Raw genomic sequence first — 50,688 nt, forward strand, 5'->3', positions numbered from 1 at the left:
ACCCGCTGACCAGCGGCGACACCCCGCTGCTGACTTGCGACGTGTGGGAACACGCTTACTACATCGACTACCGCAACGTGCGTCCAAAGTATGTGGAAGCGTTCTGGAACCTGGTCAACTGGAAGTTCGTGGCTGAGCAGTTCGAAGGCAAGACCTTCACTGCCTAAGCAACGCTTGCAGTAGAAAGAGCCCGGCATTGCCGGGCTTTTTTGTGGCTGTTCCACAACGTCGACCTGCCCAGAATCGTGGAACCCGCGGAAGGGAAACTGCCACCCATCCAGTGAGAGGAATAACCCTCCCACACGCTTCTGGAGAATCAATGATGGAAGAAATCGGAAAAGCAGGCGGACAGATGGCGATGCAACTCATCACCGGACTTATGAAAGGCCTCGCCGGCGGGGCGGGTGGCGGTGGCGGTGATGGCGCTGCTGCCAGCCCTCCGGGCAAACCAGGCGAGGACATGATGCCGCCGGCGCCGCCAAAGATCGAGATTTCAGCCTATCAATAACAGCGGCCACGGTAGCAAAGGCATTTGCCTGACCACTCGTACGCCGAGCCCCCCAGGCGGCGGAGCAAATCCGCCGTTTTTTCTGGTTTTTTCTCCCTCCCCACCGCCAAGACGTCTCCAGCCCTAATGTTCCTTTGACTGGCCTCACGGGATTGCCAATACTCATGGCATATTGAAGGCCACCCGCATGAGACAAGGAATGCCCCTTTGAAGCTGGAACTCAAGAACAGCTTGTCGGTGAAGTTGCTACGGGTTGTGCTGCTGTCGGCATTGATCGTAGGCGTTGCGCTGAGCGTGGCGCAGATCGTTTTCGATGCTTACAAGACGCGCCAGGCCGTGGCCAGCGATGCCCAGCGCATCCTCGACATGTTTCGCGACCCTTCGACCCAGGCCGTCTACAGCCTGGACCGCGAGATGGGCATGCAAGTCATTGAGGGTCTGTTCCAGGATGATGCCGTGCGTATCGCGTCCATCGGCCATCCCAATGAAACCATGCTGGCTGAGAAAAGCCGTGCGTTGCAGCAATCCCCCAGCCGCTGGTTGACCGACCTGATTCTTGGCCGGGAACGCACCTTTACCACGCCTCTGGTGGGCAAAGGCCCTTACAGTGAGTATTACGGTGACCTGAGTATCACGCTCGACACCGCCACTTATGGCCAGGGTTTTATTGTCAACTCGGTGATCATCTTTATTTCCGGCGTGCTGCGCGCCCTGGCCCTGGGCCTGGTGCTGTACCTGGTCTATCACTGGCTGCTGACCAAGCCGTTGTCGCGGATTATCGAGCACCTGACCTCGATCAACCCGGACCGCCCCAGCGAACACAAGATCCCACAGCTCAAGGGGCACGAGCGCAACGAGTTGGGGCTGTGGATCAATACCGCCAACCAGTTGCTCGAATCCATCGAACGTAATACCCACTTGCGCCATGAAGCCGAAAGCAGCCTGCTGCGCATGGCTCAGTATGATTTCCTGACTGGCCTGCCGAACCGCCAGAAACTGCAGGAGCAACTGGACAAGATCCTCACCGACGCCGGACGCCGGCAACGGCGCGTGGCGGTGCTGTGCGTGGGGCTGGATGATTTCAAAAGCGTCAACGAACAGTTTACCTACCAGGCCGGTGACAAACTGCTGCTGGCCCTGGCCGACCGTCTGCGCGCCCACAGCGGCCGCCTCGGCGCCCTTGCCCGGCTGGGTGGCGACCAGTTCGCCCTGGTACAGGCCGATATCGACCAGCCTTACGAGGCCGCCGAGTTGGCACAGAGCATCCTCGACGACCTGGAGGCGGAGTTCGCCCTCGACCACGAGGGCATCCGCCTGCGCGCCACCATCGGCATCACCTTGTTTCCGGAAGACGGCGACAGCACCGAAAAGCTCCTGCAAAAAGCCGAACAGACCATGACCCTGGCCAAGACCCGTTCGCGCAACCGCTATCAGTTCTATATCGCCAGCGTCGACAGCGAAATGCGTCGGCGCCGCGAACTGGAAAAAGACCTGCGGGAGGCACTGGGCCGCAACCAGTTCCATTTGGTATACCAGCCGCAGATCAGCTACCGCGACAATCGGGTGGTCGGCGTAGAAGCACTGCTGCGCTGGCAGCACCCGGAGCACGGTCTGGTACCACCGGACTTGTTCATCCCGCTCGCGGAACAAAACGGCACCATTATTCCCATTGGCGAATGGGTGCTGGACCAGGCCTGCCGGCAATTGCGCGAATGGCACGACCTGGGCTTCACCGACCTGCGCATGGCCGTCAACCTGTCCACCGTGCAGTTGCACCACACCGAGCTACCGCGGGTGGTCAACAACCTCATGCAGATCTACCGCCTGCCGCCGCGCAGCCTGGAACTGGAAGTCACTGAAACCGGCCTGATGGAAGACATCAGCACCGCTGCCCAGCACCTGCTGAGCCTTCGCCGCTCGGGCGCGTTGATCGCGATTGATGACTTCGGCACCGGCTATTCATCCCTCAGTTACCTGAAAAGCCTGCCGCTGGACAAAATCAAGATCGACAAGAGCTTCGTCCAAGACCTGTTGGACGATGATGACGATGCCACCATCGTGCGCGCGATTATCCAACTGGGCAAAAGCCTGGGCATGCAGGTCATCGCCGAAGGCGTGGAAACCGCTGAGCAGGAGGCCTACATCATCTCCGAGGGTTGCCATGAAGGTCAGGGCTACCACTACAGCAAACCCTTGCAGGCCCGGGAGTTGGCGGCTTTTCTGAAGCAGTCTGAACGCAATAACGCAGCGATTCTCTGACGTGGCAACGCCGCCACAGGGTCAGTCTTCTCGCTTGACTGGAGAGCATGGGGACTTGCCCTAAACACGATACTGAATATTTCCCGCGTATAACCCTTTACACAAAATGCAAATCTTTCGCATTATGTCGCAGTTTTTGCGCTCCCCCGCGCGCCCCCTCAACAACCGAAGCAGGATGTTCGCCATGATTCGTATGCCCCTGGCCACCGCCAGTCTGCTGGCCATTGCCATTTCTCTCGCCGGTTGCGGCGAAGGTAAAGACAAGCCCGCAGCAAACCAGGCGCCGACCCCGGCCGCCAGCACTACCGCTCCAGCGGCTGCCACGCCTGCCGGCCAGGTCGACGAAGCGGCCGCCAAGGCTGTGGTCGCGCATTACGCTGACATGGTGTTCGCGGTCTACAGCGATGCCGAGTCCACCGCGAAAACCCTGCAAACCGCAATCGACGCCTTCCTCGCCAAGCCGAACGACGAAACCCTGAAAGCCGCACGCACTGCCTGGATCGCCGCCCGCGTGCCGTACCTGCAGAGCGAAGTGTTCCGCTTCGGCAACACCATCATCGACGACTGGGAAGGCCAGGTGAACGCATGGCCGCTGGACGAAGGCCTGATCGACTACGTCGACAAGTCCTACGAACATGCCCTGGGTAACCCAGGCGCGACTGCCAACATCATCGCCAATACCGAGATCCAGGTCGGCGAAGACAAGGTCGACGTGAAGGACATCACCCCGGAGAAACTTGCCAGCCTAAATGAGTTGGGCGGTTCCGAAGCCAACGTCGCCACCGGCTACCACGCCATCGAATTCCTGCTGTGGGGCCAGGACCTGAACGGCACCGGCCCAGGCGCGGGCAACCGTCCTGCGTCGGACTACCTGACCGGCGACGGCGCCACGGGCGGCCACAACGAGCGTCGCCGCACCTACCTGCGCGCGGTCACCCAACTGCTGGTCAGCGACCTCGAAGAAATGGTCGGCAACTGGAAACCTAACGTCGAAGATAACTACCGCGCCACTCTGGAGGCAGAACCTGCCACCGACGGCCTGCGCAAAATGCTGTTCGGCATGGGCAGCCTGTCCCTGGGCGAGCTGGCCGGTGAGCGCATGAAGGTTTCCCTGGAAGCCAACTCGCCGGAAGACGAACAGGACTGCTTCAGCGACAACACCCACAACTCGCACTTCTACGACGCCAAGGGCATCCGTAACGTCTACCTGGGCGAGTACACCCGCGTCGACGGTACCAAGCTGACCGGCGCCAGCCTGTCGTCCCTGGTGGCCAAGGCCGACCCGGCTGCCGATACCGCGCTGAAAGCAGACCTGGCAGCGACCGAAGCGAAGATCCAGGTCATGGTTGATCACGCCAACAAGGGCGAGCACTACGACCAACTGATCGCTGCCGGTAACGACGCGGGCAACCAGATCGTGCGTGATGCGATCGCTGCGCTGGTCAAGCAGACCGGCTCGATCGAAGCGGCCGCGGGTAAACTGGGCATCAGCGACTTGAACCCGGACAACGCTGATCACGAGTTCTGATCCACACAGGTTCACGCTCAACGTCGGTAAAAATGCCCCGAGGTACACCTCGGGGCATTTTTTTATGCACTGAGACCCCGAAGGGCTCGAGCGCGGAAGATGAAGAGACTGACCTCGCCGCCGTCAACAGACGACCGAACCCCTCCGACCAAAGTCACAAAACTGTTGTTCACCTGCGCTCGGGCCACGAGATTGCGTGTTTCAGAGCGCATAGCGTGTACCCTGGGTTGCACATTGACACCTTCGTCGACCCAGTTACCCTGCACTCGGCGCAACGACATCCAATACACCGTGTCACGCCCCGGTCGCGTAAACAGTAACTCGCCAACGACGTTGTAACCGTCGAGTATCTGATAACGACTGCGCGTCAACACCTCAATCATCAGCGCCCGCAATGTGCCCTCGGTGCCCGACGTCAACGTGTTGTGTAACAGCAGCGCCACAGGATCGGTACGAAACCGCAGATGGCCGAAGAACCCCGACGATTCCCCCAGGTGCCAACCACGCCCGGTTCTGCCGGTGATAGGGAGCAGCAACAACGGGTCGCCAAACTTTGCCATGGACGACGATGGCGACTGGATCCAGTCATTCAGAGTGACCTGCAAGACGCGATAGCCCCAGGCCGTCAACCCTGACGGGTTAGCCCGCCTGAACAGTGCCCTGGCGACTTGTAGCTGACTGGTTTCATGCAGCATGGGAAATGCGCCGGCTACATAGGCCGATATCGTGCGCCGAAACGGCAATTCAATCTGGTTGATCCACCGATTAATCCCTCTATAAAACCGGGTGAGCCTGGGTTGGTTGAACAGGTCGGTTCTCAACATGTGCTCAAACTGGTCAAAGCTATCAAGTACCAGATTGGGATTACGCATATAGGCGACGCTACGTTGCACATCGCCCCCGACAGGCAGGATCGGGTAACAGCGTTCATCGATCCTGATGTAGTCACCCGTCGCGTGGCTCGCATTGCCCGGTATTCTGCGGACTATGTCCCTCTCGGCGTTCAACACGTTCAGTTCGGCAGCGTCGATGGTCTGCCCCCACTCGACAAACCGTTCATGGGGGAGCCTGCCGGGAGACGGTCGAGGTAAGGGGGTACGGTCAGCGTTGACCGTAAGCGCTTGAGGCATCCGTCCAGGGCTGTCCCCGCCACGCAAGCGCGACGCCAACCGTTCTGGCGTGATCGTGAGGTACGGATGGAAGGGGTCGAGGGCGACTCCGCTTCTCAAGTGATAAACCAGGTCCAACCCAAATGCGATTTCCTGTCCCCGCGGAAAGTTGAACGAGTCAAGCACCCGCCAAGCCTGCGCCTCGTCGAAGAACGGATAAACCTCCATGAGCGCCCGGTGCGGCGGCTGACCGCCCTTCAAGCCTCTGCCTGGGTGCGAACCGATGTGCCATGTCCCACTGGCATCCAGTCGAATGGGGTCGTAATAGTATTGCAGCGGTTTGCGTACATCCCTGATCCGCCAGGCCTGCTCTGCGCCGTCATCAAGGATCGAGTACCAGTGCTGATGCTGGTTGATGAAATACACCCTCGAGCCGTCTTTGGAGGTCGTGAAGTAAACCCCCTTGCCCTCCCACCCCTTCAGAGGCAGTACGCCGTCCGGCTTTTTCGCCAGCGCCATGTGCGGGTTCAATTGCCCAATCGTCTTGCTGCGATTGACGCCGGCCGACCGGCTGCCGATGGCCCCATCCACCAGCGCCCCCACCAGCTCTCCAAACGCCCGCACAAAGTGGTTCGCTGCCGCCGTACGGTCTCCCAGGTTCGCCGACTCGACTCCGTTGAACACCGAAAACAGACTCCTGGCCAAGCCAATAGGCAGCATGATCTTGATGGGCAACACCATGGAGGCAATATCGAACGCCGTGGTGGCAACCGTCAGTGCGGTTTCCACATTGGTTTGATGAGTGCTCGTGGATAAGGCCTGGGCATCGTTGATCACGAAGTTGGCGTCAACCTCATAGGCGTCCTCCATGAAGTTATTGTCGATTCTGCCGAAATGAACCATCGAGGTGTCACCTCGCCCCCTCAACACGGCGCGCACTTGCGGCTGGAACGCGCGCTCAACACGGCTCACCAGGTATTCGCGCCAGGAGCTGCTGTGGACGAAATCCCTTATCAGGGTTTCATCCGGGTACTCATGAAACACCCGCCCAGTCGGTGCCTGCGGGGTATAGACCACTACCGAGCCGCCGCCGGCGCTGGCGGTGCGCAGCATCAATACCCCGCGCACCCGCTGGCCGCGCAGCTTCAAGTACTCCACCAGTATGCGATGACCTTCTACGCGCTCGCGCTGGTCGCTATCAATCGGCTCATCAAGCACGACGCGCACCCAGTTGAAGCCACGTTCCAGTCGATCCGGCAAGAAATCGCCGGCAATCCTGGCCTCAATGGCATCCAGCCGCAGTTGATGCGCCAGTACTTGGACATAGGTTTTTTTCTGCGCCAACGCTTGCGGGGACGTAATCAGCCGCTCACGCAACAGCGCCCCATAGGTCCCGCCCACATTCACACCGCGCACCAGATCCCTGACCTGTTCCACGGTCAGCCCTTCATAAACCTTAGCTGTCTTGAAGTCCTCCGGTCGCAGCGCTTCGTCGGGCTTGTCGAGGTCTTCGGTTTTTTCGGTCAAACGCGAGAAATTGATGAAATTGAGATCCAGGCCACCGACGTTTTCCAGGGCCAGTTGGGTCAGTGATCGGCTGCGGCTTTTATACAACGGCGTGCCGGGCTCTCTGATGGAGTGGCCGGGCGCGCCTGGGACTATCACGCTGGGAGGGACATAAGCTTCCTGGGTGTGCACGAGAATATGATCTGGGTTGATATCCAGCCCGTATTCGGCCACCAGCACCTGGCGCAGTTGCTGATTGGCGTAAGCCAGCAGTTTGCTCTTGTCGCTGAATTGCGCCCAGGAAGGCAAGCCGTCCGCGGCCAGCAGGTTTGCCAACTGTTCGTAATATTGCGCACTCGCGGCGCTCCACGCGTCTTTGTCGCTTTGACTGGCGGCACTGAGAAAGGCCTTGATCTGCGCCTGCCCGCGTTTTTCCAGGCTGGCGAAGAGTGCACCCGCGCCATCGAATGCCCGCGTCAGGTCCATTACCTCGTCCAAACTCTGCGACAAATACGTGCTGTCCGCCTGCAAACCCAAGGTTTGATAGCGCGCAAGGGTCGCGGCAACGTTCTGTTGAAGGTGCAGGCATTGGGATTCGATAGCGTAATCGAACGGGGAGTCCAGTCGTTCAAGGTACTTGAACTGGCCCCGTTCATGACCTTCCCGGCACCGCGCCAGCGCCAGCGATTGCTGGTCTTGCGCCACCATCGCCAGGATGCGGGGGAACGCAACGCCATGGCTCAGCCGCCGATGCAGCTCGCGGTCAAGGTCACTCAACGAGGCAAACTCTTCAAGGCCTGCGCCGGGCATGAACACCACCACCGTGCCGACGTTCGCCGCCGGCTCAATGGGTCGAACCTGAGGCACCTGAACATCGCTTTGCCAACCCACGTGGGTATCTTGCGGGTCCCGGGCGGTCAAGATAAAGGCCCCATGCAGCGGGATATCGTCGGTATCCCCAGCCTTCAAAGCGATCCCATAGACACACGGTCGATAGCTGCCCAACGCCTGACGCGCCAGGGCGTCCGGGTATTTCAGCACTTTGGCGAACAGCGCCTGCGCCGTCGCACTGAACAGGTTTTCGGCGCTGAGCAGGGCGAGCTCGGTGCTCAATTGCTCGGTTCGCGTTTTAATCAACTGCTGCTTGATGGTGTGCGCCTCAGTCGGCCCATGCGCCAAGGCCAGGAAGGCTTGCTGGGATTGCTGATAACGCCCTGAAAAACCATCGGCAAATTGGTCAAGGAAACGATCGAAAGCGCTCGGTGTGAGCCCGGTAACAGGCTCCCACTCCCCTTCAGCGGTCAAGCGCGCATGGAAACTGACAGGCCGGCTGGCGTAGCCCGAAGCCTGGTTGGCAACCATGCGCTGCACCACCGCTTCCATGAGGTTCAACCTCGGCACCAGGGCTTCCTCGGGCACCGGTTCGCTGTTTTCAGGGAGGGGGGTGCCGATGGCCCGTGTCTCTTGCTCATCGTACTGGATAACCCCTTGGTCTATATCCAGCAGCGGTTTGCGGTCAGGGAATGCGTGATCAAAGGCCTGCTGCACCAGGGCGTGAAACGTCGGTTGCCGCTGGAGCAACTCGAACAGTTCGATATTCAGTGCAACCAGCTTCTGGCGCAGGCTGGCCTGTAAGGGGGTGTCGCGCAGCGTCAGGCGACTGATCAGCGGCGTCGGTGATAACCGGTCATGCGGCATGGCGTCTATCTCGAAAATAGGAGGTACGCCATCGTGCCGCTGCAGGCCGGGACGGGGGCATTACATAGCTACTCGCCAAGCCAATGTCCGCTCCGGTTTACTTGCCCCACACCCCAGGTAGAATGGCGCCTCTGCCCTACCTCGAGCGAACTTCATGGCGTTGCCGACCCTACGCATCATCGGTTTCATCATCGGCATCTTCCTGATCACCCTCGCGATCGCCATGGTCGTGCCCATGGCAACCCTGGTGATCTTCGAACGCACCAGTGACCTGCCCTCGTTCCTGTGGGCCAGCATGATCACCTTCATTGCCGGCCTGGCCCTGGTGATTCCCGGTCGCCCGGAACATGTGCACCTGCGCCCGCGAGACATGTACCTGCTGACCGTTACCAGCTGGGTGGTGGTGTGCATCTTTGCCGCGCTGCCGTTTCTGCTGACCCAACACATCAGCTACACCGACTCGTTTTTTGAAAGCATGTCCGGCATCACCGCCACCGGCTCCACCGTGTTGAGCGGGCTGGACACCATGTCGCCGGGCATCCTGATGTGGCGCTCGCTGCTGCACTGGCTGGGCGGCATCGGTTTTATCGGCATGGCGGTGGCGATCCTGCCGCTGCTGCGCATTGGTGGCATGCGCCTGTTCCAGACCGAATCCTCGGACCGCTCGGAAAAAGTCATGCCCCGCTCGCACATGGTGGCGCGCCTGATCGTGGCGGCCTACGTGGGCATCACCATCCTCGGCAGCCTGGCGTTCTGGTGGGCCGGGATGGGCCTGTTCGATGCGATCAACCATGCGATGTCGGCGATTTCCACCGGCGGGTTCTCCACCTCCGATGAATCCCTGGCGCACTGGAAACAACCCGCCGTGCACTGGGTGGCGGTGGTGGTGATGATCCTCGGCAGCTTGCCGTTCACCCTGTACGTGGCGACCTTGCGTGGCAATCGCAAGGCACTGATCAAGGATCAGCAAGTACAGGGCTTGCTCGGTTTGTTGCTGGTGACCTGGCTGGTGCTTGGCACCTGGTATTGGTGGACCACCAACCTGCACTGGCTGGAGGCCCTGCGTCACGTGGCACTGAATGTCACGTCGGTGGTGACCACCACGGGTTTTGCGCTGGGGGACTACAGCCTGTGGGGCAACTTCTCACTGATGCTGTTTTTTTACCTGGGGTTCATCGGGGGTTGCTCGGGCTCTACGGCGGGCGGGATCAAGATCTTCCGTTTCCAGGTCGCGTATATCCTGCTCAAGGCCAACTTGAACCAGCTGATTCACCCGCGCGCGGTGATCAAGCAGAAGTACAACGGCCACCGTCTCGACGAAGAGATCGTGCGTTCGATCCTGACCTTTTCGTTTTTCTTCGCCATCACCATCTGCGCCATTGCCCTGGCCCTGTCGCTGCTGGGCCTGGACTGGATGACCGCCTTGACCGGCGCCGCGAGTACAGTGTCCGGCGTGGGCCCGGGCCTGGGCGAAACCATCGGCCCGGCGGGCAACTTCGCCAGCCTGCCGGATGCGGCCAAATGGATCCTGTCGCTCGGCATGCTGCTGGGCCGGCTGGAGATCATTACAGTCTTTGTTCTGTGCATTCCGGCGTTTTGGCGTCACTGACGGTCGACGCTTCCAGCAACCGCGCCCGGTATTCGCCGGGCGTGGCATCGAACCAACGACGAAACGCGCGGAAAAAGTTGCTCGGATCAGCGAAGCCTAACAGGTAGGCAATTTCCAGCAGAGTCATGCTCGGCTGCGCCAGGTACTGCTCGGCCAGCTCGCGACGGGTGTCGTCGAGCAACGTCTGGAAACTGGTGCCCTCTTCCTGCAAACGCCGCTGCAAGGTGCGCTGGGACAGGTGCAACGTCTGGGCGACCACCTCTCGCTTAGGCTCGCCCTGGGGCAACAAGCGGCACAACACTTGGCGCGCCTTGTGGGTCACGCGGCTTTCCGAGAAGCGCGCCAGGTATTCACCGGCAAATCGATCGTGCAGCAGCGCCATGGCCTCATTGGCCGTGGGCAGTGGCGCGTCCATATCCGCCCGTTCGAAAATCAGCGCGTCATAGGGCGCGTTGAATTCCAGGGGGGCATGGAACGCTTGTTTATAGGGGGTGAGGTCCGCCGGTTGATCGCCTTGCAACACCACCTTGCGTGGTTGCAGGGTACGGCCGGTCAGCCAGCCACACAGTGCCAAGGCACTGGCCAGTGAGGCTTCGGCGCTTTGCCGGGTGGGGGGCAAGTGATCACCGTGCACCGTCAGAATCAGCGCATAACCTTCGGGGATCAGTCGGAAACTCAGGTCGGCACTTTCGGCGATGATCCGCTGGTAGCGCACCAGGCGCATAAAGCCTTCCGCCAGCGTGTTGCTGGACATCAGTGCGTAGCCGGCCACATGAAACGACGCCGGGCGCACGACCTTGCCCATGTTCAGGCCAATCGCCGGGTTACCCGAAAGCTCCACCGCCCGTTGCCACAGACGCGTCATGGAGTCTTGCGGGAACCGCGCATCGGGATCGTCAAGGGCGGCGTAGTCCAAGCCGAGTTGCTTGAACAAGGCACGGCAATCCAGGCCGTCCATTTCCAATGCCTTGACTATCCCCATCGCCCAGCTTGCAGAAGTTGTTCGTTCGCTCATGGCGTCTTCTTAATAAAGCAGGCTCAAACAGCAGCCAGGAAGCCAAGGATACTAAAGTGGCATCTATTGTCACTGGCTGTTACTACTGATCACTCTAGACTCAAATAAGCTCCCCGCCGAACATCTGTTCGGCGGAACAATAATCAAAGGGCCGGTCGCCGTGGAAAATGTTAAACGTTTCAATAGCTTCGCCGAGTTCTACCCCTATTACCTGAGCGAGCACGCCAACAGCACCTGCCGGCGCCTGCATTTTATTGGCACGACGCTGGTGATCGGTATCCTGGCGTATGCCATTGGCAGAGGTTCTTTGGGCTTGCTGATTGCCTTGCCGATTGCCGGCTACAGCTTTGCCTGGATCGGCCACTTCTTCTTCGAAAAGAACCGCCCCGCGACCTTTCAGCACCCGTTCTACAGCCTGCTGGGGGACTTTGTGATGTACCGCGACATGATTCTCGGCAAGGTGCCGTTTTAAAGCGGGTGTGACCCCATGTCACTTGCGCTTGAACGATGAGCTTACGTAAATCCGGCGATATAAAAGTCTATTTGTCATTTACAGTGCTGTATCCTGCCAAGGCTTTTTGAGAGCGCGGAATCACCTGCGATTGAAAAAACAGACTTTGCGAGGAGCGACGACGATGCACGAGATACCTAATCTCCCCTTCCCAAGCCTGCACCCTACAGAGCAGCCAACCCCGCAGCAGGCCAGCGACAAACAGCCTGAGGCCAAAGAAGCAAAACCAGTCGAGCGCGAAAGCCAGGACTGACGCCGTACCAGACCGTGTGGAAAGCGCACCTTTGAGCGCTTTCCACACTGCCTGAATAAATCGAGATACCCATCATGATCGACAACCTCCCCAATACCCCGGACACCGCCGTACTCGATGCTGCCCTGCAGATGGTCGAGATCTGGAACCGCCTCAGCGCAGACAAACAGGCCGTGCTGCTCAAGCGCTTCGGCACCCAGGAAAACGCCCTGGCCGCCCTGGTCACCACCCAATTGCTGGCCCCTGCACAAGCCTGAGGTCTTTTTGATCTGAGATTTTTGCGGTTTACCGCCCTGCACGGGGCAAACCACCGGTATCATTAGCAGCCTATCTTTACCTGCTGCGACAGTGGACCTCTCCCATGCCCGATACACAGCGCCCCCTGGCGGTCACGCTGCAAGTTGTTTCCATCGTGTTGTTTACCTTCATCGGCTATCTGAATATCGGCATTCCCCTGGCCGTGTTGCCAGGTTATGTGCACAGTGAGCTGGGCTACGGCGCAGTCATTGCTGGCCTGGTGATCAGCGTGCAATACCTGGCCACCCTGCTGAGCCGCCCCTATGCGGGCAAAATCATCGACACGCTGGGCAGCAAGCGCGCGGTACTGATTGGCCTGGCGGGCTGCGGCCTGAGCGGTGTGTTCATGCTGCTCGCGGCGTGGTTCTCAAGCCTGCCGGCGTTGAGCTTGGGCAGCCTGCTGATCGGCCGCCTGGTACTGGGCAGTGCTGAAAGCCTGGTGGGCTCGGGCGCCATCGGCTGGGGCATCGGCCGCGTCGGTGCGGCGAATACCGCCAAGGTCATCTCCTGGAACGGCATCGCCAGCTATGGAGCCCTGGCCGTCGGTGCACCGCTGGGCGTAGTGCTGGTGAGACATTTCGGGCTGTGGAGCATGGGCGTCAGCATCATCCTGCTGGCAATCGTCGGCCTGTTGCTGGCCTGGAACAAAGTCGCCGCCCCCCTCGTTGCCGGCGTGCGCCTGCCGTTCATGAATGTGCTGGGTCGAGTATTGCCCCACGGCTGCGCACTGGCGTTGGGCTCTATTGGCTTTGGCACCATCGCCACGTTCATCACCCTGTATTACACCACCCAGCATTGGGATAACGCGGTGTGGGCCCTGAGCCTGTTCGGCGCCAGTTTTATCGGTGCGCGGCTGCTGTTCGGCAATTTGATCAACCGGATCGGCGGGTTTCGCGTAGCGATTGCCTGCCTGTCGGTGGAGGTTCTCGGCCTGCTGTTGCTGTGGCTCGCGCCGGACGCCCATCTGGCCCTGGCCGGTGCGGCATTGAGCGGTTTCGGCTTTTCCCTGGTGTTTCCGGCCTTGGGCGTGGAAGCCGTCAACCTGGTGCCGGCGTCCAGTCGTGGCTCGGCAGTGGGGGCTTATTCACTGTTTATCGACCTGTCGTTGGGCATCACCGGGCCACTCGCCGGGGCCGTGGCGGCAGGCTTCGGCTTCGCGTCGATCTTCCTGTTCGCCGCCCTCGCCGCCCTCGGTGGTTTACTGCTGAGCGTGTACCTGTATCGCCAGGCACCCAAGGCCCGCGAAGCGCGCGGCGACTAGAAGTCGACCTTGCCGCGCCCGGCCTTGATGCTGCCGCGCTTGGTCTTGGATTCGAGCCGTCGCTTTTTCGAGCCCAGGGTCGGCTTGGTCGGGCGGCGCTTCTTCTCCACCTTGGTGGCGCTGAGGATCAGCTCCACCAAACGCTCCAGCGCATCCGCGCGGTTCTGCTCCTGGGTCCGGTATTGCTGGGCCTTGAGCACCAGCACGCCTTCGCTGGTGATACGGCTGTCGCGCAACGCCAACAGCCGCTCCTTGTAGAAGTCCGGCAGCGACGACGCCGGAATATCAAACCGCAAGTGCACCGCACTCGACACCTTGTTGACGTTCTGCCCACCGGCACCCTGGGCGCGAATGGCGGTCAGCTCGATCTCGGCGTCGGGCAAATGCACGTTATTGGAAATCACCAGCATTGAGACAGGTCCGCGGTTCAGGTTCGCCAGCATACGCGAACGAGTCACGATGCTACACCGGCCCGCTTCCCGCGCAGGTGCTTCGACGCGCCTCATGTCCTGTTGGCAAAGGCCTGTTCCAACAGAGACTTGGCTAGCAACGTTGAATGGATCATCGCTTGGCGATCGGTGGGTTTTTCATCATTCAGCGTCATCTCGACGCCCGACACCACCTCCGGGAAGGAATGAGAAAAGATCAGCGCAGGCTCAACCCGTTTTGCAGACAAACCGTGCAAATCGCTGCGCATCTTGTCGTAGAAGCCTTGGGCATTGTCTGTGACTTGGTTACGCATCAGATGAAACACCAGCCCCATCATCGCTGCCCGGCCGTTCTTTTCGTCCATCCCGCTTGGCCACATGGATTGACCTTGTAATTGGGCTGCATATCGAATGGTCGAGGCGACATCCGATGCGCCACCCGAGGTACCCAACATGACGGGCATGCCAAGCTCATCGCGCACCTGAGTGCCCAAGTCGTTGCGCAAATCCGTGCCATGGCGGCTGGTGAAATGATGTGTCTTCACACCGTCCACAACACGGTTCGACCCCACGCGATGCTGCACGGTGTAGGCATCGACGCTACTGAGCATCGGATCATGCGCCTTGAGCGCCTCGGCAATTGCCTTGATACCAAAGCCCATTTCCGCACCTTGCTGCGCATGCTCACGGGTCAACGGCCCCTGCTCGCCGCGAACCAACAGGGCGTGCAGGTTTTTCATACTCAAGTACAGACCGCCTGTGCCCTCTCCAGCCAGTAGAACGTTGCCGGGGTCATTGCTCGGCGCCAACAACTCCTTGTGCAGCGCCTCGCGAAACGCGGGATCACTTTTTGAATGCGTCCACAAACCGCGAACCAGGTGTGCCATATGTGATGACAGTTGCGATGCTGGCGAGTCGTCGCGGAGCAAATCTTTCTCAACGCCCAGACCGATGGCCATTTCAGACTCGATGTGCGTGAAGAAATGCTTCGCTCGGCGCGCAAGGTGTTCTGGGTTCTCGTAGTTGGAGTTTTGCAGCGTATCGTTGACGAAGGCATTGACCAGGTAGTCTTTTTCAGCGGGAGAGTAGTTTTTCCCCGCGATGGAGACTCCGGTGTGCGGCGTGAATGCCGGGGTTTCCTCACCGGCGTACAGCTTATTGCCGCAGCCGGTATCCAAGGCCGGTGCGTACTCATTGGCTGGATTGAAAGGTTGCCTGCTGACGGAAATCAGATCTCGCATACATCACCTCAAATATTCAGATAAAACCACTATCTATTTATTGCAAGGCAACACCACACAGTTCCGGCGACGGGCTGCTGACAGCAACAAACCGAATAATCAGGCAACGGACAAGCCCAACTCCGACAACAACATCGACGCCTGGGCTTTGGAAATCACGGCGCCTTTGAACAATTTGGCATCATTGAGGCGAAACCCGCTCAGATCCGCACCGCGCAGGTCGGCGCCGGCGAAATTGGCACCGTTGATACGCGCGTGGGCGAGGCTGCAGTCAATCAATTCGGCCTTGCGAAAATCCGCGTCTGACAAATCGCTGTCGGAAAAATCCAGGTTATTCAGCACAGTACGCGCGAACGACAACCCCGACAGAAAGGCGCTGTTCAACCGGGTTTCGCTGAAGCTCAGGCCCAGGGAGGCGCAATGGGTGAAGTTGGCGCCGGTCAACTTGCAGTGCTCAAAACTGGCCTGGGACAACTTGCTGCGCTGCCAACGGGTGTTGTTCAGGTCGCAGCTGTGGAACTGCGCCTCCAGCAGGTTCGCCGCTTCAAAGATGGCGTGGCCGGCGCGGCAGCTTTTCCACTGGGTACCCTCTAAGCGCGATCCAAGGAACGAGGTCTGGACCAGGATGCAGCGTTCGAACACCCAGTGATCCAGGGCCATACGCGACAGATCGGCGCCACTCAAGTCAACGCCCACCAGGCGCAAGGGGCCGCCGTGCTGATCGATCAGGTCTTCCAGCTCACAGCACTGCAAGGTGCCGCCGTCGATGTCGGTGTGGTGCATGGGTGGGCTCCAGCCAATGAACAGATCACAACAAGACGCGAGTCTACCCCGTCGACGCCCACAAAAAACCCGGCACTGCGCCGGGTTTTCCTTTTAGGTGCGGGCGCTTACTTCAACGCTTCACTCGCTGTCGTCAGCGCCGCATCGGCACTGCGCTTATTCTTGAGCCCATAACACCCCGCCATGAACACCACCCACACCGGGATCGCGTACACCGACACCTGAATCCCCGGGATCATCAGCATGATCACCAGGATAAACACCACGAACGCCAGGCACACATAATTGCCATACGGGTACCACAGCGCCTTGAACAAGGGCACCTGGCCGGTGCGGTTCATGTGCTGGCGGAACTTGAAGTGAGAGAAGCTGATCATCGCCCAGTTGATCACCAGCGTTGCCACGACCAGCGACATCAGCAGTTCCAGCGCGTGTTGCGGGATCAGGTAGTTCATCAACACCGCCACCAGGGTGATCGCCGCCGAAGCGAGGATGGCGCGTACCGGCACGCCGCGCTTGTTGATCTTCGCCAGTGCTTTAGGTGCATCGCCCTGTTCGGCCATGCCCAGCAGCATGCGGCTGTTGCAGTAGGTGCCGCTGTTGTACACCGACAGTGCCGCCGTCAGGACCACGAAGTTGAGGATATGCGCGGCAGTGTTGCTGCCCAGCATCGAGAACACCTGCACGAACGGGCTGCCGCTGTAAGCGTCGCCGGAGGCATTGAGGGTCGCCAGCAGGCTGTCCCACGGCGTCAGCGACAGCAGCACCACCAGGGCACCGATGTAGAAAATCAGGATGCGATAGATCACCTGGTTGATCGCTTTTGGGATCACCGTGCGCGGCTGGTCGGCTTCGGCTGCAGTGAAGCCGAGCATTTCCAAGCCGCCGAAGGAGAACATGATGATCGCCATGGCCATCACCAATCCGCCGACGCCGTGCGGGAAGAAGCCGCCGTGGTCCCAGAGGTTGCTCACCGAGGCCTGCGGGCCGCCGGTGCCGCTGACCAGCAGGTAGCTGCCCAGGGCGATCATGCCGACGATGGCCACCACCTTGATGATGGCGAACCAGAACTCGGCTTCACCGAAGACTTTGACGTTGGCCAGGTTGATCAGGTTGATCAGCACGAAGAACGCCGCTGCCGAGACCCACGTCGGGATCTCCGGCCACCAGTAGTGCACGTATTTACCGACGGCCGTCAGCTCCGACATCCCCACCAGGATGTACAAAATCCAGCAGTTCCAGCCCGACAGGAAGCCGGCGAAACCGCCCCAATACTTGTGGGCAAAATGGCTGAAGGAACCGGCAACCGGCTCTTCGACGATCATTTCGCCGAGCTGGCGCATGATCATGAAGGCAATGAAGCCGCAGATGGCATAGCCCAGGATCATCGACGGGCCAGCGGATTTGAGCACCCCGGCCGAGCCGAGGAACAGGCCGGTTCCGATGGCGCCACCGAGGGCGATCAACTGGATATGCCGGTTTTTCAGGCCGCGTTTCAGCTCGCCTGAAGAGGAATGGGGTCCACTCATGAAAAGGGTCTCACGCAAGGTTTGAGGATGTTGAATGCAGGTTGCTGCCTTGAATTACCGACTCAAGCAGCGCCGCTCAAACCCCAGCGCAGGCACCAGGAGTACAGCGTCGTTCTAACGGTCATGCGTCACCTGTTTGTTTTTATCTGTGACGAAATCGAACCCGTCCGGCTCGTGGCCAGGCGGAGTGATCAGGGCGGGTAAACCCCGAGGTCTTGGCCTTTTGCGTGGTTACGCAAGGGGGTCACAGTAAAACGCGGCGGATTGTACACCGCTCGACCGCTTGGGGGGGTCCGCGAAAAGCGAGTGCGACGATCTGTCAGGTAATCCTTACAGCGCAGGATCGGCCAACAATGTCGCCACCTACCCGTAAATTAATCGTTACAGCATGGAAAATTAGCGTTACAGCTGTAATTTTAATAAAAATTGACGGTAGGAAATTTCCGGCAGATTAGTCGCGCCAGCTACCTGTATTTATTCAAGAAAAAACCAGCGCCTAAAAACAGAACAAAAAATCCAAATGAAACCGTGTCAATAAAAATTTTGCATTTATAAACACTCTCTCCTAGGTTCATCCCACTTGCCCGCGAAGCCCGTTGGCAAGCCGTTCTCAAACAACGTCCTCTAGGAGATACACCATGCAAGCACTGGAAAACGACCTGGAAACCGAACTGCAACTCGACGATTGGTTTGAAGCGCCGACCCATGAGGCCGCCGTTGAAATGATGCAAGCCGATGCCGTTGTGCCGTTCGGCACCGCGATGTGGCCATTCTAAAAACCGGCAGGCATTCGGCAGGTGCTGTGCACGGCACCTGCCCCCTTACCCAAGGCACAGAAAGGAAGTACGTCATGGACAAGGCCCGCGCCGTCGAACACTTTCTCTACTACCTCGCGCACCACCCGGCGCTCAACGGCCTGAGCTGCCCCACTGTGTTGCTGGGCCATACCGAGCGCTACGACGCCATCGCCCAGGCGATCACCCACAGCAGTGCCGCCCGCTTCAACTTCCAGGTGCAGCGCCTGGACCTGGCCACCAGCGATACCCTGGCCGAAGCGATTGAAACCTGCGACCTGTACCTGTTCCTCTACGATTCCTCGACCTTGCCCAACCCTCGCGCCGAAGGCCCGGACTTTATCCGTGCCCTGCAAGGCGTGATGGCCGAGCACTGGAAAAAATCCCTGCTGTTCAAGGATTACGGCGACTACTTCTACGACACCTTCAGCGTCGAACCCCAGCGCATTGCCGACCTCAACGCCACGCTGATCCGGCGCATGTCCCAAGCCACGGTGCTGAGCTTTACCGATAAGCACGGTTCGCGGCTGGAAGCGCCGATGAGCAGCATCAAGAAGTGGACCAATATCAACGGCGTCGGTAACCACGACCTCGCCCCCGGTGAGATCGCCACCCACAGCGAAGCCATCAATGGCCAGGTGCGGTTTGTCGGCACCTTTCTCAGCACCATCCCATTCGCGCGTAAATACGGCGTGCTGCAATCACCGCTGGAGCTGTGGATCGAGAACTCGACCATCTGCAGCGTGGCCAGCGACGTGCCTGGGCTGGCGGATGATTTCAATAAATACCTGAATGCCAACCCGTCCAACCGGCGTGTGGAGGAACTGGGAATAGGCACCAATGAAGGCGTGAAGGACCTGTATGCGCGCAATGCCGGGTTTGAGGAGCGCCACTGCGGGTTGCACCTGGGCCTGGGGGGCGGGCAGAAAGGCAGCCATCACCTGGATCTGATCTTCGCCAGTGGGGTGCTGGCGCTGGATGACAAGCCGGTGTTTGATGGCACCTTTGCATTCTAAGCGCTGACGTCGATTCTCATAGAGATCCACTGTGGGAGGGGGCTTGCCCCGGATGGCAGTGGGTCAGCTGATGTATGGGGTGGCTGGCACACCGCTATCGGGCGCAAGCCCCCTCCCACATTTTTGACGGTATTCCAAAGCAAAAAAAAACGCCAACCCGAAGGTTGGCGTTTTTTTATGCAGCACTTACATCACTGCGGCTTCTTGCGACCAAAACCCGGGCGTTGACCCGAACCGGCCGGGGCGCCACGGCGCTTGCCCGACGGCTCGTCCGCGACCAGTTTCGGGCCGGGGCGCTTGTTGGCCGCCGGCTTGGCTGGACGCTTGGTGCTGGCGTTGTCCGCTGGACGATCGGCTTCACCGCGGTTGCTGCGACCACCCGCCGGGGCAGGACGCGGGGTGCGCGGAGCACGCTCGCCTTCCTGACGCGATGGCGCGGTGGGGCGGCGCTCGCCTTCGATCTGCGGCTCACGCGAAATACGACCGCCGGTCGCCGGTGCATTCAGCGCCGGGCGCAGGGTGCGGGCAACACGTTCGGTGCGAGCCACAGGGCGCGACGATTTACGCTGCATACGCTCGAGCTTGTCTTTGCTCTTGGCGTTCATCTGCGGCATCGCGACCGGCGTCAGGCCGACTTCGGCGCTGAGGATGTCGACTTCGTACTGGCTCATTTCGCGCCAGCGGCCCATCGGCAGGTCGGAGTTGAGGAACACCGGACCGAAACGCACGCGCTTCAGGCGGCTCACCACCAGGCCCTGGGATTCCCACAGGCGACGGACTTCACGGTTGCGACCTTCCATCACCACGCAGTGGTACCAATGGTTGAAACCTTCACCGCCTGGGGCTTGCTTGATGTCGGTGAACCTGGCCGGGCCATCTTCCAGCACCACGCCAGCCTTCAGGCGCTCGATCATTTCGTCATCGACTTCACCGCGTACACGCACGGCGTATTCGCGGTCCATCTCGTAGGACGGGTGCATCAGACGGTTGGCCAGCTCACCGTCGGTGGTGAACATCAGCAAGCCGGTGGTGTTGATGTCGAGACGGCCGATGTTGATCCAACGGCCTTCTTTAGGCTTAGGCATCTTGTCGAACACGGTCGGACGGCCTTCCGGGTCGTCACGGGTGCAGATCTCGCCATCGGGCTTGTTGTACATGATCACGCGGCGCACCGATTCGGCGGCCTCTTCACGCTTGATGACCTTGCCATCAATGGTGATTGCATCGTGCAGATCGACGCGCTGGCCGAGGGTGGCCTCGACGCCGTTGACCTTGATGCGCTTCTGGGTGATCCAGGCTTCGACGTCGCGGCGCGAGCCCACGCCGATACGCGCCAGCACCTTTTGCAGTTTTTCGCCTGCTGGGCCGATTTCCTGGCTGTCGTTCTGGTCTTTGTCGTTCATCTTAAGCACCTCCCGGTGGGTCGATTCAGGCGTGGCCTGAAGAGTGTTGAAAGCGGGGCTTTGGCCGAATAGCTCGGCAAAGGGTCGCGAATCATACGCGCATGGCGCGCGTTGCGCATCAGAGACTAGTCGATATGCGCCCAGTCATTTGCTTTTCCGCCGACCGGTGGCGCCCAGGGCCAGCAATCGCAGCTCGGCTTCGGCCAAGACGGTACGCTTGTCGGCTTTGTCGAGTTTCTTCCAGGCACGGATCTCGCGCTTGCTGCGGCCGCAGCCAACGCAGATGTCGTCGTTGAATTTGCAGAGGCTGATGCAAGGGTCTTTGGTGGAGCTCATGCGTTTTCCCTGACAATCAAAGTCAAATGTGTGGGGCTTGCTGTGGTGAGCAGGCTTGCCCTGCGCTGGGCTGCGAAGCAGCCCCTTGAGTCGGCGGTGAACCTGTCGGGGGACAAGCCCCACTCACCACAGCAAGCCCCCTCCCACATGAGGGCAGTGGCGGTAAATAAATCGCGTCAGTCTTCGAACTGGCGGCGCTCGGCCTCGATCGCTTCGGCCAGGGCCCGGGCTTCGTCTTCTTCGTCGCTCAGCGGCGGCTGTTCGAGGGCAGCGACGGCTGCCAGGAGTTTTTCCCGCGCTTGGGCCACGCCGAGTATGTCTTCCTCGGGCGCTGCTTCTGCTTCGACTTCAGGCTCAACTTCAACGTTCACTTGCGCTTCAGGCTCAGCAGCACCGTCACGCAACAAATCATCAAAGTCGGTCTTGATCCCCTGCTCCATGTCATCCAGCTCCAGCAACAACGTGTGGAAACTGGTCTCGTCCTTCGGTTCTTCCGGCTCTGCGGTCGCGTCGGCCAGTTCCTGCAGGCTCGCGGGCACCGGCGCGTCGTCGAAATCGAGCACCGGCTCGGCTTCCATCTCGCGCAGTTCGGCCAGCGGCGGTAAATCGTCGAGGTTCTTCAGGTTGAAGTGGTCGAGAAACACCTTGGTGGTGGCAAACATCGCCGGTTTGCCGGGCACGTCGCGGTAACCGACGATACGGATCCACTCGCGCTCCAGCAGAGTCTTGACGATATGGCTGTTGACCGCCACGCCACGCACGTCTTCGATCTCGCCACGGGTGATCGGCTGGCGATAGGCGATCAGCGCCATGGTCTCCAGCATCGCCCGTGAATAACGCTGTGGGCGCTCTTCCCACAAGCGACCGACCCACGGGGAAAACTTCTCACGTATCTGCAGGCGATAACCCGACGCCACCTCGCGCAATTCAAAGGCACGTCCGTCGCAGGATTTACGCAGGATCTCCAGCGCCTTCTTGAACACCGGCGGCTCAGGGCGCTCGGCCTCCTCAAAGAGTTCGAACAGGCGCTCCAGGGATTGCGGTTTACCCGAGGCCAGGAGAAAGGCTTCCAGCAATGGGGCCAGTTCGCGGGGTTCAGTCAGATTCATCGATTCAGCTCTTTATTCGGCTCGCGCCCGCACGTGGATAGCCGCAAAAGGCTCATTCTGGACCAGCTCGACCAAGGATTCCTTCACCAACTCGAGGATCGCCATAAAGGTCACCACCACCCCCAGGCGCCCTTCTTCGGCCGTAAACAGCTCGACAAACGGCACGAAGCCGCCGCCCTTGAGGCGCTCCAGCACGTCGCTCATACGCTCACGGGTGGACAGCGCCTCGCGGCTGACCTGGTGGTGCTCAAACATGTCGCCACGGCGCAGCACCTCGGCCATGGACATCAACAACTCTTCCAGGCTCACATCCGGCAGCAACTTGCGCGCACGGGCTTCGGGGGCGTCGAGCTTGGGCACCACCACGTCGCGACCCACCCGGCTCAAGCCGTCGATACCTTCGGCGGCGGCCTTGAAACGTTCGTACTCTTGCAGGCGGCGGATCAGTTCGGCGCGCGGGTCGTCCTCTTCAGCTTCGACCGTCTCCGAGCGCGGCAGCAGCATGCGCGACTTGATCTCGGCAAGCATGGCGGCCATCACCAAGTACTCGGCGGCGAGCTCCAGGCGCACCGACTGCATCAGCTCCACATAGCCCATGTACTGGCGAGTGATTTCCGCCACCGGAATGTCGAGGATGTTGATGTTCTGCTTGCGGATCAGGTACAGCAACAAGTCCAACGGACCTTCGAAGGCGTCAAGGAAGACTTCCAGCGCGTCCGGCGGAATGTACAGATCCAGCGGCATTTCCATGACCGCCTGGCCATACACCATGGCAAACGGCAGTTCCTGCTGGGCGCCTGCCTGGGGGTCGACGGTTTCCACGGCCGACATTCAGGCCTCGACCATAAACGGAGCCGGGTCGCCGCAACCCACCCGGATCACTTCCGGTTCGCCATCGGCCAGGTTGATCACGGTGGACGCCTTGCCGCCGCCGAAACCGCCGTCGATGATCAGGTCGACCTGTTTTTCCAGCAATTGGCGCATTTCGTATGGGTCTTCCAGCGGTTCGGTATCGCCGGGCATGATCAACGACACGCTCATCAGCGGCTCACCCAGCTCGGCCAACAGTGCCAGGGCGATGGGGTGCTCCGGCACCCGCAGGCCGATGGTGCGCTTCTTCGGGTGCAACAGCAGGCGCGGCACTTCGCGGGTGGCGTTCAGAATAAAGGTGTAGGGCCCTGGCGTGTGGGCCTTGAGCAGGCGGAAGGTGCCGGTGTCGACCTTGGCGAACAGCCCCAACTGGGACAGGTCGCTGCAGATCAGCGCAAAGTTGTGCTTGTCGTCCAGTTGACGCAGACGTCTTACACGCTCGACCGCGCCTTTGTCGCCGATCTGGCAACCAATGGCGTAGGAAGAGTCGGTTGGGTAGATCACCACGCCACCGGCGCGAATGATCTCGACGGCCTGTTTAATCAGGCGCGCCTGGGGGTTTTCCGGATGAATCTGGAAGAATTGACTCACGTGTTCTACCTGTTCAGACGGTGGCAATAATGGGGTCATGCTTGAATCGCCCCCACAAGAGCGGCAAGTCTTCCGGGACGGGGCGATACTCGCCGATCTCGGACCAGCCGCCTGGGCCATGAAAATCACTGCCGGCACTGACCAGCAGACCAAATTCGCGGGCAAGAATCGCCAGGCTGCCGACCTGTTCGGCGGGTTGATGCCCGTTGACCACTTCGATTGCGTGGCCGCCCGCTCCAATATAGTCGGCAATCAGCTTGCGACGCTTGCTGCGGGTGAAATCGTAATGCCAGGGATGCGCCAGGCTGACCCAGGCCCCAGAGGCGCGCAGGGTCTCGACGGTGTCTTCCAGGGTCGGCCAATGTTGCTTCACATCCCCCAACTTGCCGGCGCCCAACCACTTGCGAAAGGCTTCGGCACGGTCCTTGACGAAACCTTCCCGCACCATCCAGTCGGCAAAGTGCGGCCGGGCCGGTGCATTGCCGCTGTCACCCAGTTCCTGCTGGATGGCGCGGGCGCCTTCGAGCGCTCCAGGCATGCCTTTAAGGCTGAGCTTGCGGCTTATTTCTTCGGACCGCAGCCAGCGGCCATCGTGCAATTGGGCGATGGCCGCGACCAAAGGCGCGGCGTTTTGATCGAAACCGTAGCCGAGCACATGAATGGTGGCGCCGCCCCAGGTGCAGGACAACTCCACACCGTTGACCAGTTGCATGCCCAGTGAATGGGCGGCTTCGCGTGCTTCGTCGAGGCCTTCGAGGGTGTCGTGGTCGGTCAAGGACAGGACTCGCACGCCTTTTTCAAACGCACGCGCAACCAGTACCGCGGGCGCCAGGGCGCCGTCGGAGGCCGTGCTGTGGCAGTGCAAATCGACATTCACGGGGATGTGTAACCTCAAGTCAGCTGGCGCTTTCGCTACCAAGGATGTTTGTTATTATGCCGCCACATCCAGCTTCTGGCTCTTACTGTGAAACAATTCATCGACTTCATCCCGCTGTTGCTGTTTTTCATCGTCTACAAACTCGACCCCAGGGTCATCGATCTGGCCGGCCATGAGCTGACGTTCGGGGGCATCTACAGCGCCACCGCCGTGCTTATCATCAGCTCCGTCGTGGTCTACGGCGCCATCTTCATCTCCCAGCGCAAACTGGAAAAAAGCCAATGGCTGACCCTGGTCGCCTGCCTGGTCTTCGGCAGCCTGACCCTGGCCTTCCACAGTGAAACCTTCCTTAAATGGAAAGCCCCGGTGGTGAACTGGCTGTTCGCCCTGGCGTTCATCGGCAGCCATTTCATCGGTGACCGCCTGTTGATCAAGCGGATCATGGGCCATGCGTTGACCCTGCCGGAGCCGGTGTGGACGCGTTTGAACGTAGCCTGGATCGTGTTCTTCCTGTTCTGCGGCGCCGCCAACCTGTTCGTGGCATTCACGTTCCAGGACTACTGGGTCGACTTCAAAGTCTTCGGCAGCCTGGGCATGACCGTGCTGTTCCTGGTTGCCCAGGGTATTTACCTGTCACGTCATCTGCATGACGCCGATCCCACCACGCCAAAAACCGAGGACTGACATGCTCTACGCCATCATTGCCACCGACGTTGCCAACTCGCTGGAAAAACGCCTGAGCGTGCGCCCGGCTCACGTCGAACGGCTGAAACAGCTGCAAGCCGAAGGACGTATCGTGTTGGCCGGCCCACACCCTGCGGTGGACAGCAATGACCCGGGCGATGCCGGTTTCACCGGTAGCCTGATCGTTGCCGAGTTCGCGTCCCTGGCCGATGCACAGGCCTGGGCCAAGGCTGACCCTTACGTCGCGGCCGGCGTTTACGCCGACGTCGTGATCAAACCGTTCAAGCAAGTCCTGCCTTGATCAAAAGGCGTGCCGAACCTATTCGGTTCGGCGAACGCCTAATTGCTCATTATTCTGGGTAACCTGCCGACAACGTTCTGAATATTCGTGTGGAATCAGGAGTTCCGATGCGCTTACGTCAGTTGTGTCTGTTGGCAGTGTTAATGATCGGGGCTACGGCCCACGCTGAAGAAACCTCGAACACCGGCAGTTCCACGCCCCTGTCCTTGAGTGCCGGCGCCCAGATCAGCGAGTTGCAGCAACGTTTGAAAGAAAGCGAACGCCAGCGTGAAGAACTGAGCAAGCAACTGCAAAGTGCGGACGCTAGCCGCGAGAGCGCCCAATTGAATCGCCTTCGCCAAGAGAACCAACGCCTGGCCCAGCAACTCAAAGAGACACAGGGCGGGGCCTTGACCCGATGGCTGACCGAGCAACAACAGTGGTTCGTCACCGGCGGGGCCGTCGCACTGATCGCCCTGCTGTGCGGGATCTTCGCCAGCGGTGGGCACCGTCGCCGTCGACAATGGCTAAATTGAGTGAGTCATGAGCGAGCTGTTACTGATAGATGATGACCAGGAGCTCTGCGAGCTGCTGACCAGTTGGTTAAGCCAGGAAGGCTTCCAGGTGCGCGCCTGCCATGACGGCTTGAGCGCCCGCAAAGCCTTGGCCGACAGCGCCCCGGCAGCGGTGGTGCTTGACGTAATGCTGCCCGACGGCAGCGGCCTTGAGCTGCTCAAGCAATTGCGCAACGACCACCCTGAGCTGCCGGTGCTGATGCTGTCGGCCCGCGGCGAACCGCTGGACCGTATCCTCGGCCTGGAACTGGGCGCCGATGATTACCTGGCCAAGCCCTGCGACCCTCGCGAGCTCACCGCCCGCCTGCGCGCGGTACTGCGCCGCAGCCACCCGGCGGCCGTGTCTACCCAACTGGAGCTGGGCGACCTGTGCTTCAGCCCGGTACGCGGCGTGGTCAGCATCGATGAACAGGAATTTGCGCTCACCGTCTCCGAAAGCCGATTGCTGGAAGCTTTGCTCCGCCAGCCCGGCGAACCGTTGGACAAACAGGAACTCGCGCAGATTGCCCTGGGCCGTAAGCTGACCCTTTACGATCGCAGCCTGGACATGCACGTGAGTAACCTGCGCAAAAAGATCGGCCCACACCCGGATGGCCGGCCACGGATCGTGGCGTTGCGCAGTCGCGGTTACTACTACAGCCTCTAACGCTCCCAGCGTTCCACGGTAGAGGCTGGCGTGTTTGAATATTCAAACCCAAGGGTTTTGTCAGTTTGCAACAAAACCCTCTTTACCCAAGCTTTACGCACACCTGACCGCCGCTGACCTTGATCTCCGTAATCTACTCACATCCGGACTCACCGGAATAGAGACAGGAGAATCACCATGCGCAAGACCCTTATCGCTTTGATGTTCGCCGCCGCCCTGCCGACCGTTGCCATGGCTGCAATGCCCGAAGGCCCAGGCCCGATGGGCGGCCCAGAAGGCCACATGATGGGTGGCCCGGGCCACGGCGGTGAACACGGTCCGCGCGGCAAAGGCGGCCCTTTCAGCCAACTGGACCTGAGCAAAGAGCAGCGCGAGCAGATCGGCAAACTGATGGGCGACCAATGGCATGCTCGTAAAGACCTGACCAAAAAGTACCTGGATAAACTGCCCGCTGCCGACCAGAAAGCCATGCAGGACGAAATCGCCGCCGGCAAGCAGAAAACCCAGGCTGACATCCGTGCCGTGCTGAAGCCCGATCAGCAGAAAAAATTCGACGAGATCGTCAAGAAGCAAGAACAGCGCCGCGCCGAATGGAAGGAATTCCAAGCCTGGAAAGCGCAACAGCCGCAAAAAGCGCAATAATGCCCCCGTAACGCTCCCAGCCCAGTGGCTCCCGCCACTGGGCTTTTCCTGTTTTGAGGGTTTCCTGTGCGTTCATTGTTCTGGCGCATCCTGGCCAGCTTCTGGCTGGCCATCGCCTTGGTTGCCGGGTTGTCGATCCTGCTTGGGCACATGCTTAATCAAGATGCCTGGATTCTCAGCCGTCACCCCGGCCTCAATAACCTGGCCGAAGAGTGGACCCAACTCTACGAAGCCCAGGGTGAAGACGCTGCCCAGGATTTGCTGCAACAGCGTAAACGCCAGTATCACATCGATGTGCAGGTACTGAACGAAAGCGGCGAACCGGTGGTACGCGGTACGTTCCCGCGCCGCGCCGCCGCTTTTGAGGCTCGGCAGAACGACAGCAATGACGGCCACCTGCCTTGGCGCCGCCTGACCGCTGAATACACCAGTGAGAAGACCGGCGACACTTACCTGTTGATCTACCGCATCCCACACCCGGAGCTGGACGAATGGCACCGCAGCAGCCTGGCATGGCCGTTAATGGCATTGGTCGTCGCCTTGGTGGTGCTGACCCTGTTCAGCCTGTTCGTCACGCTGTCCATCACGCGCCCGTTGAGCCGCCTGCGCGGTGCCGTGCATGACCTTGGCCAAGCCACTTACCAGCAAAACAGCCTGGCGCAGCTGGCCAACCGACGCGATGAGTTCGGCGTGCTGGCCACCGACTTCAACCGCATGGGCGCGCGTCTGCAAAGCCTGATCGGCAGCCAGCGCCAGTTGCTGCGCGACGTGTCCCACGAACTGCGTTCGCCCCTGGCCCGCCTGCGCATCGCCCTGGCCCTGGCCGAACGCGCCAGCCCCGAGGAACGCGAAAAACTCTGGCCTCGCCTGACCCGCGAATGTGATCGCCTGGAGGCACTGATCAGCGAAATCCTGGTATTGGCCCGCGTCGATGCCGACAACGCCAGCGCCGAAGAGATCGACCTCAACCCGTTGCTCAAGACCCTGCAAAAGGACGCCCAACTCAGCGCCCCGGACCAGGTGGTGCAGCTCACCACCGATACCGAACTGCACCTCAAGGGGTGGCCGACCATGATCGAACGGGCAGTGGATAACCTGCTGCGCAACGCCCAGCGCTTCAACCCGCCGGGCCAGCCGATCGAGTTACACGCCCACCTTCACGGCGAGCATATTGTGATCAGCGTGCGCGACCACGGCCCCGGCGTTGACGCCGAGCACCTGAGCCAATTGGGCGAACCGTTCTACCGCGCCCCAGGCCAGACCGCACAAGGCCACGGCCTGGGCCTGGCGATTGCCCGGCGCGCCGCCGAGCGCCATGGCGGCAGCCTGTTCCTGGCCAATCATGCCCAAGGCGGTTTTATCGCCAGTATCGACCTGCCGCTGGAGCCTGGGGTTGTCACACCGGCCTGATGATCTTCTATAGTGGCCCTTCTATTATGGAGGGCCTTTGATGACTGACCTGCTGACTCCCATCCAAGCCGCACTCGACCTGCCACACACCCCGTTGACGTTGACCGAAGCCGGCGCCCTGCCCTCGACCTTTGCCGTGACCGACCTGGCCTGCGCCAGCCTCGGAGCCGCCGGCCAGGCCGTGGCCCAGTTGATCCAGCAACAGACCGGGCGATTGCCCGGCGTCAGCGTGGACCGCCGCCTCGCGTCCTTCTGGTTCTCCTCCTCTATTCGCCCGGTAGGCTGGGAAACCCCACCGCTGTGGGACCCGGTGGCTGGCGACTACGCCAGCGCCGATGGCTGGATTCGCCTGCACACCAACGCGCCCCATCACCGCGCCGCCGCCGAGCGGGTGTTGGGAAAAGCCGCCGACCGCAGCGAGATGGCCGCCTATGTTGCCAAGTGGAAGGCTGCTGAGTTGGAGCAGGCGATTGTCGATGAGGGTGGCTGCGCGGCGCAGATGCGTTCGTGGCAGGCATGGCAGTCGCATCCCCAAGGGTTGGCGGTGAATGCCGAGGCGTTGGTGCAGCGCCAGACCTATCAAACCACCCCCGACAAAGCCTGGCTCGGCTCGGTGGCGCGGCCGCTGGCGGGCCTCAAGGTCCTGGACCTGACCCGCGTACTGGCCGGCCCCGTGGCCAGTCGTTTTCTCGCGGGCCTGGGCGCCGATGTGCTGCGCATCGACTCCCCGAGCTGGAACGAGCCTGGCGTGGTGCCGGAAATGACCCTGGGCAAACGCTGCGCCCGCCTGGATCTCAAGAGTGCCGAAGGCCGCCGGATTTTCGCCAGACTCCTCCAAGACACCGATATCCTGTTCCACGGCTACCGCGCCGACGCCCTGGAGCAACTGGGCTACACCGCCAGCGCCCTGCAAACCCTCGCCCCTGGCCTGATCGACGTGAGCCTGAACGCCTACGGCTGGAGCGGCCCGTGGCGCAATCGCCGAGGTTTCGACAGCCTGGTGCAGATGAGCAGCGGGATTGCCGCGGCGGGCATGGCCTGGAAACAAGCGGACAAACCGGTGCCGCTGCCGTTGCAGGCGCTGGATCACGCCACCGGGTACTTGATGGCGGCCAGTGCGCTTCAAGCCTTGAGCGAACGCTTGAAATCCGGGCGTGGCGGTTCGGCGCGGTTGTCGTTGGCGCGTACGGCAAAATTGTTGGTGGAGGCAGGGCAGGTGCCGGAGCAGCCGGCGTTGCGAGCCGAGGAAGCGAGCGATCAAGGGCTGGTGGTTGAACAGACCGCGTGGGGCCCGGCGCATCGTTTGCTTGCGCCGGTGACCATCAGCGGTACACCGTTGCAGTGGGATCTGGCGGCAGGCGAATTGGGGTCACACCGAGCGCAGTGGTGAACCGACTGCCGCCATCGGGGGCAAGCCCCCTCCCACATTTTGACCACATTCCAACGGATGTACCCGGTCAAGTGTGGGAGCTGGCTTGCCTGCGATGAGGCCAGTACAGACAGTATCAATCTGACCGCTGCAACGACGTCCACAAATGTTGCGCCGCATACGCCCTCAGCGGCCGCCACGCCTCAGCCCGCGCCAACAACTGCCGGGCAGACACCGGCCCGCCCTCCAGCGCCGCCAGCGCATTGATCAGCCCGATATCCCCCGACGCAAACGCATCCGCTTCGCGCATCTGGCGCATGGCGATGTACTGCGCCGTCCAATCGCCAATCCCCGGCAACGCGACCAGCCTGGTGACGCCCTCCTTGAGGCTGGCCTTGGGTTCGAACACCTCAGGATCATCCAGCAATGCCTGGGCGACACCTGACAACGTGCGCCCACGCGCCTTGGGCATGCCAAGGGTGGCCAGGTCCGCCACGGCCAAGACTTCAGCCGTGGGGAACACATGGGTGATACCGGCGTAAGGCGTTTCCAGCGGTTGGCCGTACTGCGTCACCAACTTGCCCGCCAAGCGAATGGCCGCCACCACGGTGATCTGCTGGCCCAGCACTGCACGAATCGCCAGCTCCAGCCCGTCCCAGGTGCCCGGTACGCGCAAGCCCGGACGGGCCGCAACCAACCGGGCCATCAATGGGTCGGTCGCCAGTTGCGCATTGATCTGCTGGGGTTGGGCGTCCAGATCAAACATCTTGCGCAGGCGGCGCTCGATCTCGGGCAAAGCCGCCCCCTCTGGAAAATCGACGCCAACATCCAACCCATCGCCAGTCCCCGGCGCCACACTGATCCAGCCATGCCGTCCCTCGACGCTGATGCTGCGCCGATACACGCCCGCCTCCACGGTCTCCATCCCAGCGATCGCCCGTGCCGACAGAAAGCCCAACATCGCCGCCCAGTCATACGGCGGCTGATACGCCAATCTCACAACGACAACACCCCGCTGTACAACCCATACGCCGCCAGCCCCGCGCCAGTGACCACGCAGCTGAAAATGCCTTTTTCCAGGTGAGTAAACAAGGGCTGGCCTTGCTCACGCTTGGCCAGGGCAAACAGGATCACGCCCGGTGCATACAGCAACGCCGACAGGAGCAGGTACTTCAAACCGCCGGCGTAGAGCAGCCACACCGCGTAGCCGAGGGCTACCAGGCCAACCAGCAAGTCCTTCATGCGCTGGCCGTGGGCGCCTTCGTAGGTTTCGCCGCGCCCGCTCAATAAGACGGCATAGGCCGCCGACCACAGGTACGGCACCAGGATCATCGACGAGGCGAGGTAAATCAGGGTGGTGTAGGTGCTGTGGGAAAACAGTGTGATCACCAGGAAAACCTGGATCATCACATTGGTCAGCCACAACGCGTTGACCGGCACCTGGTTGGCGTTTTCCTTTTTCAGGAAGGCCGGCATGGTCTTGTCCTGGGCCGTGGCATAGAGGATTTCGGCGCAAAGCAAGGCCCAGGACAGCAAGGCGCCGAGCAGGGAAACCGCCAAGCCAATGCTGATCGCCATCGCGCCCCAGGGGCCGACAATATGTTCGAGCACGCCGGCCAGGGACGGGTTCTGCAATTGTGCAAGTTCCGGCTGGCTCATGATCCCCAGGGACAGTACGTTCACCAGCACCAGCAAGGCCAGCACCCCAAGAAAACCGATCACCGTGGCGCGGCCAACGTCCGAGCGTTTCTCCGCCCGCGCCGAATACACGCTGGCGCCTTCGATACCAATAAACACAAATACGGTGACCAGCATCATGTTGCGCACCTGGTCCACCACGTTGCCGATGTTCGGGTTGCCCAGGCCCCAGATATCCCGAGTGAAAATATCGGCCTTGAACGCCACACCCGCGATCACGATAAACATCAGCAACGGTACAATCTTCGCCACGGTGGTGATCTGGTTGATGAACGCCGCCTCCTTGATCCCGCGCAGCACCAGGAAATGCACGGCCCACAGCAGCAACGACGCACACCCAATGGCCACCGGCGTGTTGCCCTGGCCGAACAGCGGAAAAAAGTAACCCAGGGTACTGAACAGCAACACGAAGTAACCGACGTTGCCCATCCATGCACTGATCCAATAGCCCCAGGCCGACGAGAACCCCATGTAGTCGCCGAAGCCCGCCTTGGCGTAGGCATATACGCCCGAATCCAGGTTGGGTTTGCGATTGGCCAGGGTCTGGAACACGAACGCGAGGGTCAGCATACCGACGGCGGTGATCGCCCAGCCGATCAACACCGCCCCCACCTCGGCACGCGCGGCCATATTCTGCGGCAACGAAAAAATCCCACCGCCGATCATCGACCCCACCACCAGGGCAATCAGGGCGCTGAGTCGAAGTTTTTGAGCGGGTTGAGACATGAACACTCCTGATTAAATAAAAGTTTTGACTGATAAGCGCGCACTCAACTGATTAATCCAGCGCGTGTAGCGTTATTAGGGGCCGCGATAAAAGTACCCTGCTCATAACCCTGCGGTATGACAGTTTATATATTTTAAGCTTATTTATAATTTAAATACGGACGATCATTCGTCGCATCCAAGCTACTTACTGTCGCATTCCCGAAAAGTTTGCACATTCCTGAAAAAGGTCTAGTTTAAATCCTCCATACGCAGCACTAAATGATTAATCAACACGCAGAGATCGCTCTGGAAAGCGCCTTTGCGCGGAAAACTATTGCCCAGGACTTTCCACCCTAAGTCATTAATTCACAATGGAATGTGCCAATGAAGTGATCTGAGTCAGCTGTTTGATTAGCGCACGGATTTATTCTGTGGTCTCTCTTCTCCTGCATTGGAGTTATGCGATGTCTGAATCTCCCGGAAAACTTCGATTGGGCGCACTGGTTGCACTTGTCGTCGGCTCAATGATTGGCGGCGGGATCTTTTCACTCCCGCAAAATATGGCCGCCAGTGCCGATGTTGGTGCGGTATTGATTGGTTGGGTGATTACCGCCATCGGCATGTTGACCCTCGCCTTTGTGTTCCAGACCCTCGCCAACCGCAAGCCCGACCTCGACGGCGGGGTGTACGCCTATGCCAAGGCTGGTTTCGGCGACTACATGGGCTTTTCATCAGCCTGGGGCTACTGGATCAGCGCGTGGTTGGGCAACGTTGGCTACTTCGTGTTGCTGTTCAGCACCCTCGGCTATTTCTTCCCGATCTTTGGCGAAGGCAATACGCCGGCGGCGGTGATCGGTGCTTCGGTGCTGCTGTGGGCCGTGCATTTCCTGGTGCTGCGCGGCATTAAGGAAGCCGCGTTCATCAACCTGGTGACCACCGTCGCCAAGGTGGTGCCACTGGTGCTGTTCGTGCTGATCGCGCTGTTTGCGTTCAAGCTGGATATCTTCACCGCTGACATCTGGGGCGTGAAAAACCCGGACCTGGGCAGCGTGATGAACCAGGTGCGCAACATGATGCTGGTCACCGTGTGGGTGTTTATCGGCATCGAAGGCGCGAGCATCTTCTCGTCCCGTGCGGAAAAACGTTCTGACGTCGGCAAGGCTACCGTCATCGGTTTTATCACCGTGCTGCTGTTCCTGATGCTGGTGAACGTGTTGTCCCTGGGCATCATGACCCAACCGGAACTGGCCAAGCTGCAGAACCCGTCGATGGCCGCCGTGCTGGAGCATGTGGTGGGCCACTGGGGCGCGGTGCTGATCAGCGTCGGCTTGATCATCTCGCTGCTGGGGGCGCTGCTGTCGTGGGTGCTGCTGTGTGCGGAGATCATGTTCGCCGCCGCCAAGGACCACACCATGCCGGAGTTCCTGCGCAAGGAAAACGCCAACCACGTACCGGTCAACGCGCTGTGGCTGACCAACGCGATGGTCCAGATTTTCCTGGTGATCACGCTGTTTTCCGCCAGCACTTACCTGTCGCTGATCTACCTCGCCACCTCGATGATCCTGGTGCCTTACCTGTGGTCGGCGGCCTACGCCCTGCTGCTGGCGGTGCGCGGCGAAACCTACGAAACCGCCCTGGCCGAGCGCAAGAAGGACCTGTTCATCGGCGCCGTCGCGCTGATCTACGCGGTCTGGCTGCTCTATGCCGGCGGCACCAAATACCTGCTGCTCTCGGCCCTGCTCTACGCCCCCGGCGCGATCCTGTTCGCCAAGGCCAAGCGTGAACTGGGCAAACCGATTTTCACCAACGTCGAGAAGCTGATTTTCGCTGCAGTGGTCGCAGGCGCCCTGGTGGCTGCTTATGGCCTCTACGACGGCTTCCTGACCTTGTAATTGTGTCTCACTGGAGGATCTGTAATGACCACGGAAAAAGTGAAGTACGGCGTACATTCCGAAGCCGGCAAACTGCGCAAAGTCATGGTGTGCTCCCCAGGTTTGGCCCACCAGCGGCTGACCCCCAATAACTGCGATGAACTGCTGTTCGATGACGTGCTGTGGGTGGCCCAGGCCAAGCGCGACCACTTCGACTTCGTCACCAAGATGCGCGAGCGGGACATTGATGTGCTGGAAATGCACAACCTGCTCACCGACATCGTCGCCATCCCCGAAGCCCTGGACTGGATCCTGGAACGCAAGATCACTTCCAACACCGTAGGCCTGGGCCTGGTCGAGGAAGTCAGTTCGTGGCTGCGCAGCCTGGAGCCGCGCAAGATCGCCGAGTTCCTGATCGGTGGCGTGTCGGCCGATGACCTGCCAAGCAGCTTCGGTGGCAAGACCATCGAGATGTTCCGCGACTTCCTCGGCCACGCCAGTTTCATTCTGCCGCCGTTGCCCAACACCCAGTTCACCCGCGACACCACCTGCTGGATCTACGGCGGTGTGACGCTCAACCCAATGTACTGGCCGGCGCGACGCCAGGAAACCCTGCTGGCCAGCGCCATCTACAAATTCCACCCGGAGTTCACCCACGCGGACTTCCAGATCTGGTACGGCGATCCCGACCAGGAACACGGTGCCGCCACGCTGGAAGGCGGCGACGTCATGCCAATTGGCAATGGCGTGGTGTTGATCGGCATGGGCGAGCGCTCGTCCCACCAGGCCATCGGCCAACTGGCGCGCAACCTGTTCAAGAACAAAGCCGTGGAACGCGTGATCGTGGCCGGCCTGCCGAAATCCCGCGCGGCGATGCACCTGGACACCGTGTTCAGCTTCTGCGACCGCGACCTGGTCACCGTCTTCCCTGAAGTGGTCAACCAGATCGTGCCCTTCACCCTGCGCCCAGATGACAGCAAGCCACACGGCATCGACATCCAACGGGAGAAAACCAACTTCCTCGACACCGTCGCCGCAGCCCTCAACCTCAAGGCGCTGCGCGTGGTCGAGACCGGCGGCAACAGCTTTGCCGCCGAACGCGAGCAATGGGACGACGGCAACAACGTGGTGGCCGTGGAGCCTGGCGTGGTGATCGGCTACGACCGCAACACCTACACCAACACCCTGCTGCGCAAGGCGGGCGTGGAAGTGATCACCATCAGCGCCGGTGAACTCGGCCGTGGCCGCGGCGGCGGTCACTGCATGACCTGCCCGATCATCCGCGACCCTATCGACTATTAATTTCCAGGCCTTGGCCGTCGCCCATAAGGCGCCGGCCAAGGGGATAACCTAAACAGAAGGAGATCCATCATGGCTTTCAACATGCGCAACCGCAGCCTGCTCTCGCTGATGCACCACACCACCCGCGAGCTGAACTACCTGCTGGACCTGTCCCGCGACCTCAAGCGCGCCAAATACACCGGCACCGAGCGTCCGCACCTGCAGGGCAAAAACATCGCGCTGATCTTCGAAAAAACCTCGACCCGCACCCGCTGCGCCTTCGAAGTGGCGGCACATGACCAGGGCGCCCACGTCACCTACATCGACCCGGTGTCGTCGCAGATCGGCCACAAAGAAAGCATGAAAGACACCGCCCGCGTACTGGGCCGGATGTTCGACGCCATCGAATACCGTGGCTTCGAACAGGAAATCGTCGAAGAGCTGGCCAAGTTCGCCGGGGTGCCGGTGTTCAATGGCCTCACCGCCGAATTCCACCCGACCCAAATGATCGCCGACACCCTGACCATGCGCGAGCACAGCGACAAACCGCTGCATGACATCAGCTACGCCTACCTGGGCGATGCGCGCTACAACATGGGCAACTCGCTGCTGATGATCGGCGCCAAGCTGGGCATGGACGTGCGCATCGGCGCGCCGAAAGCCCTGTGGCCGCACGAGGATTTCATCAAGCAATGCCAGGCGTTTGCCGAGGAAAGCGGCGCGCGTATCACCATCACCGAAGACCCGAAGGAAGCGGTCAAGGGCGTGGACTTCATCCACACCGATATCTGGGTGTCCATGGGTGAGCCGGTGGAAGCGTGGGACGAGCGCATCGAGCAGCTGCTGCCGTACCAGGTCAACGCCAAGATGATGAAAGCTTCGGGCAACCCTCGGGTGAAGTTCATGCACTGCCTGCCGGCCTTCCACAACAGCGAAACCAAGGTGGGCAAGGACATCGCCGCGCGTTATCCGAACCTGGCCAATGGCGTGGAAGTGACCGAGGAAGTGTTCGAATCGCCGGCCAATATCGCGTTTGAGCAGGCGGAAAACCGCATGCATACCATCAAGGCGATTCTGGTGTCGGCACTCGCAGATATCTAAATCTTACTGCTGGAACACAGTCAGTGTGGGAGGGGGCTTGCCCCCGATGGTGGTGTGTCAGTCAGCACATTGATCAACAGATCCACCGCTATCGGGGGCAAGCCCCCTCCCACACTGGCCGTGTTCACAACGATGAATTTCAGAAGGACACTCTTTATGCGCATCGTCGTAGCCCTGGGCGGCAACGCCCTGCTCCGCCGTGGTGAACCCATGACGGCGGACAACCAACGCGCCAATATCCGTATCGCCACCGAACAGATCGCCAAGATCCATGCCGGCAACGAGCTGGTGATCGCCCACGGCAATGGTCCGCAAGTCGGCCTGCTGTCGTTGCAGGCGGCGGCCTACACCCAGGTGTCGCCTTACCCGCTGGACGTGCTCGGCGCCGAGACCGAAGGCATGATCGGCTACATCATCGAACAGGAACTGGGCAACCTGCTGGACTTCGAAGTGCCCTTCGCCACCCTGCTCACCCAGGTCGAAGTCGACGCCAAGGACCCGGCCTTCCAGAACCCGACCAAACCCATCGGCCCGGTGTACTCCAAAGCCGAAGCGGAAAAACTCGCCGCCGAAAAAGGCTGGGCGATTGCACCGGATGGCGACAAGTACCGCCGCGTGGTCGCCAGCCCACGGCCCAAACGCATCTTTGAAATTCGCCCGATCAAATGGCTGCTGGAAAAAAACGCCATTGTGATCTGCGCCGGCGGTGGTGGCATCCCGACGATGTATGGCGACGACGGTAAGCTCAAAGGCATCGAAGCGGTGATCGACAAGGACCTGTGCTCCTCCTTGCTGGCGGCGCAACTGGACGCCGATCTGCTGGTGATCGCCACCGACGTCAACGCCGCGTTTATCGACTACGGTAAGCCGACCCAGAAAGCGATTGGCCAGGCCCACCCCGACGACCTGGAAAAACTCGGCTTCGCCGCCGGTTCCATGGGCCCCAAGGTCCAAGCCGCCTGTGAGTTCGCCCGCCAGACTGGCAAAACCGCCGTCATCGGTTCACTCTCGGACATCGAAGCCATCGTCCAGGGCAGCGCCGGCACGCGCATCAGCACGGCAACACCTGGCATCACCTATCTGTGAAGTAAAGGAGATACGCCTATGGCCACCTTTGAACCGGGTCACCTGCACGTTGAACGTCACGCGCTGAACAAGGATGACTACAGCTACAACCTGTGTATCGATTACGAAGTCAGCCAGGACCCAAAGGAAGGCAAGGGCATGCTGTTCAAGCTGCATGGCTCGGTGCAGGGCAAGGACCTCAAGGAAGAGTTCTTCTTGCCCAAGGACCAGGCATTCGACTTTGCCCGGCATGCGATGAACATCGCGCAGAAGTATGGGATGCCGAAGATTGCGGTACTCAATGGCTCGATGCACAAGCAGTACGACCAGATGTTCGAAGATGTGCGGCATCAGTTGGATGTGAAATCGGGTGACCCCATCAAACCCGAACACTTGGAATAACTGGCACAACCTAGCTTCAAGTGTGGGAGGGGGCTTTTGCGGCGAGGGAGCTTGCTCCCGTTGGGGTGCGCAGCGCCCCAAATAGCCGACTCCAGCTTCGCTGTCGGACGGGAGCAAGCTCCCTCGCCACAGCAAGCCCCCTCCCACATTTTGATCTCCACCCTCTGCAAGGCATACTTGCTGCCTCTCGCGTCCCAGAATTGTCAGCAGCCCCATGCGTATCCACGTCAGTTTCATCGACCGCGTCGGCATTACCCAGGAAGTCCTGGCCTTGCTCGGTGGGCGCAATCTCAACCTGGATGCGGTGGAGATGGTGCCGCCCAACGTCTATATCGACGCGCCGACCCTGAGCGCCGACGTCCTCGAAGAACTGCGTGACGCGCTGTTCAGCGTGCACGGCGTGCAGGCGGTCACGGTGGTGGACATCCTCCCCGGCCAACGCCGCCACCTGCAACTCGACGCCCTGCTGGCCGCCATGACCGACCCGGTGCTGGCGCTGGACAGCGCGGGCAAGATCCTGCTGGCCAACCCGGCGTTGATCGCCCTGTACGGTCGCGAACCGGCCGGGGAAAGCATCAGCGAGCTGTTCAATGACCCGGCCCTGCTTGAGACCTTGCTGGAGCAAGGCTTTCGCTTGCCGCTGCGAGAGATCAGCGTCAACGGCCAGACGCTGTTGCTGGACGCCACGCCGATTACCGACGCCGGCGCGCTGCTGACGCTCTATCAACCCAATCGCATTGGCGAACAACTCTCGGCGTTGCACCACGACCATGCCGAAGGCTTTGATGCGCTGCTCGGCGAGTCGCCGGTCATCCGCACCCTCAAGGCGCGCGCGCAGCGAGTGGCAGCGTTGGATGCACCGCTGTTGATCCAGGGCGAAACCGGCACCGGCAAGGAATTGGTCGCGCGTGCCTGCCACGCCATCAGTGCACGCCACAGCGCGCCGTTCCTGGCCTTGAACTGCGCGGCGCTGCCGGAGAACCTCGCCGAGAGCGAGCTGTTCGGTTATGCACCGGGCGCCTTTACCGGCGCGCAACGCGGTGGCAAGCCAGGGCTGATGGAGTTGGCCAACCAAGGCACGGTGTTCCTCGATGAGATCGGCGAGATGTCGCCGTACTTACAGGCCAAGCTGCTGCGTTTTCTCAATGACGGCAGCTTCCGTCGCGTCGGCGGCGACCGTGAAGTGAAGGTCAATGTGCGCATTCTCAGCGCCACCCACCGTGACCTGGAAAAAATGGTCAGCGAGGGCACCTTCCGCGAAGACCTGTTCTACCGCCTCAATGTGCTTAACGTTGAAGTGCCGCCCTTGCGCGAACGCGGCCAGGACATCCTGCTGCTCGCCCGCTACTTCATGCAGCAGGCCTGCGCACAGATCCAGCGCCCGGTGTGCCGCCTGGCGCCCGGTACTTACCCGGCGCTGCTGGGCAACCGCTGGCCGGGCAACGTTCGGCAACTGCAGAACGTGATCTTCCGCGCCGCCGCCATCTGCGAAAGCAGCCTGGTCGACATCGGCGACCTCGACATCGCCGGCACCTCGGTGGCGCGCCAGGGCGACGGCGAAGTCGACAGCCTGGAACAGGCCATGGAAGATTTCGAACGCAGCCTGCTGGAAAAGCTCTACGCCAGCTACCCCTCGACCCGCCAACTGGCCAGCCGGCTGCAGACCTCCCACACGGCGATTGCTCATCGCCTGCGCAAGTACGGCATTCCCTCCAACAAGCCCTGACTGCCTGGGTCGATAGAGGTCAAATGTGGGAGGGGCGGTGCGACGATTCGACTTGCCCCCGATAGCAGTGTGTCAATCAAAGCATCTCTAACTGACCCATCGCCATCGGGGGCAAGCCCCCTCCCACATTGGCAGCATTCCAAACATCGACCGCCTGCCAGGTTTTGGTCTGAGAACGACATCGGCTGTACTGAAAGCGCTACAGCGTAACGATATCGCTACAACCCTGTTTTTTGCGCGCCATGCAAGGCTTTGATCCACATAGGCTTTTTTTCACGCGCACGTGTGTAGCGAAATCGCTACAGCCAACCGTCATCTCGTCATAGCCATTTTTTATAACTCACTGATTTATAAAGACTTACTAACCTTGGCCGCGATATTGCTAAGCAACTCCCCATTATTCCAATCCCGTCCACCAGACGAATCTGGCCCCGAGGAGTTTCCATGAGCGAGTTGCGTTTCACTGAAGATCACGAATGGCTGCGCGCCGAAGCTGACGGCAGCGTCACCGTGGGTATCACCGCTTTTGCGCAGAACGCGCTGGGTGATGTGGTTTTCGTGCAACTGCCGGAGTTGCAGGCCTACGACAAGGGCGCTGAAGCGTCCACCGTGGAGTCGGTCAAGGCCGCCAGCGGTGTGTACATGCCGCTGGACGGTGAAGTGCTCGAAGTGAACGACAAACTCGATGGCAGCCCGGAGCTGGTCAACGAAGACCCGATGGGCGAAGGTTGGTTCTTCCGCTTTAAACCCGCTGATGCCAGTGCAGTGGCTAAGCTGTTGGATCAGGATGCGTACGACCGCCTGATCAAAGCCAACGCTGAAGCTTGAGGAGCGCGCCATGACCGTTAATCTGACTACCGCCAACGAATTCATCGCCCGCCACATCGGCCCGCGCCAGGAAGACGAGCAACACATGCTCGCCAGCCTGGGCTTTGACTCCCTGGAAGCCCTGAGCGCCAGCGTGATCCCGGAAAGCATCAAGGGCACCAGCGTGCTCGGCCTGGAAGACGGCCTGAGCGAAGCCGAGGCCCTGGCCAAGATCAAGGCCATCGCCGGCCAGAACCAACTGTTCAAGACCTACATCGGCCAGGGCTACTACAACTGCCACACGCCGTCGCCGATCCTGCGCAACCTGCTGGAAAACCCGGCCTGGTACACCGCCTACACCCCGTACCAGCCAGAAATTTCCCAAGGCCGCCTGGAAGCGTTGCTGAACTTCCAGACCCTGATCAGCGACCTCACCGGCCTGCCGATCGCCAACGCCTCGCTGCTTGACGAAGCCACCGCCGCCGCCGAAGCCATGACCTTCTGCAAGCGCCTGAGCAAGAACAAGGGCAGCAATGCCTTCTTCGCCTCGGTCCACAGCCACCCGCAAACCCTCGACGTGCTGCGCACCCGTGCCGAGCCACTGGGTATTGATGTGGTGGTGGGCGATGAGCGTGAACTGACCGACGTCAGCGCCTTCTTCGGCGCCCTGCTGCAATACCCGGCCAGTAACGGTGACGTGTTCGACTACCGCGCGCTGACTGAGCGTTTCCACGCTTCCAACGCCTTGGTCGCCGTGGCCGCCGACCTGCTGGCCCTGACCCTGCTGACCCCGCCGGGTGAGTTCGGTGCCGACGTGGCCATCGGCAGCGCGCAACGCTTCGGCGTGCCGCTGGGCTTTGGCGGCCCGCACGCGGCGTACTTCTCCACCAAGGATGCGTTCAAGCGCGACATGCCGGGCCGTCTGGTCGGCGTCTCCGTGGACCGTTTCGGCAAGCCGGCCCTGCGCCTGGCCATGCAGACCCGCGAGCAACATATCCGTCGCGAGAAAGCCACCAGCAACATCTGCACCGCCCAAGTGCTGTTGGCCAACATCGCCAGCATGTACGCCGTGTACCACGGCCCCAAAGGCCTGACGCAGATCGCCCAGCGCATTCACCAGCTGACCGCGATCCTGGCCAAGGGCTTGACCGCCCTGGGCCAGAAGGTCGAGCAGGAACACTTCTTCGACACCCTCACCCTCAACACCGGTGCCAACACCGCCACCCTGCACGACAAGGCCCGCGCCCAGCGCATCAACCTGCGTGTCGTGGACGCTGAGCGTCTGGGTGTGTCGGTGGACGAAACCACCACACAGGCCGACATTGAAACCCTGTGGGCGATCTTCGCCGACGGCAAGGCCTTGCCTGACTTCACGGCCAACGTGGACAGCACCCTGCCGGCAGCGCTGCTGCGCCAGTCGCCGATCCTCAGCCACCCGGTGTTCAACCGCTATCACTCCGAAACCGAGCTGATGCGCTACCTGCGCAAGCTGGCCGACAAGGACCTGGCGCTGGACCGCACCATGATTCCGCTGGGCTCGTGCACCATGAAGCTCAACGCCGCCAGCGAAATGATCCCGGTGACCTGGGCCGAGTTCGGTGCCCTGCACCCGTTCGCTCCCGCCGAACAAAGCGCCGGCTACCTGCAACTGACCTCGGACCTGGAAGCCATGCTCTGCGCGGCCACCGGTTACGACGCGATCTCGTTGCAACCGAACGCCGGTTCCCAGGGCGAGTACGCAGGCCTCTTGGCCATTCGTGCCTATCACCAGAGCCGTGGCGAAGAACGTCGCGACATCTGCCTGATCCCGTCGTCGGCCCACGGCACCAACCCGGCCACCGCCAACATGGCGGGCATGCGTGTCGTGGTGACCGCTTGCGATGCGCGTGGCAACGTCGATATCGAAGACCTGCGCGCCAAGGCCATCGAGCACCGCGATCACCTCGCCGCGCTGATGATCACCTACCCGTCCACCCACGGCGTGTTCGAAGAAGGTATCCGCGAAATCTGCGGCATCATTCACGACAACGGTGGCCAGGTGTACATCGACGGCGCCAACATGAACGCCATGGTCGGCCTCTGCGCACCGGGCAAGTTCGGCGGCGACGTGTCCCACCTGAACCTGCACAAGACCTTCTGCATTCCTCACGGCGGTGGCGGCCCGGGCGTTGGCCCGATCGGCGTCAAGTCGCACCTCACGCCATTCCTGCCGGGCCACGCCGCCATGGAACGCAAGGAAGGCGCGGTATGCGCAGCGCCGTTCGGCAGCGCGAGCATCCTGCCGATCACCTGGATGTACATCAGCATGATGGGCGGCGCGGGGCTCAAGCGCGCTTCGCAGCTGGCGATCCTGAATGCCAACTACATTTCCCGTCGCCTGGAAGAGCACTACCCCGTGCTGTACACCGGCAGCAACGGCCTGGTGGCGCACGAATGCATCCTCGACCTGCGCCCACTCAAAGACAGCAGCGGCATCAGCGTAGATGACGTGGCCAAGCGCCTGATCGACTTCGGCTTCCACGCGCCGACCATGTCGTTCCCGGTTGCCGGCACGTTGATGATCGAGCCGACCGAAAGCGAATCCAAGGAAGAACTGGACCGCTTCTGCGACGCCATGATCGCCATCCGCGAAGAAATCCGCGCGGTGGAAAACGGCACCCTGGACAAGGACGACAACCCACTGAAAAACGCGCCGCACACCGCGGCGGAACTGGTGGGCGAATGGAGCCATCCGTACAGCCGCGAGCAAGCGGTGTACCCGGTTGCTTCGCTGATCGAAGGCAAGTATTGGCCGCCGGTTGGCCGGGTCGACAACGTGTTTGGCGATCGCAATTTGGTGTGTGCGTGCCCGTCGATCGAGAGCTACGCATAACTTAAGGATGTACTGGGTACAAATGTGGGAGGGGGCTTGCCCCCGATAGCGGTGGGTCAGAGACAGATGAGCTGACTGGCACACTTTCATCGGGGGCAAGCCCCCTCCCACACTTGACCAAGGCGACCTCCAGAAAATAATAAGAAACCGGAGAACAACTCATGTCTTTAAGCGTGTTCGACCTGTTCAAGATTGGCATCGGCCCCTCCAGTTCCCACACCGTGGGCCCGATGCGCGCCGCCGCCCGATTTGTCGAGGGCCTCAAGCGTGACAACCTGCTGAGCACCACCACCGCCATCAAGGTGGAACTCTACGGCTCGCTCGGCGCCACCGGCAAAGGCCACGGCAGCGACAAGGCCGTACTGCTTGGGCTGGAAGGCGAACACCCGGACACCGTGAATACCGAAACCGTGGCAACGCGCCTGGCGCAGATGCGCAAGGACGGCCGCCTGAATTTGCTCGGCGAACACAGCATCGTGTTCAACGAGAAAGAACACTTGGCGATGATTCGCAAACCCCTCGCCTATCATCCCAACGGCATGATTTTCCGCGCCTTCGACGCCGCCAATATCCAGATCCGCAGCCGCGAGTACTACTCGGTGGGCGGCGGTTTTGTGGTGGATGAAGACGCCGCCGGCGCCGACCGGATTGTCGAAGACGCCACGCCATTGACCTTCCCCTTCAAGCACGCCAAGGACTTGCTGGGCCATTGCACCACTTACGGGCTGTCCATCAGCCAGGTGATGCTGACCAATGAAAGCGCCTGGCGCCCGGAAGCGGAAACCCGCGCCGGCCTGCTGAAGATCTGGCAAGTGATGCAGGACTGCGTGGACGCCGGCTGTCGCAATGAAGGGATTCTGCCTGGCGGCCTGAAGGTCAAGCGTCGCGCCGCGGCGTTGCATCGTCAGTTGTGCAAGCACCCGGAATCGGCGCTGCGCGACCCACTGTCGGTGCTGGATTGGGTCAATCTGTACGCGCTGGCGGTCAACGAAGAAAACGCCAACGGCGGGCGCGTGGTCACGGCGCCCACCAACGGTGCGGCCGGGATTGTGCCGGCGGTGCTGCATTACTACATGCGCTTTATCCCCGGCGCGAACGAAGACGGCGTGGTGCGCTTCCTGCTCACCGCCGCCGCTATCGGCATTCTGTACAAGGAAAACGCGTCGATCTCGGGTGCCGAAGTCGGCTGCCAGGGTGAAGTCGGCGTGGCCTGTTCCATGGCCGCCGGCGCGCTGTGCGAAGTCTTGGGCGGCAGCGTTTCCCAGGTGGAAAACGCCGCCGAAATCGGCATGGAACACAACCTCGGCCTCACCTGCGACCCGATTGGCGGGCTGGTGCAGGTGCCCTGCATCGAGCGCAATGCGATGGGCTCGGTCAAGGCGATCAATGCGGTGCGCATGGCGCTGCGTGGCGACGGGCAACACTTCGTCTCGCTGGACAAGGTCATCCGCACCATGCGCCAGACCGGCGCCGACATGAAAAGCAAATACAAGGAAACCGCCCGTGGCGGTTTGGCGGTCAACATTATCGAGTGCTGACGCCTAACGGCGCGCCAGCACGTTTTTCAGGAGCTGAATATGTCCACCGAAACCCTGTTGAAAACCCCTCTGCACGCCCTGCACATTGAACTGGGCGCGCGCATGGTGCCCTTCGCCGGCTACGACATGCCGGTGCAATACCCACTGGGCGTCATGAAGGAACACCTTCACACCCGTGATCAGGCCGGGCTGTTCGACGTGTCCCACATGGGCCAGATCCGCCTGACCGGTGCGAATGCCGCCAAGGCCCTGGAAACCCTGGTGCCGGTCGACATCATCGACCTGCCGGTAGGCATGCAGCGCTATGCGATGTTCACCAACGCTCAGGGCGGCATTCTCGACGACCTGATGGTGGCGAACCTGGGCAACGACGAACTGTTCCTGGTGGTCAACGCCGCCTGCAAGGACCAGGATCTGGCGCACCTGCGTCAGCATATCAGCGACCAGTGCAGCATCGAGCCATTGTTTGAAGAGCGCGCCTTGCTGGCGCTGCAAGGCCCGGCGGCGGTCAAGGTGCTGGCCCGCCTGGCACCGGAAGTCACCCAGATGACGTTTATGCAGTTCGCCTCCCTGCGCCTGCTGGGCGTGGACTGCTATGTCAGCCGTTCGGGCTACACCGGTGAAGACGGCTTCGAAATCTCAGTACCGGCCGCCAACGCCGAAAGCCTCGCCCGCAGCCTCCTGGCGGAGACCGAAGTGCAGGCCATCGGCCTGGGCGCCCGCGATTCATTGCGCCTGGAAGCGGGCCTGTGCCTGTACGGCCACGACATGAACACCGACACCACGCCGATCGAAGCCAGCTTGCTGTGGGCGATCTCCAAGGCCCGTCGCGCCGATGGCGCACGTGCCGGTGGCTTCCCGGGTGCCGACACGATCTTCACCCAGCAGCAAGCCGGTGTGAGCCGTAAACGTGTAGGGCTGTTGCCACAAGAGCGCACGCCCGTGCGCGAAGGCGCGGAGATCGTCGACGCCGACGGCACAGTGATTGGCAGCGTATGCAGCGGTGGTTTCGGTCCGACCCTCGGCGGCCCGTTGGCAATGGGTTATCTGGACAGCGCATTCATCGCACTGGACACCGAAGTCTCTGCGTTGGTGCGTGGGAAAAAGGTGCCACTTCGTGTAAGTAAAATGCCATTTGTACCGCAACGTTACTTCCGTGGCTGATTGACTGTTTCTATAAGTAACGCGGTTGCGTTAACGTGCACTAATCTGTAACGCAACCGCCATAAAACAGTGCACTGTCGATAGTCGTTGTTATAGGGTTCAGCCTATAACAAGTGACCAACTCTATCGAATAAGTCAGACCCACAACATTCATACAAGTGTCATTAGCCCCAGCAAAAGCTGGGCTTTTGGCAGGACTTGTTTTTTCTCTGTTAGTTGGCGTAGAGTTTGACCACTGTGTTTGCATGGGTCGCTTGGAACCTGGACCTGGGCAGTAGCTGAAGTAGTTGTGCTACAACCCGTTCGACGTCTCTTACTTTCCTGCAACCCAGCCCAGTACTCTTTCATTCGAAAGGGGCTGTCATTAATTTTTAGCGTCAAAGGAAAGAAGAAATGTCGACACGTCAGAGCGGTACCGTCAAGTGGTTTAACGACGAGAAAGGGTTTGGTTTTATCACTCCAGAAAGCGGTCCGGATCTGTTCGTGCATTTCCGCGCTATTCAAGGCAACGGCTTCAAGAGCCTGAAAGAAGGCCAGAAGGTGACCTTCGTTGCCGTGCAGGGTCAAAAAGGCATGCAGGCTGATGAAGTAATCGCAGAAGCCTGATCCTTCCCTGCGACAAAAAGCCCCTGATGCTGACATCAGGGGCTTTTTTATGCGCGTTTGCTCGTAAAATGGCTTTTTTCATAAGAGAGCCCTGCCATGCCGAAACCCCTGCTGAGCCCCCAAGGCGAGTTCCCCGCCGTTGGCCTGGGCCGTCGCCTGGCAGCGATGTTCTATGACTTCCTGTTGTGCACTGCCCTGCTGATTGTCACTGCGTTTATCTACAAGCTGGTCTGGATCGCGTTTGTTGGCGAGGCCAAGATGCGCACCCTCACCGAATCCGGCGCGCTGGACGGCGACCCGTTGCTGTCGACGATTCTGTTGTTTGTGCTGTTTGGCTTCTTTGCGAAGTTCTGGACCCATTCCGGCCAGACCCTGGGCATGCAGGTGTGGGGCGTGCGCGTACAGAACGCGGACGGCTCGCGGATCAGCCTGTGGCAGGCGCTGTTGCGCTTTGTGGTGGCGATCGCGTCGTGGTTATGCGTGGGGCTGGGGTTTATCTGGTCGCTGTTTGATAAGCGCAAACGCAGCTGGCATGACATCTATTCGGATACGCAGTTAGTGCGGATTCCGAAGCAGAAGAAATAACGCCCTGACGAGTGGAAATCAACCTGTGGGAGGGGGCTTGCTCCCGATAGCAGGGTATCAGTGGCAAATGAGCTGACTGACACTCCGTTATCGGGAGCAAGCCCCCTCCCACATTTTTTACTGAGCCCGCCTTGAGTCAGGCGTTGCCGGCGAGTTTAAGGCGTGCGGCTTGGGTGAAATCCAGCATGCGCTTGAGCGGGCGCACCGCCTGCGGGATCACGGACGGCTCGACGAAGATCTCGTTAGTGCCCTCACGCAGGCACTGCAGCGTGCGCTCCAGCGTGTTCATCGCCATCCACGGGCAATGCGCGCAACTACGGCACGCAGCCCCGTTACCGGCGGTAGGCGCTTCGACGAAGACCTTGTCCGGGCACAGCTGCTGCATCTTGTAGAAGATGCCGCGGTCGGTGGCGACGATAAAGGTCTTGTTCGGCAGGCGCTGGGCCGCCGCAATCAGTTGGCTGGTCGAGCCCACGGCATCCGCGAGTTCGATCACCGCAGTCGGCGACTCAGGGTGCACCAGAATGGCTGCGTCCGGGTACAGCGCCTTCATGTCTTCCAACTGCTTGGACTTGAACTCTTCGTGGACGATGCAGGCGCCGTCCCACAACAGCATATCGGCACCGGTCTGGCGCTGGATGTAGGTACCCAGGTGCTTGTCAGGTCCCCAAATGATGGTTTCACCGTTGTCCATCAGGCTTTCGACGATTTCCAGCGCGCAGCTCGACGTCACCACCCAATCCGCCCGGGCTTTGACTGCCGCCGAAGTGTTGGCATACACCACCACGGTGCGTTCGGGGTGCTGGTCGCAGAACGCCGAGAATTCCTCCACCGGGCAGCCCAGGTCCAGGGAGCAGGTAGCTTCCAGGGTGGGCATGAGGATGCGTTTTTCGGGTGTGAGGATCTTGGCGGTCTCGCCCATGAAACGCACACCGGCAACCAACACGGTCTTGGCCGGGTGGGCGGCGCCGAAGCGGGCCATTTCCAAGGAGTCGGAGACACAGCCGCCGGTTTCTTCGGCCAGTGCCTGGATGACCGGGTCGCAGTAGAAGTGAGCAACCAGCACCGCGTCTTGCGCTTTGAGCTCGGCGGCGATGGCGGTACGCAGGCCAGCCTCTTCATCGGCACTGAGCGCCTTGGGCTGCTTGGCGTCGAGGTGGGCTTGAACCAGAAGGCGTTCGGAAATTTGCGTCATGTTCGCAAGACCTGCAGGCGCCGTTGCGCGAAAGTCGAGTGTACCACCGGCTCTGGAGCCCTTCGGGCGCCGCCGGACGAAGTGATTGTGTTCATCAAGCACGGTTAGCGATGAAGCTGCGCAAGGCTACAGAATATCCAATGGTTTCAAAAGCCTAATCTGGCATTCGCGGGTGCATCCGTCGGGTGTAAAAAAACGGGAAACCCCAAGGCTGGGGTTTCCCGTTTTTACAACCGACGCTGTGCGTTGCGCGGGCATCAGAAGCGGTAAGTCACCGACCCACCAAAGCCATTGGCGCTATTTTCATACTTGGCATCGTAGGTGAGGCCTACCTGGGAAAGGTTCTGCCGCACCTTGATCGGCTCTTCCTTGAGGTAGGAATACGCCACATCGAAGGTCAGGTTGTCGACTGGCGTCCAGCCCGCGCCCAGGCTGAAAACCGTGCGATCACCCGTGGGAATCCGCACGGATCGGTCAGTGTTGTTGGTCGGCGTCTGGTCCACCGAAAAACCGGTCCGCAGCACCAGTTCTTTGTTGACCCGATAGGCCGCGCCGATGGCGTGGGACCAGGTGTCGTGCCAGTGCTGTTGCTCGGTGATCGAACCGAGGCCGCCGAATTGAGCGGTGAGGTCGGACACACCGTCGTTGTTGATGGTGATCTTCTTCAACTGACTCCAACGCGTGTACGTGCTGCCGAGGTAGAGGGTCCAGTCATCATTCAGTTGCTGGGTGACCGAGAAATCCACCGACGAAGGGGTTGTCAGGTCCAGGCTGGCGTCATACTTCTGCGGCCCACCGTCAAAGGTATCGGAAATCAGGCCGGACGCATGGGCCTTGCCGCTGAGGTGATACACCACCTGCGAGTGGTAGGTCACACCGATACGCGTGCTGTCGAGAGGCTGCACGAGGATACCGGCGTTGAACCCCGCGGCGTTGTCGTTACCCTTGACCTTCACGCTTTCGCCGGCGCCACCACCCAGGGGCACGTTGGAATCCAGCTCGCCGTCGATGCGGTTGAAAGTCGGGCCAAAGCCCACCGACACTTTGTCGTTGAAGGCATAGCTGACCGTTGGCTGCACGGTGATGACCGACACCTTGCTCTTACTGCCAAAAGCATTGCCCTGGAAGCTGTGCTCATAGTCGGTCACCAGGCCGAACGGCGCGTAGATGCCCAGGCCGAACGCCCAGTGCTCATCGATGGGCGTGACCAGATAGCCCATCGGCACGGCAATGCCGGGCACCATGTCGCCTTTGTTGGTGCCTGGGTTGTTGGCACCGAACTGCGAGGAACTGGCGTCTTTGATATCGGTTTTGGCATCAAGGTAGGTCGCGCCGAGGCTGACTTCATTCTTCTTCAAGCGGGACATGCCGGCGGGGTTGCCGAACACCGTACTCGCGTCCTCGGCCGAAGAGGAGCGACCGGCGTAGCCCGTGCCCATTGAACTGATGCTTTGTTCATTTAATGCGAAACCACCGGCGAACAGCTGGGTTGAGGCCAGGGAAACGGCAAGCGCCAAGGCGCCTTTAAGAGTTTTGTTATTCATTATTAGGACTCGAATGATGGGGCAGCGATGAGGAAGCTACCAACGTTCGAGCGGGTGGTTTATGAAGAGTTTTTCATCCATTGGATTGTCGGACAATCCTATGGATTTCAAAGACTTTGGCCGTATTTTTGTCTCCAGCAATGACCTTAAAACCCGATTGTGACCCATGGGTTTTGGCGACAACGGCAGCTTCGCGCAGATACAAAAAAACCCCAGCCTTTCGTTGGCCTGGGGCTCGCTGTGTTTTCAAACAGGCAAAAAAAAACCCGGAAATCCTCACTTGCGTGGGCCTTCCGGATTTTCTAAACCGCCAAAAATGGTGGGTCGTGTGGGATTCGAACCTACGACCAATTGGTTAAAAGCCAACTGCTCTACCAACTGAGCTAAC

At 60.6% G+C, this 50,688-nt stretch carries 45 protein-coding genes; 29 read left to right on the forward strand and 16 right to left on the reverse strand.

Annotated elements, in window-relative coordinates; translation table 11 throughout:
• The 4 genes from AC3ZU9_RS25060 to AC3ZU9_RS25075 all read left to right on the forward strand — a co-directional run.
• Nucleotides 1-167, forward strand: a 167-nt coding sequence (locus AC3ZU9_RS25060; protein WP_490091498.1) for a superoxide dismutase, incomplete at its 5' end; no start/stop codon positions are given.
• Between the two features lie 152 nt (nucleotides 168-319).
• Entirely contained in the window at nucleotides 320-508 is a 189-nt protein-coding gene (locus tag AC3ZU9_RS25065; RefSeq protein ID WP_046035488.1) for a hypothetical protein, read from the forward strand.
• 207 nt (nucleotides 509-715) lie between these two features.
• Entirely contained in the window at nucleotides 716-2,767 is a 2,052-nt protein-coding gene (locus AC3ZU9_RS25070; protein WP_046035489.1) for a putative bifunctional diguanylate cyclase/phosphodiesterase, read from the forward strand.
• Nucleotides 2,768-2,951: 184 nt separating this feature from the next.
• The gene (locus AC3ZU9_RS25075; protein ID WP_015885564.1) at nucleotides 2,952-4,295 is read left to right on the forward strand and encodes an imelysin family protein; all 1,344 of its coding nucleotides are present in this window, start codon (nucleotides 2,952-2,954) and stop codon (nucleotides 4,293-4,295) included.
• 62 nt (nucleotides 4,296-4,357) lie between these two features.
• Here the strand turns inward: AC3ZU9_RS25075 and AC3ZU9_RS25080 are convergent, their stop codons facing one another.
• On the reverse strand, nucleotides 4,358-8,608 hold the full coding sequence (locus AC3ZU9_RS25080; RefSeq protein ID WP_490091490.1) for a dermonecrotic toxin domain-containing protein: 4,251 nt from the start codon (nucleotides 8,606-8,608) through the stop codon (nucleotides 4,358-4,360).
• A gap of 154 nt (nucleotides 8,609-8,762) precedes the next feature.
• On the opposite strand from AC3ZU9_RS25080, the gene AC3ZU9_RS25085 reads away from it, so the two are divergent.
• On the forward strand, nucleotides 8,763-10,217 hold the full coding sequence (locus AC3ZU9_RS25085; RefSeq protein WP_015885566.1) for a TrkH family potassium uptake protein: 1,455 nt from the start codon (nucleotides 8,763-8,765) through the stop codon (nucleotides 10,215-10,217).
• Here the strand turns inward: AC3ZU9_RS25085 and AC3ZU9_RS25090 are convergent.
• Nucleotides 10,174-11,232, reverse strand: coding sequence for an AraC family transcriptional regulator (locus AC3ZU9_RS25090; protein ID WP_015885567.1), 1,059 nt, complete (start codon nucleotides 11,230-11,232; stop codon nucleotides 10,174-10,176). The two genes, AC3ZU9_RS25085 and AC3ZU9_RS25090, sit on opposite strands and share 44 nt — an antisense overlap.
• A 160-nt stretch (nucleotides 11,233-11,392) precedes the next feature.
• Between AC3ZU9_RS25090 and AC3ZU9_RS25095 the strand changes: the two genes are divergently transcribed.
• From AC3ZU9_RS25095 to AC3ZU9_RS25105, 3 genes are all read left to right on the forward strand, one after another.
• Entirely contained in the window at nucleotides 11,393-11,704 is a 312-nt protein-coding gene (locus AC3ZU9_RS25095) for an Mpo1-like protein (protein WP_015885568.1), read from the forward strand.
• A gap of 366 nt (nucleotides 11,705-12,070) precedes the next feature.
• Nucleotides 12,071-12,253, forward strand: coding sequence for a hypothetical protein (locus AC3ZU9_RS25100; protein WP_015885569.1), 183 nt, complete (start codon nucleotides 12,071-12,073; stop codon nucleotides 12,251-12,253).
• A gap of 104 nt (nucleotides 12,254-12,357) precedes the next feature.
• Entirely contained in the window at nucleotides 12,358-13,554 is a 1,197-nt protein-coding gene (locus tag AC3ZU9_RS25105; protein ID WP_015885570.1) for an MFS transporter, read from the forward strand.
• Here AC3ZU9_RS25105 and arfB read toward each other — a convergent pair.
• The 4 genes from arfB to AC3ZU9_RS25125 form a co-directional block, all read right to left on the reverse strand.
• Nucleotides 13,551-13,964 (reverse strand): alternative ribosome rescue aminoacyl-tRNA hydrolase ArfB, encoded by a 414-nt coding sequence (arfB, locus tag AC3ZU9_RS25110; protein WP_034109044.1) that lies wholly within the window; start codon nucleotides 13,962-13,964, stop codon nucleotides 13,551-13,553. The genes AC3ZU9_RS25105 and arfB overlap by 4 nt on opposite strands.
• 92 nt (nucleotides 13,965-14,056) lie before the next feature.
• Nucleotides 14,057-15,223: a hypothetical protein gene (locus tag AC3ZU9_RS25115; protein ID WP_102061313.1), complete on the reverse strand. Its 1,167-nt coding sequence runs from the start codon at nucleotides 15,221-15,223 to the stop codon at nucleotides 14,057-14,059.
• 99 nt (nucleotides 15,224-15,322) lie between these two features.
• Complete coding sequence (locus AC3ZU9_RS25120; RefSeq protein ID WP_490091491.1) at nucleotides 15,323-16,006, reverse strand: pentapeptide repeat-containing protein; 684 nt, start codon at nucleotides 16,004-16,006, stop codon at nucleotides 15,323-15,325.
• A 107-nt stretch (nucleotides 16,007-16,113) separates the two neighbouring features.
• Complete coding sequence (locus AC3ZU9_RS25125; RefSeq protein ID WP_490091492.1) at nucleotides 16,114-17,535, reverse strand: amino acid permease; 1,422 nt, start codon at nucleotides 17,533-17,535, stop codon at nucleotides 16,114-16,116.
• Between the two features lie 638 nt (nucleotides 17,536-18,173).
• Between AC3ZU9_RS25125 and AC3ZU9_RS25130 the strand changes: the two genes are divergently transcribed.
• Entirely contained in the window at nucleotides 18,174-18,311 is a 138-nt protein-coding gene (locus AC3ZU9_RS25130; RefSeq protein WP_003175756.1) for a hypothetical protein, read from the forward strand.
• Nucleotides 18,312-18,385: 74 nt separating this feature from the next.
• Nucleotides 18,386-19,345, forward strand: coding sequence for a CgnE/CgnB domain-containing protein (locus tag AC3ZU9_RS25135; RefSeq protein WP_102061314.1), 960 nt, complete (start codon nucleotides 18,386-18,388; stop codon nucleotides 19,343-19,345).
• 191 nt (nucleotides 19,346-19,536) lie between these two features.
• Here the strand turns inward: AC3ZU9_RS25135 and rluB are convergent, their stop codons facing one another.
• The 6 genes from rluB to AC3ZU9_RS25165 form a co-directional block, all read right to left on the reverse strand.
• Nucleotides 19,537-20,748, reverse strand: a complete 1,212-nt coding sequence (gene rluB / locus AC3ZU9_RS25140) for a 23S rRNA pseudouridine(2605) synthase RluB (protein ID WP_490091493.1) — start codon at nucleotides 20,746-20,748, stop codon at nucleotides 19,537-19,539.
• Between the two features lie 144 nt (nucleotides 20,749-20,892).
• Nucleotides 20,893-21,084 (reverse strand): DUF1289 domain-containing protein, encoded by a 192-nt coding sequence (locus tag AC3ZU9_RS25145; RefSeq protein WP_015885578.1) that lies wholly within the window; start codon nucleotides 21,082-21,084, stop codon nucleotides 20,893-20,895.
• Between the two features lie 176 nt (nucleotides 21,085-21,260).
• Complete coding sequence (gene scpB, locus AC3ZU9_RS25150) at nucleotides 21,261-22,193, reverse strand: SMC-Scp complex subunit ScpB (RefSeq protein ID WP_102061315.1); 933 nt, start codon at nucleotides 22,191-22,193, stop codon at nucleotides 21,261-21,263.
• A gap of 12 nt (nucleotides 22,194-22,205) precedes the next feature.
• Nucleotides 22,206-23,024 (reverse strand): segregation and condensation protein A, encoded by an 819-nt coding sequence (locus tag AC3ZU9_RS25155; protein WP_015885580.1) that lies wholly within the window; start codon nucleotides 23,022-23,024, stop codon nucleotides 22,206-22,208.
• Nucleotides 23,025-23,654: an L-threonylcarbamoyladenylate synthase gene (locus tag AC3ZU9_RS25160; RefSeq protein WP_015885581.1), complete on the reverse strand. Its 630-nt coding sequence runs from the start codon at nucleotides 23,652-23,654 to the stop codon at nucleotides 23,025-23,027.
• Between the two features lie 13 nt (nucleotides 23,655-23,667).
• Complete coding sequence (locus AC3ZU9_RS25165; protein ID WP_015885582.1) at nucleotides 23,668-24,531, reverse strand: PHP domain-containing protein; 864 nt, start codon at nucleotides 24,529-24,531, stop codon at nucleotides 23,668-23,670.
• 87 nt (nucleotides 24,532-24,618) lie between these two features.
• Between AC3ZU9_RS25165 and AC3ZU9_RS25170 the strand changes: the two genes are divergently transcribed.
• From AC3ZU9_RS25170 to AC3ZU9_RS25200, 7 genes are all read left to right on the forward strand, one after another.
• Nucleotides 24,619-25,215, forward strand: a complete 597-nt coding sequence (locus tag AC3ZU9_RS25170; RefSeq protein WP_015885583.1) for a septation protein A — start codon at nucleotides 24,619-24,621, stop codon at nucleotides 25,213-25,215.
• 1 nt (nucleotide 25,216) lies between these two features.
• Nucleotides 25,217-25,516, forward strand: a complete 300-nt coding sequence (locus AC3ZU9_RS25175; protein ID WP_015885584.1) for a YciI family protein — start codon at nucleotides 25,217-25,219, stop codon at nucleotides 25,514-25,516.
• Nucleotides 25,517-25,623: 107 nt separating this feature from the next.
• On the forward strand, nucleotides 25,624-26,031 hold the full coding sequence (locus AC3ZU9_RS25180) for an SH3 domain-containing protein (RefSeq protein WP_093543183.1): 408 nt from the start codon (nucleotides 25,624-25,626) through the stop codon (nucleotides 26,029-26,031).
• 7 nt (nucleotides 26,032-26,038) lie between these two features.
• Entirely contained in the window at nucleotides 26,039-26,716 is a 678-nt protein-coding gene (locus tag AC3ZU9_RS25185) for a response regulator transcription factor (RefSeq protein WP_003193803.1), read from the forward strand.
• Between the two features lie 177 nt (nucleotides 26,717-26,893).
• Nucleotides 26,894-27,358: a hypothetical protein gene (locus AC3ZU9_RS25190; RefSeq protein ID WP_015885586.1), complete on the forward strand. Its 465-nt coding sequence runs from the start codon at nucleotides 26,894-26,896 to the stop codon at nucleotides 27,356-27,358.
• Between the two features lie 66 nt (nucleotides 27,359-27,424).
• Complete coding sequence (locus tag AC3ZU9_RS25195; protein WP_046035290.1) at nucleotides 27,425-28,768, forward strand: sensor histidine kinase; 1,344 nt, start codon at nucleotides 27,425-27,427, stop codon at nucleotides 28,766-28,768.
• A gap of 40 nt (nucleotides 28,769-28,808) precedes the next feature.
• Nucleotides 28,809-30,158, forward strand: a complete 1,350-nt coding sequence (locus AC3ZU9_RS25200) for a CoA transferase (protein WP_490091494.1) — start codon at nucleotides 28,809-28,811, stop codon at nucleotides 30,156-30,158.
• A 115-nt stretch (nucleotides 30,159-30,273) separates the two neighbouring features.
• Here the strand turns inward: AC3ZU9_RS25200 and AC3ZU9_RS25205 are convergent, their stop codons facing one another.
• On the reverse strand, nucleotides 30,274-31,137 hold the full coding sequence (locus tag AC3ZU9_RS25205; RefSeq protein WP_102061317.1) for a DNA-3-methyladenine glycosylase family protein: 864 nt from the start codon (nucleotides 31,135-31,137) through the stop codon (nucleotides 30,274-30,276).
• Nucleotides 31,134-32,561 carry an arginine-ornithine antiporter gene (gene arcD, locus AC3ZU9_RS25210; protein ID WP_093543189.1) on the reverse strand — a complete coding sequence of 476 codons (1,428 nt, stop codon included), beginning with the start codon at nucleotides 32,559-32,561 and terminating at the stop codon, nucleotides 31,134-31,136. Before arcD (AC3ZU9_RS25210) ends, AC3ZU9_RS25205 begins: the two co-directional genes overlap by 4 nt.
• Before the next feature lie 446 nt (nucleotides 32,562-33,007).
• Here arcD (AC3ZU9_RS25210) and arcD (AC3ZU9_RS25215) point away from each other — a divergent pair, with 446 nt between their 5' ends.
• From arcD (AC3ZU9_RS25215) to AC3ZU9_RS25270, 12 genes are all read left to right on the forward strand, one after another.
• Complete coding sequence (gene arcD, locus AC3ZU9_RS25215) at nucleotides 33,008-34,435, forward strand: arginine-ornithine antiporter (protein WP_122811924.1); 1,428 nt, start codon at nucleotides 33,008-33,010, stop codon at nucleotides 34,433-34,435.
• Nucleotides 34,436-34,459: 24 nt separating this feature from the next.
• Nucleotides 34,460-35,716 (forward strand): arginine deiminase, encoded by a 1,257-nt coding sequence (gene arcA, locus AC3ZU9_RS25220; RefSeq protein ID WP_093543191.1) that lies wholly within the window; start codon nucleotides 34,460-34,462, stop codon nucleotides 35,714-35,716.
• Nucleotides 35,717-35,785: 69 nt separating this feature from the next.
• Nucleotides 35,786-36,796 (forward strand): ornithine carbamoyltransferase, encoded by a 1,011-nt coding sequence (locus tag AC3ZU9_RS25225; protein ID WP_015885593.1) that lies wholly within the window; start codon nucleotides 35,786-35,788, stop codon nucleotides 36,794-36,796.
• A 156-nt stretch (nucleotides 36,797-36,952) separates the two neighbouring features.
• A complete protein-coding gene (gene arcC / locus AC3ZU9_RS25230) occupies nucleotides 36,953-37,882 on the forward strand; it encodes a carbamate kinase (RefSeq protein WP_046035287.1) in 930 nt (309 codons plus the stop codon).
• Nucleotides 37,883-37,900: 18 nt separating this feature from the next.
• Entirely contained in the window at nucleotides 37,901-38,263 is a 363-nt protein-coding gene (locus tag AC3ZU9_RS25235) for a DUF5064 family protein (protein ID WP_015885595.1), read from the forward strand.
• A gap of 214 nt (nucleotides 38,264-38,477) precedes the next feature.
• Entirely contained in the window at nucleotides 38,478-39,989 is a 1,512-nt protein-coding gene (locus AC3ZU9_RS25240) for a sigma-54-dependent transcriptional regulator (RefSeq protein WP_093543194.1), read from the forward strand.
• A 444-nt stretch (nucleotides 39,990-40,433) separates the two neighbouring features.
• Nucleotides 40,434-40,817 (forward strand): glycine cleavage system protein GcvH, encoded by a 384-nt coding sequence (gcvH, locus tag AC3ZU9_RS25245; RefSeq protein WP_015885597.1) that lies wholly within the window; start codon nucleotides 40,434-40,436, stop codon nucleotides 40,815-40,817.
• Nucleotides 40,818-40,827: 10 nt separating this feature from the next.
• Nucleotides 40,828-43,668, forward strand: coding sequence for an aminomethyl-transferring glycine dehydrogenase (gene gcvP / locus AC3ZU9_RS25250; protein ID WP_490091495.1), 2,841 nt, complete (start codon nucleotides 40,828-40,830; stop codon nucleotides 43,666-43,668).
• Nucleotides 43,669-43,829: 161 nt separating this feature from the next.
• Complete coding sequence (locus AC3ZU9_RS25255; protein ID WP_102061321.1) at nucleotides 43,830-45,206, forward strand: L-serine ammonia-lyase; 1,377 nt, start codon at nucleotides 43,830-43,832, stop codon at nucleotides 45,204-45,206.
• Nucleotides 45,207-45,245: 39 nt separating this feature from the next.
• Entirely contained in the window at nucleotides 45,246-46,370 is a 1,125-nt protein-coding gene (gene gcvT / locus AC3ZU9_RS25260) for a glycine cleavage system aminomethyltransferase GcvT (protein ID WP_490091496.1), read from the forward strand.
• Nucleotides 46,371-46,763: 393 nt separating this feature from the next.
• Nucleotides 46,764-46,976, forward strand: a complete 213-nt coding sequence (locus AC3ZU9_RS25265; protein WP_007951194.1) for a cold-shock protein — start codon at nucleotides 46,764-46,766, stop codon at nucleotides 46,974-46,976.
• Between the two features lie 96 nt (nucleotides 46,977-47,072).
• Nucleotides 47,073-47,561: an RDD family protein gene (locus AC3ZU9_RS25270; RefSeq protein WP_015885601.1), complete on the forward strand. Its 489-nt coding sequence runs from the start codon at nucleotides 47,073-47,075 to the stop codon at nucleotides 47,559-47,561.
• A gap of 136 nt (nucleotides 47,562-47,697) precedes the next feature.
• On the opposite strand, the gene nadA is transcribed toward AC3ZU9_RS25270, so the two are convergent.
• Nucleotides 47,698-48,756: a quinolinate synthase NadA gene (gene nadA / locus AC3ZU9_RS25275; RefSeq protein WP_015885602.1), complete on the reverse strand. Its 1,059-nt coding sequence runs from the start codon at nucleotides 48,754-48,756 to the stop codon at nucleotides 47,698-47,700.
• A 257-nt stretch (nucleotides 48,757-49,013) separates the two neighbouring features.
• Nucleotides 49,014-50,300, reverse strand: a complete 1,287-nt coding sequence (locus tag AC3ZU9_RS25280; protein WP_490091497.1) for an OmpP1/FadL family transporter — start codon at nucleotides 50,298-50,300, stop codon at nucleotides 49,014-49,016.
• Nucleotides 50,301-50,688 lie beyond the last annotated feature (388 nt).

The organism is Pseudomonas sp. A39, from assembly GCF_058145955.1.

Coding starts and splice junctions, on each gene's coding strand:
- AC3ZU9_RS25120 (WP_490091491.1), bottom strand. CDS start 16,006: ATGCACCACACCGACATCGACGGCGGCACCTTGCAGTGCTGTGAGCTG.
- AC3ZU9_RS25235 (WP_015885595.1), top strand. CDS start 37,901: ATGGCCACCTTTGAACCGGGTCACCTGCACGTTGAACGTCACGCGCTG.
- AC3ZU9_RS25265 (WP_007951194.1), top strand. CDS start 46,764: ATGTCGACACGTCAGAGCGGTACCGTCAAGTGGTTTAACGACGAGAAA.
- gcvH (WP_015885597.1), top strand. CDS start 40,434: ATGAGCGAGTTGCGTTTCACTGAAGATCACGAATGGCTGCGCGCCGAA.
- AC3ZU9_RS25105 (WP_015885570.1), top strand. CDS start 12,358: ATGCCCGATACACAGCGCCCCCTGGCGGTCACGCTGCAAGTTGTTTCC.
- AC3ZU9_RS25280 (WP_490091497.1), bottom strand. CDS start 50,300: ATGAATAACAAAACTCTTAAAGGCGCCTTGGCGCTTGCCGTTTCCCTG.
- gcvT (WP_490091496.1), top strand. CDS start 45,246: ATGTCCACCGAAACCCTGTTGAAAACCCCTCTGCACGCCCTGCACATT.
- arcD (WP_122811924.1), top strand. CDS start 33,008: ATGTCTGAATCTCCCGGAAAACTTCGATTGGGCGCACTGGTTGCACTT.
- AC3ZU9_RS25240 (WP_093543194.1), top strand. CDS start 38,478: ATGCGTATCCACGTCAGTTTCATCGACCGCGTCGGCATTACCCAGGAA.
- AC3ZU9_RS25225 (WP_015885593.1), top strand. CDS start 35,786: ATGGCTTTCAACATGCGCAACCGCAGCCTGCTCTCGCTGATGCACCAC.
- AC3ZU9_RS25200 (WP_490091494.1), top strand. CDS start 28,809: ATGACTGACCTGCTGACTCCCATCCAAGCCGCACTCGACCTGCCACAC.
- AC3ZU9_RS25145 (WP_015885578.1), bottom strand. CDS start 21,084: ATGAGCTCCACCAAAGACCCTTGCATCAGCCTCTGCAAATTCAACGAC.
- arfB (WP_034109044.1), bottom strand. CDS start 13,964: ATGCTGGTGATTTCCAATAACGTGCATTTGCCCGACGCCGAGATCGAG.
- AC3ZU9_RS25100 (WP_015885569.1), top strand. CDS start 12,071: ATGATCGACAACCTCCCCAATACCCCGGACACCGCCGTACTCGATGCT.
- nadA (WP_015885602.1), bottom strand. CDS start 48,756: ATGACGCAAATTTCCGAACGCCTTCTGGTTCAAGCCCACCTCGACGCC.
- AC3ZU9_RS25155 (WP_015885580.1), bottom strand. CDS start 23,024: ATGTCGGCCGTGGAAACCGTCGACCCCCAGGCAGGCGCCCAGCAGGAA.
- AC3ZU9_RS25185 (WP_003193803.1), top strand. CDS start 26,039: ATGAGCGAGCTGTTACTGATAGATGATGACCAGGAGCTCTGCGAGCTG.
- arcD (WP_093543189.1), bottom strand. CDS start 32,561: ATGTCTCAACCCGCTCAAAAACTTCGACTCAGCGCCCTGATTGCCCTG.
- AC3ZU9_RS25115 (WP_102061313.1), bottom strand. CDS start 15,223: ATGCGAGATCTGATTTCCGTCAGCAGGCAACCTTTCAATCCAGCCAAT.
- AC3ZU9_RS25255 (WP_102061321.1), top strand. CDS start 43,830: ATGTCTTTAAGCGTGTTCGACCTGTTCAAGATTGGCATCGGCCCCTCC.
- AC3ZU9_RS25075 (WP_015885564.1), top strand. CDS start 2,952: ATGATTCGTATGCCCCTGGCCACCGCCAGTCTGCTGGCCATTGCCATT.
- AC3ZU9_RS25080 (WP_490091490.1), bottom strand. CDS start 8,608: ATGCCGCATGACCGGTTATCACCGACGCCGCTGATCAGTCGCCTGACG.
- AC3ZU9_RS25135 (WP_102061314.1), top strand. CDS start 18,386: ATGGACAAGGCCCGCGCCGTCGAACACTTTCTCTACTACCTCGCGCAC.
- scpB (WP_102061315.1), bottom strand. CDS start 22,193: ATGAATCTGACTGAACCCCGCGAACTGGCCCCATTGCTGGAAGCCTTT.
- AC3ZU9_RS25065 (WP_046035488.1), top strand. CDS start 320: ATGATGGAAGAAATCGGAAAAGCAGGCGGACAGATGGCGATGCAACTC.
- arcC (WP_046035287.1), top strand. CDS start 36,953: ATGCGCATCGTCGTAGCCCTGGGCGGCAACGCCCTGCTCCGCCGTGGT.
- AC3ZU9_RS25090 (WP_015885567.1), bottom strand. CDS start 11,232: ATGAGCGAACGAACAACTTCTGCAAGCTGGGCGATGGGGATAGTCAAG.
- arcA (WP_093543191.1), top strand. CDS start 34,460: ATGACCACGGAAAAAGTGAAGTACGGCGTACATTCCGAAGCCGGCAAA.
- AC3ZU9_RS25190 (WP_015885586.1), top strand. CDS start 26,894: ATGCGCAAGACCCTTATCGCTTTGATGTTCGCCGCCGCCCTGCCGACC.
- AC3ZU9_RS25130 (WP_003175756.1), top strand. CDS start 18,174: ATGCAAGCACTGGAAAACGACCTGGAAACCGAACTGCAACTCGACGAT.
- gcvP (WP_490091495.1), top strand. CDS start 40,828: ATGACCGTTAATCTGACTACCGCCAACGAATTCATCGCCCGCCACATC.
- AC3ZU9_RS25175 (WP_015885584.1), top strand. CDS start 25,217: ATGCTCTACGCCATCATTGCCACCGACGTTGCCAACTCGCTGGAAAAA.
- rluB (WP_490091493.1), bottom strand. CDS start 20,748: ATGAACGACAAAGACCAGAACGACAGCCAGGAAATCGGCCCAGCAGGC.
- AC3ZU9_RS25125 (WP_490091492.1), bottom strand. CDS start 17,535: ATGAGTGGACCCCATTCCTCTTCAGGCGAGCTGAAACGCGGCCTGAAA.
- AC3ZU9_RS25270 (WP_015885601.1), top strand. CDS start 47,073: ATGCCGAAACCCCTGCTGAGCCCCCAAGGCGAGTTCCCCGCCGTTGGC.
- AC3ZU9_RS25085 (WP_015885566.1), top strand. CDS start 8,763: ATGGCGTTGCCGACCCTACGCATCATCGGTTTCATCATCGGCATCTTC.
- AC3ZU9_RS25180 (WP_093543183.1), top strand. CDS start 25,624: ATGCGCTTACGTCAGTTGTGTCTGTTGGCAGTGTTAATGATCGGGGCT.